The sequence below is a fragment of the Echinimonas agarilytica genome, assembly GCF_023703465.1.
Classification (GTDB): Bacteria; Pseudomonadota; Gammaproteobacteria; order Enterobacterales; family Neiellaceae; genus Echinimonas; species Echinimonas agarilytica.
In genome coordinates this window covers 230686-288356 of sequence record NZ_JAMQGP010000007.1, presented here as the reverse complement: position 1 = coordinate 288356, position 57671 = coordinate 230686, and the positions used below count along the sequence as shown (strand labels likewise).

The following is a 57671-nucleotide window of genomic DNA, read 5'->3' as shown; positions in this document are numbered from 1 at the left end:
AGCCAGTATGGTTTTGACCATGCCTCGAATTGCAGCCATATCTCCGCCCAACTTAGGACTTAAATACAGGTGACTGATATCAGTGGCGGCAGGGGTGAGTAATTCGACGGGGCTTTGTGGGCTCGCAAAACGTTTCAGCGCGACTTCTTTTAAGTTATTAAAGGTCACAATTTTACAGCCATGACGGGCTGCTCGGCGCAATGCATTCATCATGCGCGGGTGATTGGAACCTGGGTTTTGTCCAAACACTAAAATTGCATCAGCTTTGTCAAAATCATCCAACACAACGGTGCCTTTACCCACACCGATGGCTTGATTCAGGGCAACCCCGCTGGCTTCATGACACATGTTGGAGCAGTCAGGAAAATTGTTGGTGCCGAATAAACGGCCAAATAACTGATACACAAATGACACTTCATTACTTGCTCGGCCAGATGTATAAAACTCGGCCTCATTGGGCGAAGACAACGAGTTTAACTGACGGCCGATAAGGTCAAATGCTTTCGTCCATGCAATCGGTTCGTATTTGTCGGTTGTCGGGTTGTAGCGTAAAGGTTCGGTTAGGCGGCCTTGGTATTCCAACCAGTAGTCACTCTGCTTTAGCAATTGGCTGACGGTGTGGTTTTCGAAAAAGTTCGAATCGACCTTCTTATTGGTTGACTCCCATGAGATCGCTTTGGCGCCGTTCTCACAAAACTGGATCAAGCCTTCTTTTTGATCACCCCATGCACAGCCGGGACAATCAAATCCATGCGTTTGGTTGGCACGCATCAAATTTTTAATATTAGTTTTCGCTTGCTGACTTTTCCAAACATGTTTAACCGCTGATTGTAACGACGACAATCCGCCTGCTTTATTAGGCTGTTTACTCATGGAGGTGACCTTTAGCAAGTGTAAGAGTTTGGGCTTGATTGAGCACTCGCGGCCCATCTAGCTTTGTTAAATGAATCAAATTAACGTTGGCTTGCTGCGCAATACTCAGAGCCAATTGACTGGGCGCAGATAGACTGACTAAATTGGCGATACCAATATTGGCAACTTTATAAACTAACTCCACGCCACAACGGCTGGTCAATAAAATGGCATGATTTTCAGGGACAAATGCGGCATCGCGTACACATGAACCAATGAGTTTGTCTAAGGCATTATGACGGCCTATATCTTCTCGCGCGGCGGTTATATTCCCTTCTAAGTCAATTAGAAATGCGCCGTGCATGGCTCCTGTTGATTTAGCTAGTGCTTGCCATTGTTGGCAGCAATCACGCAATTGAGCGAGGGAGTCAAGTGCGATGATGTTTGCCTGTTCAACGGGAGTGACATCAGGCAAAGCTTGCTGTAGGGCTTCAACACCGCACACTCCACAACCACTCACGCCAGTTAAGCGACGTTTTTTGTCACGAAGTATAGATAAACAGCGGTTGGCCAATGTGATATTAATTTCCACCATGCCTTTGTCTGGCATGGTGGTGACGCGAATGTCATGAACTTGATTGGTGTTGGATATCAATTGTTCGGCAAACAAAAAGCCAAAGGCAAAATCATCCAGATCGTGTGGTGAAGCCATCATTACAGCGTAACTCACATCGTTAATACAAAAGGCGACTGCGTATTCTTCTGCTAATTCGGGCTCAGGCGTCACGACCGAGGAGAGTTGAAAGTCTTTCACAAACACATGCCAAGCCCTAGGTTAATTTTGGGGAATCCAGCTTAATGGAGCTTAGCAGGCAAAACTAATTAATAACCTGAGCAAAATAGCATTTATTTGCACAGTTCAATCCATGCTGTTTGATATTCAAGCGCGTGGGCGACAAAGCGATGATGATGCACTGCAATGGAAGATTGCCTTATACAAATCGATACAATGAGTTATCGGGATAAGTTTTTCGTTTTTACCAAAAGTGAGGGAACGCACAGAGCCAAGCGAAAGCAAATGGATCGTTGGACCAAGGCTTGAGTTTATTGAAATTGGAGGCTTAATTTGTCGAGCATGATTTCGTAGAATCGCTGTGAATATTGTCATAAAACTCGATTTTCTGTTCAATACGAGTCAGGTTGGTTTGCAACAACTTTAGGTCTGACTCGATTTGTGTGTGATGCTCGGTAAGAATGGCCTGACGCTGTGCGATGGTGTGATCACCTGCCACCAGCAAATCACGATAGCGTTTGATCAACTCCAATGGCATACCGGTTGATTTTAAACACAATATAAAACGAAGCCAGTCCATGTCTGCTGGGGCATATTGCCGGTGTCCGCTAGTATTGCGCCCCACGTGTATCAGCAACCCTTGCTTCTCATAATACCGAAGCGTGTCTGGTGTCACGTCAAGTTCAGTAGCGGCTTGTTGGATGGGTAAGTGTCGAGTCATTGAGCTATTCGTCCAATGTGATATCTGATGTAGGGACACAGCAACAAGGTAAGATTTCACCTTGTCGAAAGAACGCAATAGGTTGCGTTGAGTATTTTACGCTGCCGTCCAATATTGAGGTTCTACAAGAGCCGCAAAAACCAGCACGGCATTCGTAATGCACATCAACACCGTGCTCTTCGAGCGCTTGGAGCAGAGAGTCATGCTGACTCGCGTCAAATTTAAAGGCTTGTTGGCCTTGAACGAATACCCAAGGCGCTTGGTTATCTTGCTCTTTGCTCACAAGGTGAATTCAGACAAGTCGTCTGCGTTGACCTCATTATCGATTTGACCCACGAGATATGAGCTCACTTCAACTTCTTGTGGAGCAACTTGAACCGCATCCGAAGACAACCAAGTGTTAATCCAAGGAATCGGGTTTTCTGTATTTTCAAATATTTTAGGTAAGCCAATCGCTTGCATGCGCGTGTTGGTAATATATTCAACGTATTGCCCAAGAATCGATTCGTTCAAACCAATCATTGAGCCGTCTTTGAACAAGTAACTGGCCCACGCTTTTTCTTGCTCTGCCGCTGCGCGAAATATTTCGATGGACTCTTGATGGCATTCAATCGCAATTTCTGCCATTTCAGGATCATCTTCGCCCGTTGCTAGAATGTTGATCATATGTTGAGTGGAGGTCAGGTGTAATGCCTCGTCTCGAGCGATTAAACGAATGATCTTGGCGTTGCCTTCCATCAGCTCACGTTCTGCAAAGGCAAAACTGCAAGCAAAGCTGACGTAAAATCGAATCGCTTCAAGTACGTTGACAGACATCAGGCATAAATACAATTTACGCTTAATTTCACGCAAGGACACTGTGACTTCGCCATTTGGAGTTTGGTGCGTGCCTTCGCCATATTCTTGGTACTGGCGGTTGGCGTCAATCAACTCATCGTAATAAAAGCTAATGCCTTCGGCGCGTTTCAAAATTTCGTCGTTAAGAATAATGTCATCAAACACGACCGACGGATCTTTCATCACGTTGCGAATAATGTGCGTGTAACTGCGGCTGTGAATCGTCTCGCTGAATGCCCATGTTTCGATCCAGGTTTCTAATTCTGGGATAGAAACCAATGGCAATAATGCAACATTTGGGGAGCGACCTTGAATGGAGTCCAGCAGTGTTTGGTACTTGAGGTTGCTCAAGAAAATGTGTTGCTCATGAGCAGGCATATTGTTGAAGTCAATGCGGTCTTTGCTCACATCCACTTCTTCAGGACGCCAGAAAAAGCTCAATTGCTTTTCAATCAGCTGTTCAAAAATAGGGTACTTCTGCTGGTCGTAACGAGAAACGTTCACAGGATTACCAAAGAACATTGGTTCTGTTAATGCGTTGTTTTGCTCTCTGCTAAACGTGGTGTACTTCATCGCACAAAAACTCTCAATCAATTAGGGAAAAATAAGGCGGCTAATGAAGCCGCCCGTATCATTAAATTTTACAAGCGCCGCCCGCACAGTCATCTTCAGGCTCTTGAGAATCGTCGGCTCCGTCTCGCGTGTTGTGGTAGTAAAGCGTTTTTACGCCCAATTTATACGCGGTCAGCAAGTCTTTCAGTAACTGCTTCATTGGCACTTTTGAATCTGCATATTTTGCAGGATCGTAGTTGGTATTCGCCGATATAGTTTGGTCTACGAACTTTTGCATGATTCCGACCAATTGCAAATAACCATCATTGTCTGGCATTTGCCACAATAGCTCGTAGTTACCTTTAAGGTTCTCAAAATCAGGCACAACTTGACGCAGAATCCCGTCTTTACTTTGCTTCACACTCACGTGAGCACGAGGCGGCTCAATGCCATTGGTCGCATTGGAGATTTGAGAGCTGGTTTCTGACGGCATAAGCGCACTCAATGTTGAGTTGCGAAGCCCATGCTCTACGATGTTAGTGCGTAATGCATCCCAATCCAACTTAAGAGATTCTTGACACACTGCGTCCAAATCTTTCTTATACGAATCGATGGGCAAAATACCCTGAGAATAGGTTGTTTCGTTGAACTTTGGACATGCGCCTTGTTCTTTCGCCAACACATTACTGGCTTTGAGCAAGTAATACTGAATCGCTTCAAATGTTTGGTGCGTTAAGTTATTGGCGCTGCCATCACTGTATTTTACGCCATTTTTGGCCAAGTAATACGCGTAGTTAATGACGCCTATGCCGAGCGTACGTCGACCCATTGTGGCGTTTAACGCGGCTTTTACTGGGTAATCTTGGTAGTCCAATAAGCTATCGAGTGCGCGAACGGCTAATTCAGCAAGACCCTCGAGCTCATCGAGAGATTTGATGGCTCCGAGGTTAAATGCCGACAAGGTACACAACGCAATTTCACCGTTTTCGTCGTCGAAGCTTTGCAATGGCTTGGTCGGCAAAGCGATTTCCAGACACAAATTTGATTGGCGCACAGGAGCAACATCAGGAATGAACGGACTATGCGTGTTGCAGTGGTCAACATTTTGCAAGTAAATACGACCCGTATTGGCTCGTTCTTGAGCAAAAAGGCTGAATACTTCAATGGCTTTTAGAGTCTTTTTACGAATACTCTCATCTTGCTCATATTTGACATAGAGCTGTTCAAAACGTTCTTGGTTTTCGAAGAATGCGTCATATAAGCCGGGAACATCTGATGGGCTAAACAAGGTGATGTTGCCACCTTGAATTAAGCGCTGATACATCAAGCGGTTCATTTGCACGCCATAATCGAGATGACGCACTCGGTTTTCTTCAACACCACGGTTGTTCTTCAAGACCAACAAGTCTTCGACTTCTAAATGCCAAAGTGGGTAGAAAAGGGTTGCCGCGCCACCGCGAACACCACCTTGCGAGCAGCATTTAACCGCTGTTTGGAAATGTTTGAAGAACGGAATACATCCAGTGTGGAAGGCTTCTCCTCCGCGAATTGGACTACCTACAGCGCGTAAACGCCCAGCATTAATGCCAATGCCAGCGCGTTGCGATACGTATTTGACGATGGCGCTCGATGTTGCGTTAATCGAATCCAAGCTATCGCCACATTCAATCAGAACACATGAACTGAATTGGCGTGTTGGTGTGCGAACACCCGCCATGATCGGCGTTGGCAAAGAAATACGGAATGTTGAAATTGCGTCATAGAAGCGGCGAACATAACCTAATCGTGTATTTTTGGGGTATTGAGCGAATAAACACGCCGCCACCAAAATATACAGAAATTGCGGGCTTTCGAAGATTTGCTTGGTGACGCGGTCTTGCACCAAATATTTGCCTTCGAGCTGTTTTACCGCGGCATAGCTAAATGTGAGATCGCGTTGATGGTCGATAAACATCGCCATCTCTTCGTATTCGTCTTGAGAGTAATCTTCGAGTAAGTGCGCATCGTAACGGCCGCTATCACACATGGCTTTTACATGGTCATATAGGGCTGGTGGCTCATATTGGCCATAGGCTTGTTTGCGCAGATGGAATATCGCTAAGCGTGCTGCAAGGTACTGATAATCTGGAACGTCCGTTGATATCAAATCAGCGGCGGCCTTAATCATGGTCTCATGAATATCTGAAGTGGTAATGCCTTCATAAAATTGGATTTGAGATTTTAGTTCGACCTGAGATACGGATACTTTTTCGAGTCCATCCGCTGCCCATGTGACCACTCTATGAATTTTTTCTAAATCGAGAGGTTCTTTATCACCATCGCGTTTGGTGACTAAAAGTTGGGTGTCCATGAATGACTATCAGCCTCTTGTTGTGCGCGTCAGACTACTGAATAAAAGTTGAGCACATCTAGTGTTGTTGTTGTTTCGAAACACAACATAGTGTGCCTGAAGACGATTTGCAATCCCTATTTAAGCCCAATTTTGGGGCGTTAAAAGGGTGCGATAGGGCTTGAATTTCTGAAAAGCTCCACGCATCAAGGGGTAGCGGCAATTGATACTGCTTAACAAAAATGACAGCGGTATGTCATTTTTTTTAAGCAGTGCACAAAAAGTAGACTTTGCTTTAAAGGCCCTTGTAAACGTACATATTTACTAGTGAATACTTTACAACCAGTCAAGCACTTCGAGTGGATGTTCTATGGCGCCATTTCCGTTCCATTGGTGAGGAGTATCGAATTCTGATATGTAACCCCACATTGCCACCAACGTCGTCATTCCGACTCGGTTACCCGCCAGCATATCGCGTTCTGCGTCACCCACATAAACAATCTCTTCGGGTACAATACCAACTTGCTCTGAAGCCAGAAGCATGGGCTTGGGATCAGGCTTGGCTACTCCGCAGGTATCGCCACTGATATTTGTTCGGCTTGTTTGCAGCTCAGTGAAGTGCGGCAGTAACGAGTCAGTTAGAAAACCGGGTTTATTTGTCACAATGCCCCATGGGGTGCCTTGCTCGTCGAGTTTAGCAAGCAATTCAGGCATGCCGGGATACAACTGGGAGCTGCTGGCAATATCATTGGCGTAGTGGTTGAGAAGGTTGGTTCTAAGCATTTGAGGCTCATACCGCTCGAAACGATCTTTTAACGCATATTTGAGTAACCCAAATGCGCCATGTGAAGCGTAATGATGCACCTTTGGATCGGTGCATTCAGGTTCACCAATGTCGGCTAAGGTGCGATTAAGTGCTGCCACTAAATCGGGCGCTGTGTCCATGACAGTGCCATCGAGGTCAAATAATACGGCTTTAGGCATTGGAGACGTTCTCTGGTTTGTAACAGGCCACGATGTAGTTCACGTCAACATCATTGCCAATAGAAAATGAGTCTTTGATTGGGTTGTACCGAAAGCCTTTCATTTGTTTGGGCTGCAAGGCTTTCTCATCGGTATATTGCAGTAGTTCAGACGGCTTCAAGAACTTGTCGTAATCATGGGTGCCTTTGGGGAGCCATTTTAGAATGTTCTCGGCGGCAACAATGGCCAGCATTCGGCTTTTAAATGTGCGATTCAAGGTTGATAAGATAAGCCATCCGCCGGGCTTTAATAAATCAGCGCACGCATGAATCACGGAAGCTGGATCGGGCACATGCTCAATCATCTCCATACACGTCACTACGTCAAATGATTCTGCTTGATTCGCAACTAATTTTTCAGCAGTGACCTGTTGATAGTCGATGTTTAGCTTTGATTCTAATGCATGAAGTTTTGCGACTTGAATGGATGCTTCAGCCATATCAATGGCAGTCACATTTGCGCCTGCCATTGCCATAGATTCTGCGAGTAAGCCGCCACCGCAGCCTATATCGGCAACTTGCTTACCCGCAAGGCCTCCTACATTGTGTTGAATGAAGTCGGTACGTAATGGATTTATTTGATGCAATGGGCGCGACTGCCCTTGAGGATCCCACCAAGTGGCTGCAAGTGCTTCAAATTTTGCGATTTCATCTAAGTCTACGTTGCTCAATTTCGGGTTCCCATCATAATTTTGAAGATATTATACCTATACTGGCAGTTGATAGTATTCAGATTCGTATTAGACTGTTGGCTAACTTAAAAACATTTAACTCACATTAACATTGATTGATAGCACGGGTACATGGATGAACTCAGAGACAGTTTTGTTGGCGCGCAATCGTACATTTGAGCGCTTAGCATGGGGCCTCGTAGCTGCACTAGCTATGATTGGTTCGTGGTGTGTTGTGGGTTACAAGGTTGAGTCAAACTTTGACACCTCAAAGCTTGCTGAACAGATGAAATTGTCTTCTGCTGATTCTGCGCGATTTGTATATTTGCTGAATGAGGCTCGCGAGCAAGCGGCCGAAATTAGGCAACGATACCCCTCTCAAGCGTCCATTAAGATCGACGCACTCAAAGTAAAACTCAAGCAGGACTTTTCACAATTTATGACGGATAAGCAGATCGCCAAATTTGAGCAGCATTGCTACGAGATGAAATTGAAAAAAGCCACCATCATGCTCTGAATCTAGTGTGACTGCACGACACCGAAAGTAGATGAACGAACTTCATGTTTGTAACATCAAATTATCATGTTTTTGCGATAGGTTTCCCTTATTTGAATTTTCAACGAGAGCGTATATGCGTTTATTTGTTATTTTTTACTTCGCCATAAGTGCATCTTTAGCATGGGCATATGATGGTTCCAAGAGCGCTTACATTGAGCATTCCAAGCAGTTTTACGCTAAAGCACCAATGCCAGAACAACTAGAAACGGTGTTGCTCAATGGGGTTGATGTTCGAATTGCCACGTTTAGAACCCCAACGGGTCAAAAACGTGGAGACGCTTTATTTTTAAGTGGCCGAACCGAGTTTATCGAAAAGAACATTCCAGCGTATAAGGCATTGTTGGCACGAGGCTTTGATGTGTATACCTTTGATTGGCGAGGGCAGGGACTGTCTCAACGTGAAACCGACACCAGTGAAAAAGGCTATATCGATTCTTATGAGACATACGTGTCTGATTTAGAGTCGTTTGTTAGCAACTATTTACCGGCCAAAGTCGCAGGCCAAACTCGCGTGATGGTTGCTCACTCTATGGGCGGTCAGATCTCCGCTCGTTATCTTATAGAACACCCCAAGCAATTTGATTACGCCGCTTTTAGCTCACCTATGATGGGTTTAGCGGATAACACATGGACCAATAATACGGCATTGAGTGCGATGTCGATGATTGGCAAAGGCGCAGAATGCGTTCCAGGGCGAGAAGCTGTTTGGGCAAGTTATCTTGACTCAGACGCCTGCGACATGGTGCTCAGTCAGACATTTGAAGCACCAGCGAATACACAACAAAGTCAAAATTACTCGAGTGATTTATCTCACTTAGCATCAGCAGACTGCTGGACCCTTCAAAATATGAAAGCATCACCCACACATCATGTGGGGTTGGGGTGCCCAACAGTCGATTGGGTAAAATCATCATTTGAATCCATTGATAGCACCGCAGAGCAAGCTGCTCGAATAGAAACGCCGACGTTAATCGTGGGGAGTGAAAACGATCAGGTGGTCGACTTTTCAAGTACTCAACAAGTGTGTAACGACATGAAAGATTGTTGTTTAATCAATATCCCACAGGCAGCTCATGAGATATTGATTGAACGAGAAGGTATCCAACAGCAATTTTGGCAAGCGTTCGACGCCTTACTTGAAACGAAAAACGCTCGCAAAATGTGTCCTTAATGTTGCTTGTCTTGTTCTGGCTCATCTGCAGCCATTTTAGGCAGCACTTTGTTTAACACCAGATAACCGCCAATAGCAGCAAGTACAGAGCCAATTAAAATACCTAGGCGTTCATCAAAATCGTAAATGATGTCGCCTTGTTCAAACGCCAATGAGCCAATAAACAAACTCATGGTGAAGCCAATGCCACACAGGATTGATGCGCCAAATATTTGGCCCCAAGTCACGCCTTTCGGCAGTTCACAAATACCTATTTTTGCAGACACCCAGCTAAACAGGAATACGCCAATGGGTTTACCCAACAACAAGCCCGCCATAATCCCCAACGGCACAGGATGTAGAGTTTGTTCAAGCGTGAGCCCCATCAGAGGTAAACCAGCATTTGCGAACGCGAAAATGGGCAGTATGATGAACGCTACCGTGTGATGTAGGTTGTGCTCAAGCTCTTTGGCGGGGGAATATTCCGGATTTTTCGGATCTCGCATTGGAATAAAGAACGCCAACACTACGCCAGCCAACGTCGCATGCACGCCTGACTTCAGCACAGCCCACCACAATATAAAGCCGATAAACAAATAAACGGATGAGTTCATCACTTTCATTCGATTACATCCGAATAGCATGGCTATTGCGATTCCGGCAACAACAAACGCAGTGGTCGAAAGTGAGCCGCTGTAGAAGAAAGCGATGATCAATATAGCGCCAATGTCATCAAGAATTGCTAACGAGAGCAGGAAGATTTTCAATGACAAAGGTACGCGCTTGCCGAGTAATCCGAGTACACCAAGAGCGAATGCAATATCTGTGGCAGCAGGAATTGCCCAACCCCCGATAGCAGATGGATCGTTCCAGTTCATCATGGCATAGATGCCAGATGGAACGACGATACCGCCAATTGCAGCCATTGCTGGCATGACAATTTTAGCGGGCTCGTTGAGTTCACCTTCTAAAAATTCGCGTTTAAGTTCAAGACCAACGTGAAGGAAGAAAATCGCCATCAGGCCATCGTTGATCCAGAGTAAAAGAGGCTTAGCAATCTCAAGCTCACCAATTCGCATTTCCAATGGCATAGCGAGCAAAAGCTCCCGCATTCCAGCAAGCGGAGAGTTGGCGACTATGAGGGCTAAAACGGTCGCTATGACTAGCACAATACCGCCAGCAGACTCTAATTTAACAAAGTTACCAATCGTAGAATTTTGCATGTGTGTTTCGACGTCCTATTTCGACAGATTGAAAGTAGCTTAAAATAGCTAACCTGAATCCTAGATGATCAATTCAACGAAAACACGCATTTTCGATATTCATTCAACAAAAAAGGCTCCCGAAGGAGCCTTTGTATTCAATGTGTTGACTTAATGTCCGCCGTTAGCGGCAGCCTCAGACAACGACAGAATATCTTTTGATTCGAGCAACCCTTGTGCGTACATCCAATCAGTTACAGGCAACAAGAAGAACTCAATCGCTAACAAGCTCGTGATGATCAATACGATTGTGTAAGGCAGGGCCATCCAAACCATACGGCCGTAAGATAAGCGAATTAGGGGAGCAATGGCTGATGTCAGTAAGAACAAGAACGCTGCTTGACCGTTTGGTGTCGCCACGCTTGGTAAGTTTGTACCTGTGTTCACAGCAACAGCTAACAAATAGAACTGCTCTAAATTAATCGCTTTTTCGCTGAGTGCATTCACCATTTCGCTAATGTACACCGTGCCCACGAATACGTTATCACTGATCATTGATAGCACGCCGTTTGCAACAAATACGCGCCAGATTTGACCTTCGCCTTCAAACGACAAAACGTAGTCAATCACAGGGGCAAATAAATGTTGATCGATGATCACCGCTACAACTGCAAAGAACACGGTAAGAAGTGCAGTAAATGGCAGCGCTTCTTCAAACGCATGACCCATACGGTGCTCTTCAATAATACCGGTAAACGAAGTTGCAAAAATGATGACGGTTAAACCAATCAGGCCGACTTCAGCCATATGCATTGCCAACGCAACAATTAACCATACGCCCACAAGCGCTTGAACAACCAATGCTGCTTTTTCGCTGTAGGTACGTTTTGAGTCGCTATCTTTGGCGTAGTCGGCAAGAATCGTGTGAACGGCTTCGGGTAATTTCGCGCCGTAACCGAACCATTTAAATTTCTCAACCACAACACATGTCAGCAAGCCTGCAATCAAACATGGGACGGTAATCGCGGCCATACGAAGTGCAAATTCAAGAAAAGTCCAATGTGCTTCACTGGCAATAATTAAGTTTTGAGGCTCACCAACTTGCGTACAAACACCACCTAGAGCAGTACCCACACCGGCATGCATCATTAAGTTACGTAGGAACGCACGGAAATCATCAAGTTCTTCGCGATGTTGTTGTTTAAGTTCCGCATCATGTGAGTGGTCGTGATCGTGGTGAAAGCCTTTTCCAGACGCAACTTTATGGTAAATCGCGTAGAAGCCCGTAGCAACGGCAATTACAACGGCAATCACAGTGAGGGCGTCTAGGAAGGCTGATAAGAAGGCCGATGAAAAACAAAAAGCAAGTGATAGTAGGATTTTAGAACGCACATTCACCAAGATTTTAGTGAATGAATAAAGCAGTAATTGCTTCATGAAATAGATACCAGCGACCATGAATACCAACAATAAAATCACTTCAATGTTGGACTCAATCTCGTGCATCACCATACCTGGCGTGGTGAGACCAATCACCACCGCTTCAATGGCTAGCAAACCTCCGGGCTGCAATGGATAACATTTTAATGCCATTGCGAGTGTGAAGATAAACTCGATGATCAGCATCCAACCGGCCACGAATGGGTCGATAGCGGCAGCGATTGGATTGATAATTAAGAACAACAGGATGGCGAGCTTGTACCACTGCGGCGCGTTCCCAAGGAAATTGGACAAAAATGCCCCTTTAAAGGTTGTAGACATAGCGATTTTGTACCCTGACGAATTATTATGTTACGGATTTGTATAAATCTTATTGACGCAGATTGTATCGCAAGTTCTTGCGTTACGACTGCTTATTTTTTTGAAAATAATACATATATAGTCTGTTAAAACTTTGATTTGAGCCCTAACTCATCGAATATGTGAACAAAAGATGTTGAATGGTTCTTGGCGCTCTAATCAGCGCTCTGGTATGATGAGTGGCTTTTAATTACAAAACTAACGGGTGGTATCGGCTTGTCTCACTTAGATCGCCGCGGCAATATTGATGACCAAAGTGTCATTCAGGCAAAAAATCCAGCGGAATTTGCTGAAGAATATATTGTTCGTTCAATTTGGAATAATCGTTTTCCTCCAGGTTCAATCTTACCTGCCGAGCGTGAGCTATCTGAGCTAATAGGTGTGACTCGCACAACCTTAAGAGAAGTCTTGCAGCGTTTAAAGCAAGACGGTTGGATTACAATCCAACACGGCAAACCTACCCGAGTCAATAACTTTTGGGAAACATCAGGGCTGAACATTTTGATGACGCTGGCGCGTTTAGATCAAGATGGAATGCCGGATTTGATTGACCATTTGTTATCTGCACGTACAAATATTGCTGCTATTTATTTACGAGCAGCGATCAAAGCTGATCCGCAAGCGGTCATGAAAGCCATTGAAGATGCAAAACAAACCGCGGAAGATGGCGAAGAGTTTGCGTTAGTGGATTATAACTTTCATCAAGCCATGGCGCGTATTGCTGACAACCCAATCTATGTATTGATTCTGAACGGCTTTAAAGGCTTGTACACAAGAATTGGTGGTCATCATTACAGTTACCCTGATAGTCGTGAATTGACACTCAAGTTTTACGACCAGGTTAATACATTGGCAGAGCAGGGCAAACACGATGATGTTGTCTTTGCGGTGCGCCATTATGGCCGAGATAGCGCAATTTTGTGGGAAATGCATCGCAAAGAATTGCCGTCGAATATTGTCGACAAATAATCGACCGCATTACAGACATAAAAAAAGCCGGGCAATCACCCGGCTTTTTAATGTGCAGAATCTAAAAGCTTAAGCGAAGTTTTTCGCTGCAAATTCCCAGTTCGCCAATTTCCAGAACGCTTCCATGTAGCTCGGACGCAAGTTGCGGAAATCAATGTAGTAAGCGTGTTCCCACAAATCTACAGTTAATACCGGTGTAACGCCTTCTTCTGTCAGCGGTGTTGCTGCGTTAGAAGTATTTACGATTGCCAAAGAACCGTCTGCTTTTTTCACTAACCAAGTCCAGCTTGAGCCGAAGTTGTTGATTGCGCTATCAGTGAATTTTGCTTTGAACTCTTCGAAAGAACCGAATGCAGCATTAATTGCTTCTGCTAAATCGCCTGTTGGTTCGCCGCCGCCATTTGGGCTTAAGCTGTTCCAATAGAACGTGTGGTTCCAGATTTGTGCTGCGTTGTTGAATACGCCGCCTGATGAAGTTTTAACAACTTCTTCTAAGCTCTTACCTGCGAATTCAGTGCCTTCAACTAAACCGTTGAGTTTTACAACATAAGTGTTGTGATGTTTACCATAGTGGTACTCAAGAGTCTCTGCTGAGATGTGTGGTTCTAATGCTTCCTTCGCGTAAGGAAGAGGTGGTAGTTCAAACGCCATAATCTCCAGTCTCCATTGGCAGGGCAGATGCCCTTGTGTGTGTTTGTTTTTTAATAGTAACGCTATTCTAGCGATTATTGAGCGTTATAAAAGGGAGGATTGAATTTTTTTAAGTGACTTTGCCTATCAAACTAATAGGTAAAAACCCCTTAAACTATCTGTTTGATTCGCTACACTTCACGCGTAGAATGTCGCCATCGAAAGAAAACAGGCCTAGAGATTTATTATGGAAACGCTTGAGCGCATTAAAAAGCAACTATCTGACAACCCTATCTTACTTTATATGAAAGGGTCTCCGAAATTACCAAGCTGTGGTTTTTCATCACAAGCTTCACAAGTATTGATGCAGTGCGGTGAGCGCTTTGCTTACGTTGATATTTTACAAAACCCTGACATTCGCGCTGAGCTTCCTAAATTTGCTAATTGGCCTACATTTCCACAATTGTGGATTGAAGGCGAACTCGTTGGTGGATGTGACATCTTGATCGAAATGTTCCAACAAGGTGAGTTGCAAACTCTGATCTCTGAAGCCGCAGCTCGTCATCCTGTTGAAACAGAAAATAACGATCCTGCTGAATAACTGTTTTTAATTGGCTTTCGGTGTTAAATCCCTGAGAGCCTGCTAATTTGTATTAGATCGTAACATTCAGTCCAATTGCGGGCTGTATAGAAAACATAACATGGAGAAATAACATGGCTGTATTAGTCGGTCGTCCTGCCCCAGATTTTACTGCGGCGGCGGTACTTGGTAACGGTGAGATTGTTGATAACTTTAACCTAACAGAATACCTTGCGGGTTCTGCTGCGGTTGTATTCTTCTACCCACTCGACTTCACGTTCGTGTGCCCATCTGAGTTGATTGCTTTCGATCACCGCGTTGCGGATTTCGAAGCGAAAGGCGTTAAAGTAATCGGTGTTTCTATCGATTCACAATTCACACACAACGCATGGCGTAACACTGATGTTGCTGACGGCGGCATCGGCCAAGTAAAATACCCACTCGTAGCAGACGTGAAGCACGAAATCTGTCAAGCATACGACGTAGAGCACCCTGAAGCGGGCGTTGCTTTCCGTGGTTCTTTCTTGATTGATACTGCTGGTGTTGTTCGTCACCAAGTTGTAAACGACCTGCCATTAGGCCGTAACATTGACGAAATGTTGCGTATGGTTGATGCCTTGAACTTCCACGAGAAAAACGGTGAAGTTTGTCCTGCACAGTGGGAAGATGGTAAAGAAGGTATGGACGCATCTCCAGAAGGTGTTGCTAAGTACTTGTCAGCAAACGCGGAAGGCTTGTAATCTCACATTCTTTGAGATGATGCAAAAGGCCGCTTTGAGCGGCCTTTTTTACGCCTGTTTACTGCGATGATGGCGCTTATGATTACTTTCAGGGTGTGATTTTTTGTGAAAAGTTAACTCGTATTTTGGATTAGATTAACTAATCCGAATGGGTAGAATTTCTCAGTGGTCAAATGTGATGTTCAAGAATAGAATGGCGCCATGTTTGAGATGTGAGTCACACTTTGGAGTTAATATGACTAAGAAACGTTCGAATATCATTGCTCGATTTTTTCGCATCGGCCATGAATTACAAATGAATGGTGTGAAGTAATTTAATGAAAGGCGGCCTCAATGGTCGCCTTTTTTATACTCTAAATTTCAGCCGAAGGTTCTTCTTCTTGAGGCTGTTTTGCTACCGTATATGGCCACCCTCCAAGCGCCTGATGGTGATTCACCATATGACAAAACAATTCAGCTGTCTTTTCTGTATCGTAGGCAGCACTGTGTGCTTGAGATTTATCAAAATCAACCCCAGCCAACTCGCAGGCTTCTGACAACACTGTCTTCCCCAAAATCAATGCACACAATGTCGTGGTGTCAAATGTGACGAATGGGTGGAAGGGGCTACGTTTGTGTTTTGTTCTTTGAATCGCAGCATTTAAAAAACTGTTATCAAACGCGGCATTATGGGCGACCAGCACGCAACGTTGGCAATCATGTTGTTTTTGAAGTGCGCGAAGTTTTTTGAATAGCTCAGTCAAAGCCGTTTTTTCTGCGATTGCATTCCGCTCAGGGCAGTCCGGGTTAATACCGGTAAATGCCAAAGATGATGGTTCTAAATTGGCGCCTTCAAATGGCGCAATATTGAAGGCTATGGTTTCGAGCCGGACCAGCTCTCCATCATCATTCATGCTGAGTGGGGTCGCGGCAAGCTCAAGCATCGCGTCAGTAGTGGCATTGAAACCCGCCGTTTCAATATCAACAACAACAGGGTAGTAACCACGAAAACGGCCAGCTAAACTATGCTGGTCAACAGCATCGGTCATGAGAACTCCAGAGATATTCATTCAGCTGGCTATTATTCCAGAAATCTCGGATTCTGTGTCGTAATTTGTTAAATTCAGTTAAAGAATGCAGTTTTGAAGCCGATAAACTTCTTAGATACGCGAAAACCGGTTTAGAGCTATGTGGAAATACAGTCTAGTAACATGTGCAACCGTGCTCCTAGCAGCACCAACGGAAGCGGCTTTGCGCCAGTATCAAGCTCCGTTGGCAAGTTCAGACTGGGTTATGAGTAAAAGCACACCGCTTGCATGCCAGTTAGAACATGCCATTCCACGATTTGGAACTGCGAAGTTTCACGGTGAGGCGGGCACTCAAAACGACATCAACATGACGATGGATGCCTTTCGACAGCCTCGCGCAACCGGCTTTGCACAGCTTGTTGCCGTACCTCCTGCTTACAAACCTGGTTTGGAGCCCGCTCATTTGGCAACACTGAAGGTATTAGAAGGTTTTGACCCAAGCTTAAATCCTAAATTGTCATGGTCTGTATTGACAGAGTTAGAGCAGGGCAATAATCCAACTTTTTATTATCGAGATGGTTATAGAAAGGGCGGCGAAGTTAGCGTTGCTCTTAATTCGGCTAATTTTCGTTCCGGTTATGCAGATTTTGTGGAATGTGTGGGCGGGCTTCTGCCGTTTGGCTTTGATGATGTTGCATTGACGGTATTAAACTACCGGTCGAACAGTGACCGATTAGAGCTAGAATCTCAACGCCGTTTGCGTCGTGTTGCGGAATACGTGGTGAATGATCCTGCCATCGTCAAAATCAATATTGATGCATATTCAGATAGCTATGGTGGGCGCTGGTTGAATTTAGAGCTGTCTAAAAAGCGTGCCAACGCTATTCGAGAGTTTTTAATTGAACAAGGAGTGGATGACGATAAGCTGGTATCTTCAGGATATGGTGAACGACGTCATATATCTTCAAACGAAACACCACTAGGCCGACAGAAAAACCGAAGAGTAGTGATGCGCTTAACGCGTGACGCGAGTTTAGATGACTATGCGGAACAAGAGCTGCAAGCTGAACAGAGTGCGGGAGTTGTGCAGGCAGCCGCCACCCAAACAGCAGCCCCTCAATAAGAGGCTGCTTTCGCTGGCTTAGCCTAAGCCTTTGCTTGCACTTTCCATTTGAATGAGTTCTAACTTGTAGCCATCTGGGTCATCAACAAAGGCTATTTCTGTTGCGCCACCCTTCACAGGGCCAGGCTCGCGACTGATGTGACCGCCCGCCGCTCGAATTGCGTCACAGGTGCCATAAATATCGTCAACCCCGATGGCTACATGGCCGAAAGCATTGCCCATATCGTAGTCTTCAGTACCCCAATTATAGGTTAACTCTATCACTGCGCCTTCGCTTTCGTCGCCATACCCCACAAAAGCGAGGGTGTATTTGTACTCATCATTTTCATGCTGGCGAAGCAGATTCATTCCCATGATTTGAGTGTAGAACTCAATAGAACGTTGTAAATCGCCTACGCGAAGCATGGTATGTAATACACGCATGTCTGGTTCCTTTAGGTTGTATTTTATAGTTAAGTGTTTGAATTATATTATTTATGCTGCTTGGTGTTGAATGCCTTTCAGGGAGAATAGTTAACACCTATCGCAGCTTAAAATGATGTGCAGTGACTTCTTCCTGCTCCACATGAACCCATTTGATGGCGATGTTGAGGTCGTCTTTGAGCTCTTGTAGTAGTTGCTGAATATGCTGTTGGGCAAGCTCTATTTTATCGGGCATGATTGATAAGATGACCTTCATCCCTGACTCTTGTTGACCTAAATGGTAGCTCGATTTGTCTTCCTCACCATCTTCCGACCAAATGCCATCAATCGGTTGGCAGCATGCACCTGCAAATAGTTGACTCAGTCGAGGCGTCATAAACTCAAGCACTGAAGCGTAAGGAAAAGTATCTGCTGAAAAAATAATAGTTAATCGAATTCGTTTATTCATGATTTCTATAAAAGTACAGAGTCACTAAGATTACCATCAAAAACATAATGTTAATGATGTGTTCTGCTGATGAAAATTGAATGAGATCAAGCAGGCCCGTTGAGTGTTCGTGTTCAGTATTGCCCTCTAGATCAATTAAATCAACTACCAAGCTAATCAGCCCTAAGGCACCTAAAAAAGTAAGCAGTGTTTGTATTCGACGGTTTTGGTGCCGAATTTTGTCTTGAGATAATCGATCTAGTCGGGCTTGGGTTAAATGTGTGAGTTGTGTAATACGATCGCGCTGTTCACCAAACTGCCATGCTTGGCCGAACTGTTTGAGTAGCTCTCTTCTTGTACCTTGTACGCCGCTTGCTGCGGCCGACATTTGAATATCAATAAACTCGATATGATCATTTCTGTATTGCTGGTTATTGATGGACTGCGCCAGTTTATCGAGCGTGTCGGAATTGTAATAGCTGTTGTTAAACTGCTTCAAATTGTCTTTCAATAAATCTTCAATTCGATTCATCAAGGCAGCATGGAATTGTGAAATCACCATGGTGCGATTTACATCTGAAAAGTGCTTTTGCTCAACCAGCAAAGAATTTCCAGATCCAAGTAATAAATAGTCTGAATCAACATCTACGTTTTTGAGCCACTTAAGGTAGTGTTCTTCGTGTAAGTTTGGCGCTTTGGTGAGCATGCGAGCAACCCACATTGGTTTGCCGTTGATCAATTCTTCTCGAGTATTCACAAAAAATTTGTAGGCGCTAGGCTGAATCATTGGTGCTGTGGTTTTGATGTCGTAAATTTGAGCGAGCACCGGCGATAAATATTGAAACGACAGGGCTTCAACTCTGTTTGATATCTCTAGATCATCAATGTTAGAAATATCAGAGCAAAGCGATAGTCTTAAATGAAGTACAGCCAGACAGCTGTCATACACATAAAGCTGAGCATGTTCTACATCTGGCTCATCGGTCAAACCTGCGAATTCAAAAATTGCCGAAGGTTGATAGAGCATCGGCAGGTTGTCGTGTTCAAGTGAGCCGTATCCCATGGGCCAAATGTTGGCTTTGATCGTAAGCGGGTCGATACCTGAGAAATGCTGACGTAATAGCGAAAGCCGCTGTTCGTCGTCTTCAATTAATTCTGACTGCCAATTCACTGGCACAATAATTGGGGAATAAGTGTCTAATTGTAACTGCATGAAGATGACTTATGAGTGAGTGGCAGCGGCTTCGCTTATATAGTCTCACAAGATATCGTTCATCACGCTTGATTGTCTATGGCTCATAAACATTTGTTTGAGCTGGCAACGGTGTATATAGGTTTCATGTGGCCGATGCTGACTGGCGGCTATTAAGGGGCTTGCTTGCCAAAGCTCCTAAAAAAACCTTGGCAACCCTACAACATCGTCCTTCGGCTGCATGCTTTACTCGGGCTTGCGGAACTCGCATTGTTTAAACAGTCCTCGGCTTAACCTTCCAATCGTTGCGCGACTCATTGGTGATAAAGAGGGAGGGCCGATTTTTGGATGATCAGCCCGTTATGTCGATGATTATCTGAATTCAGATGAAAGTCTATTCAGTCTTATCTTTAAACTCACACAAGTCTTCAATGATGCATGAGCCACATCTTGGTTTACGGGCGATACAAGTATAACGACCGTGGAGGATCAGCCAGTGGTGAACGTCGACCTTAAATTCTGCGGGAACAACTTTTAATAGTTTTTCTTCCACTTTGACCACGGTATCGCCTTTGGCAAACCCTGTACGGTTGCTGACGCGATCAATGTGAGTGTCGACAGCGATTGTAGGCCAGCCAAAAGGTAAGGAAGGTAGATTTACTTGATATTCCCAATAATAATCATTATTGCTAATTGCGCTGTTTATAATTTGTTGATACACCTTCATCTTCTCCTCATGTTAACTTATATATATTTAATGATATGTGAGTAAAATTTTAAACTTAATCGCTAGTAGAAAATTTTTATCACTAAACTTTTATCGTAGAAGAGCTGTAAGATGAAATTATTATTGGTTGAAGATTCCGAAGCACTATCTAGGGCTGTCGTTAAAGCGTTGAAAGCATCTGGGTTTGCGGTAGACTCAACAGATAATGGTCAAGATGGTTTATGGATGGCATTAGAGAATAACTATGACGTGATTATTCTCGACATTATGCTACCCGGATTAGATGGTCGAGAAGTGCTCAAAAAATTGAGGGAAGCTAACAATGAATCGCCGGTATTGTTTTTGACAGCGAAAGATTCAATTGAAGATCGTGTTGCTGGATTGCGTTTAGGCGCTGATGATTATTTGGTTAAATCATTTGCCATTGAAGAACTTATCGCTAGAGTTGAAGCACTTGCTCGACGAAAATACCAAACCCGCTCTCCAAAATTAACTGTTGGTGATTTGACCTTAGACCGGTCAGCTAAAACTGTTACTCGAGGAAGCCATAATGTCCCCTTAACCTCTCAATTGTTTTCTTTATTAGAATACCTCATGTTGCATGAAGGAAGTGTTATTTCACGTACCCAGATAGAAGAGCATATTTATGACGAACAAGTGTCGCCCATGAGCAACGTAGTTGATACTGCAATATGTGCATTAAGAAAATCGATTAAGGTATCAAAAAACGATGCCTTACTAATTCATACTCGAAGAGGTATGGGCTATATAATTAGTGTAGAAAAGCCATGAAAAGTATCCGCTCCCAACTATTATTTTGGCTAGTGCCAAGTTTTATTGTTATTGCGATTTTAGCAGGGGCAACTTTGTATTTCTCTGAAAAACGTAGGCTTAATGGTAGCCTTGACAATGAACTCAATAAGCTTGCTCGTTCAGTTCAGCTTGCCAATAGAATGCCAATACCACCTCGGAGGTTTGGTGGTAATATGAGGACACCAAAAGAAATTGCTGAAAACACCAGACGTCTGCTCAACGATGAAAATAACTCATTTTATTTACAAGCTTGGGATGAAGATGGAGCAACAGTAAGCAAATCTGAAAACCTTGCCGAGTATCAGTTTAGCTACCCGAGTGAACAACACCGGCAGAGACACTACAATAGTCAGTTAGCTTCAGGTGAATATATTCGCATGCACTCTTTTATTGTTAGGCTCGGGCCTAGAGTCGGTGAAATATCTGTTTCAGTTGCAATTTCGAAGACAGAGACGAATAAACAATTAGCGATACTTACCTATAAATTGATAATTGGAGGCATATTTTTTTGCTGCTTATTGTCATTGATACTCGTTTTTACTATAAGAAGAACATTAGCGCCGATACAATATCTGTCTGAAAAAGTGGCGGAAGTAGAAGCTGGTTCGTTGCATAATAGATTGAATGTTGAAGGTGTGCCTACTGAAATCAATCCTTTAATCAGTAGGCTTAACCAATTGCTTGCAAGGTTAGAAAAAAGTTTTGAAAGAGAGTGCCAATTCAATAACGATCTTGCCCATGAGTTACGCACCCCATTAGCAGCGATTCGTGCAACAAGTGAAGTAGCAATGAAGTGGCCCGAACAATCATCTGTTGATGATTATCGCTACATTGCTGAATCTTCTTCACAACTACAAAATACGATAGACAGTTTGCTCTCTTTAGCGCGAATAGAGAACTCTGGCTCAGAAATACTCATCGAAAAGGTGAATATCTCCACCATTATTGAAGAATGTATTGCTTTGCAATCATCTCTTGTAAAAGAACGAGGGATAGAGGTTGCTTTATCCTTGAATGAACAATACTTAATAGAGAGTAACCCTCATCTTTTGCGTATCATCATTTCCAACCTGATAAGTAATGCTGTTGAGTATGCACCAGAAAATAGTGAAGTCATTATTGACTGTAAAGACAATCGTTCGATTTTAACAATTGCTAATCTTGCCCCTAACCTAGACGAAAGTGACCTCTCGACAATATTTGATCGTTTATGGAGAAAGGATAGTTCGCGAACAGGTACTAATCACGTTGGTTTAGGGCTTTCAATCGCGCATTCGGCTGCAACTGCAATATCGTTAAAGTTAACGGTAGAGCTAGATGATAAGCAAATGTTAATAATGAGTTTGGCTAAAGAATAAATCGAACAGTGGAGCTGTTTTTATAACTTCTTTAATGCATATAAATTCATGCCTTTTTGCATAACGATACATTATATTTACATTGGTTTATTATCCTCATCTTCCGCTCATCTTTCTTTAATTATTATCTCGATGTTAATGATTTATTTTAAAATGTTGGATCGGCATTGTTATGATAAAAATAAGAAATAAAAATACGTTTCTCGCATCGTGTATTGCATCACCCTTACTTTTTCTATCTGCTTGTGGCGGCGGAGGTGGTGATACATCAGGGGGGAGTGAAAATACAACAGCACCCAAACCAACCGTCGCCTTATCTGCCAGTTCAACGAGTATAGACGTTGGCGAGAAAACCATACTTACTTGGTCCAGTAGTCATGCGACAAGTTGCATTGCCTCGGGAGCGTGGAGTGGAGAAAAATCACTTACAGGCAGTGACGAAAGTAATGTATTTGATGCCGCTGGCACATACGATTTTGAACTAAGTTGTAGTGGAGAAGGCGGTGAAACCAAAGTTAACGTACCTATTACCGTTACAGAGGTTGTTGTATCAGAGCCTTCAGGATATCCAAATATATTACTTATAATTGCTGACGATATGGGTAAAGATGCTACCAATGGTTTTGCTGAAGGCCAAATAAAACCCACCACACCAACGTTAGATGATATTCAAAATGCGGGTTTATCATTTAATAATTTTTGGAGCTACCCTAGCTGCACCCCAACTAGAGCTTCAATGATAACAGGCAAATATGGTGTTAACACTGGCGTGAAATGGGTCGGTGACATATTAGATCAGCAAGAAGTTACCTTACAAAGTCATATCAATACGTTAACTAGTGACCGTTATTCAACTGCCGTAGTCGGTAAGTGGCATATTTCAGGAACCGAACCAACCATAAATCCAGAAGATTTTGGTATTGATTTTTACTCAGGAATTATTAGCGGCGCAGTGAACGATTACTACGAGTGGCAAATGTATGAAGATGGCGCTACCTCGATGCAAACAGAATATTCGACAACAAAGCTAACGAACATAGCCATTGATTGGATAGCTCAGCAACAAGATAAACCGTGGTTTATGTGGATGGCTTACAATGCTCCACATACACCGTTTCATGTTCCTCCAAGCTCAATGCACTCTCAAGGTGATTTGCCCGAGTATGAAGATGGTATGGAAGCTTTGCCATATTATTTAGCAGCTATAGAGGCGATGGATTATCAAATAGGCCGTTTACTTGAAAGCATTCCTCAAGATGAATTGGAAAATACGGTAATTATTGTGATGGGTGATAATGGTACGCCTTCGAGTGTTGCTCAAACACCTTATCGGCAGGGAAGCTCAAAAGGTTCAGTGTACCAAGGCGGCGTTAATGTACCACTATTTGTTACAGGCAAAGGTGTAACAAGATCAGGATTAATTGAAAACCTTGCTTCTGCGACAGATATATTTAGCACTATTTCAGAAATTGCAGGCATTGATGAACCCGATATCCATGATAGCTTGAGCTTAAAACCGCTCTTTACTAATGATGTTCAAATTAGAGATTATCAATACGTTGAAAAGGACGATGGCGATGTTGATATGTGGGCGATCAGTGATGGAGAATACAAGCTTATCGTGAATGCTGACGGCACCATGAAACTTTACCATTTAGCTACCGACCCATATGAAGAACAGGAGCTTATAAGTAGTGGCTCTTTAAGTGCAGCAGAACAAGCAATCATTACAGAGCTAGAAGCAGAGTTTGATAACATCAGAAATGGTAATAACAATGATCCTGAACCTTTAGAATTTAATTCAGGCATGGCCTTTCTAAACGATACGGGCATAACTTTCGGCTCAAATGAATCGAATAACGGTGCTAACTGTACTACAACTATCACAGGCACAAATGGCTTGCTACTGGAACAAGATTGCAGTCAAGGAAGAAGTGCGACTGTTAATTCCGGTAGTGATGGTGACGGTGGTTTTGATCTTACTCGTATCAATGCCGATGGCAGTGTTTATCGTGGCAATGGAAATTACGCTTCAGAGCCTTGGGCATGTGTTCGTGATGATAGAACAGGCTTGCTATGGGAAGTAAAAACCAGAGATGGTGGCATTCACGACGCGAATAATTTTTATCGTTGGGGGGGATTAACAGCAAAAGACAGGGATAATGAAGACAGAGATGGTGATTACTATGATGACTGGAACAATCTGATTATCGCTACTAATGAGGAAAATTTCTGCGGTTATAGTGATTGGAGGGTGCCTGACAACGCTCAGTTTATATCTTTAGTCAATTTCGGCAATGGCTTTGGTCCTAACGCATATAAAATTGATCAAGCCTATTTTCCTAATGCAACGAGTGACTTTTACTGGACTGCGTCTCCTTATCGTGGTTCGCATGGTGAATTTTATGCTTGGGCATTTCAATTAGCTTTTGGCAATAATAAAAATGTTCAGCGTTATCAAGCTTCGGCACTGCGTTTAGTTAGGGTTATGGATCCTTTCATTGATAGCGTAGAACAAACACCTGATGACCGTTATAAAGTGCATAACGACGGTACAGTTAGTGATTTAGCAACGGATCTTATGTGGGCGCAATGTGTAGTCGGCCTTAGCGGTATTAACTGTGATAATGGTTCAGCAGAAACCATGGATTGGGCGTTAGCATTAGAGCATGCTCAAACTAGCGAGTTTGCGGGTTATAGTGATTGGCGACTCCCTAATATTAAAGAACTATACTCATTAGTCGATTTTAATAGAGTTGAACCTGCTATTAACCTGAATGTTTTCCCTTCCACTACGGTAGATTACACGTGGAGTTCGTCTCCAATGATTGATTTTGCTCAGGATGCTTGGTTTGTAAATTTTAAAGCCGGCTTGAATTGGTTTAAAGGGCGTAGCAGTACTCACTTAGTAAGAATGGTACGTGCTGGCGCAGACGATTTTGCGTTGGCTGATGTGGACCTTCAAGATGGCCTGAGTATTGTTACCGAAGACGGTTTAGGCTCAACTGAAGGGGAAATTGGTCCTGTTGATGCTCATGTTCAAGTGTTAATTGAAGAGCAAGGATATACGGGCGACCCAACAACGGGGCGTGAATTACCTAGCATTAATGATGATAAAGCTCAGCTTGGTAAAGCTTTGTTTTATTCTAAACGCTTAAGTGGGGAGTACGATACCGCTTGTGCTTCATGTCATCATCCAGTTTTAGGTGGCGGGGATAACTTGTCTTGGCCCGTCGGTTACGATGCGGTTGATGTCTTCCATAACTTCTCTTCCAACACTGTAGGATCTGGCCGTTATTTCAATGGTAGTGACTCAAATGAGCTAGCAGGCTACCCCGTGATTGGCCGAAATGCGCCAACGATATTTAATATTGGGTTATTGGATCGAGGTTTATTTTGGGATTCGCGTATTGAAAGTGTGGATCCTAACTCAGGTGAACGAGGCACAGGTGCAGGTATCATTACGCCAGATTCTGCCAATTTTAATAGCGTAGACAGTAATATTCCTGAAGGTGCTTCTCTGGCTAACGCACAATCTCGTTTCCCAACGGTAAACCATAATGAAATGCGTGGAGATGAACCATTAACAGATGATGACAACCAAGCATATCGTGCAATGTTGGCTGCTCGTTTTGAAGGTAATGCAGAATGGGAAGGACTCTTTCAAACTGCCTATGGTGATTCGAATATTAGTTTTGACCGCATTGCTGAGGCGCTAGCTGCATTTGAAGAGTCTATGGTGTTTACCAATAATCGTTGGCAGGAATACGTTGCTGCATTAAAAGGAGTTCCAGACAGAAACATTGATGTTATGACGCAAGATGAAAAAATTGGCGCTGTGTTATTTATGACCGCAGGTGATGAAGGCGGCGCGGCGTGTAGCCAGTGTCACTCAGGTGATGCGTTCACCGACGAGAGATTTCATGCTATCGGTTTAGGACAAGTAGGCCCTGGCAACGGCGACAGTTCAAGCTTCCCGCCTGTAACTGATTCGGATTTTGGTCGTGCAAATATTACTGGAGATATAGGAGATACTTATCACTTTCGTACATCACCGCTATTGAATATAACAGAAACAGGCCCTTATATGCATAATGGTAGTTTATCTACTTTACGGCAAGTAATGGATGTTTATGGAAACCCAGGCGGGGCAATGAATGACTTGCTTGGAATAAGCACTATTCTTAACGGCAATGCTACCTTTAATGAAATGGGTAATGCTGATTATTGTGATCTAACTTCTATTATCGATATTATGGATAAAACGGGCGAAACGTGTGAGCAGGTTTATAACAATATGAATCCTGATGCATTTAACAATACGCGTATATTATTTCGTCAAACGTTCGATGAAAGCGTCTCAAATTCCCCCGCACCTGAAATTGATATTAACACCGAGCAATCGGAAAAAGTGATTGAGTTTATGGGTACGTTAACTGACCCATGCGTGACAGACAGAGAATGTCTACAACCTTGGGTTTTTGATTTGAGCAATTGGACATCTCACCCAGACTACAATGATAACTCTAATTGGATACTCATTGGTGAAGATAAGAATGGCGATAAGCTTTAATCGCCTAGATTTGAACTAAATAACAGCATATATGAGTGTTAGGAAACTTATAGTTTTCTAACGCTCTTTTTAATCCGTTAAAAATTAGAGCTTACTCAGTCTTATCTTTAAACTCACATAAATCTTCAATGATGCATGAGCCACAGCGGGGCTTTCGAGCAACACAGGTATAACGACCGTGTAGGATTAACCAGTGGTGAACGTCGACCTTAAATTCTGCGGGAACAACTTTTAATAGTTTTTCTTCCACTTTGACCACGGTATCGCCTTTGGCAAACCCTGTACGGTTGCTGACGCGATCAATGTGAGTGTCGACAGCGATTGTAGGCCAGCCAAACGCGGTGTTGAGAACCACGTTCGCTGTTTTACGGCCTACGCCGGGTAAAGCCTCCAGCGCGGCTCTGTTTTCTGGCACTTCGCCATCGTGTAAATCCAGCAGCATGCGACAGGTTTTAATGACGTTCACAGCTTTGGTGTTAAACAGGCCAATGGTTTTTATATAGTCTTTGACCCCGTCTACCCCTAAGTTCCACACGGCTTGAGGAGTGTTTGCTACAGGAAACATTTTGGCCATAGCTTTGTTCACACTCACATCGGTTGCTTGGGCTGAAAGCAACACGGCAATGAGCAACTCAAATGGTGAGGTGAAGTTCAACTCGGTGGTAGGGTGTGGATTCTCGTTTCTGAGACGTTCTAATATTTCACGTCGTTTTTGTTTGTTCATGGGCTTAAGATTCGCTCGCGCCGCTGACTCGGACTCGTTCAATTACAGGTTTAGGTTTCAGCCGAGAAGCGCGGCGCTTCGCCTGTTCATCGATCATATTTTTGGCAGCAATTAGAAACCCCATCACCAGAAATGCGCCCGGTGGAAGTAGGGCCACAAGGAATTCATGCTCAAAACTAAATATGTGAATGCGCATGTTGGTCGCCCATTCGCCAAACAACAGTTCGGCACCATCAAACAATGTGCCTTGGCCGATCACTTCTCGAATGGCACCGAGCGCGACCAGCACCAATGTAAATCCCACACCCATCATCAAACCATCTATGGCGGATGGCAATACCGAGTTTTTAGATGCAAATGCTTCTGCTCGACCTATGATTGCGCAGTTGGTGACAATCAGTGGAATGAAAATACCCAATGCTAAATAGAGATTGTATGCGTACGCATTCATCACCAACTGTACCGTGGTGACGAACGCTGCGATGATCATGACAAATACTGGAATTCGAATCTCATTGGGGATGACTTGTCGAACCAAAGAAACCGTGACATTGGAGCCAATTAGCACGAGTGTAGTGGCAATGCCTAAGCCCAGACCATTGATCACGGTGGAAGAAACCGCCAATAGGGGGCATAGACCCAAAAGTTGAACCAATGCTGGGTTGTTTTTCCATAAGCCTTGCCAGCTTATATCCACATAGGATGTCATTTTGATACCTCACAATCAGCAGCGCGATTCATCAATTCATCTTGATTGGCTTGATAAAATAATACCGTACGCTTTACCGCTGCGACTACGGCTCGTGGAGTAATCGTGGCGCCGGTAAATTGATCAAACTGGCCTCCGTCTTTGCGAACACCCCACTTTGAATCTTTATTCCCATCCACACTTTTACCTACAAATGAGTCGATCCAATCGCTTTTGCGCTTATCAATTTTGTCGCCCAATCCCGGTGTTTCTTTGTGGTCTAACACGCGAACACCGGTGACTGTGCCGTCGATAGCAATACCTACTATAAGCTCAATTCTACCCGTGTAGCCATTCGGGGCAGTAGTTTCGATAGCGATAGCTGAAGGCGCGTTGTTGAGTGTTGCTACATACGCATGATGCCTATTTCGGCTGCCCAGTAGATGATCGTCTTGCACGTTAATGCAATGATGAACCAATTCATTGTCATGCAGCTCAGGCGGAATGACTTGGTTGAGCACTTTGTATTTGTTGAGCAATTCTTCTTCGTCAATTTTGGGTTTAGTGATCACGTAGGTTATGGCGACTAGGCCTGTACAGGCCAATGCGAATATTAAAAGTAGAAGCCCGTTTTTTTGAATACTATTCATGATTGATCCCCGCGATGTCCGTAACTCACCGGCTTGGTGTAGTAGTCAATGAGCGCAACGCACATATTGGCTAATAACACAGAAAAGGCAACGGCGTCTGGGTAGCCGCCCCAAGTACGGATTGAATAGATCAAAACTCCAATTAAAGCACCGAAAATCCATCGCCCTTTAGGCGTTGTAGAACCGGATACAGGATCAGTGGCAATGAAGAACGCGCCCAACATAGTGCCACCGTTGAGCAAGTGAAACACCGGAGAACCAGTGCCATCTGGGTGCAAAACGGTGCCGAGTAATGAGGCTATAAAAAGCGCAATTAAAAAGCCTCCCGGTATTGCCCAATCAATTGCTTTGCGACGAATCAGGTAAAGTCCACCGGCTAAAAATGCCAAGTTAACCCACTCCCAACCCGCGCCAGCGAATTGACCGAATACCAATTTTTGTTGGCTCTCTGCTGCGGTTAGACCTTCACGCAAATCGGTTTTAAGGGTATCCAGTGGCGTAGCGGCGGTCATACCGTCGAGCGTCATACGCACTTGCTGAAGACTAAAACCATCTGTTGTAAACCCCGTAAAAATTAGGTTTGCAGTGTCGACTAGGCTCAATGAATGTTCGGCTTGCGATTGCACGGGCATCCAAGAGGTCATTGCAACTGGAAATGCGATTAGCAGCAATACATAACCTGCCATGGCTGGGTTAAAGGGGTTATTGCCCAAGCCACCATAGACGTGTTTAACCACTGCAATTGCGAACACGACAGCGAGCACTGTCATCCACCAAGGTAAAAATGGGGGCAATGCAATACCTAATAAAACGCCGGTTAAAATGGCGCTGCAATCATTGGCAACCCTCAGAGCCGGACGGTTGCGCATGACCATGATAATGACTTCGGTTACCCAGGCTGTGAAACCTGCAAGGCAGATGTGAATCAAGTTGCCCCAGCCAAAAAAGTACAGTTGAGCGAGAACGCCGGGTATACAACATAGCGCTACAAGGCGCATCAATTGGGGTGTGCGAAGCGCTTTGGTTGAGAATGGTGAGCTTGCAAGTTTGATCACGTTGCGTCTTCGTCCTTTTGCTGCTGTTCGCGTTTTGCTTTGGCTTTCGCCACTGCAGCTGCGACTTTGGCAGCCTTGTCGTTTGTGGCGGGTGTGTTTTGCGGCGCTGAATCTGCATCTGATTCATCCGTTTGTTGTTGCTGAGCAAGGCGTTTTGCTTTGGCACGTGCTACTGCTGCGGCAACAGCGCTGGCTTTGTCGTTGGTAGCGAGTGTGTTTTGCGGCGCTGAATCTGCATCTGATTCATCCGTTTGTTGTTGCTGAGCAAGGCGTTTTGCTTTGGCTCGTGCTACTGCTGCGGCAACAGCGCTGGCTTTGTCGTTGGTAGCGGGTGTGTTTTGCGGCGCTGAATCTGCATCTGAGTCATCCGTTTGTTGTTGCTGAGCAAGGCGTTTTGCTTTGGCACGTGCTACTGCTGCGGCAACAGCGCTGGCTTTGTCGTTGGGAGCGGTTGTGTTTTGCGGTACTGAATCTACATCTGAGCCATCTGCTTGTTGCTGCTGAGCAAGGCGTTTTGCTTTGGCTCGCGCCACAGCTGCGGCAACGGCTGATGATTGTTCATTGGCACTGCTCGGCGCGTTTTTAGCTGCGCCAGATTGCGCTTTCTGTGCTTTGCGCGCGCGCGCCAACTCTTTGCGTTTTTCGCGTTCTTTGGCCACTTCTGAGTTGTCGGGTACCACTTGTCCGCCAGTGGCATCTACTGGGGTTGTAGTGACTTGTTGCTTCTTCGCTTTCGCCCGTGCGAGGGCTGCGGCTACAACGGCCGATTTACTGTCGGCCTTGTCTGCTGTAGCGCCTTGCGTTGCTTGCTGCTCTCTTTCTTTAGCGGCTTTTAAACGTGCTTCAGCTGCGAGACGATGCTTTTCTGCGCGAGCTTGTTTTTCGCGCTCTAATCGTTCATTTCGGGCGTTAAACCGTTGCTTAGCGCGTTCAGATTTTAGCGCTTCTTCGCGGGCCGAGCGTATTTGAGACTTTGATTGTCGATATTCTAAAACCAGCGGGATCGTGCTGGGGCACACGTAGGCGCATGCGCCACACTCAATGCAATCGAATAGGTTGTGCTCATTCAATTTCTCGTGATCATTGGCCTGCGAATACCAATGCAGTTGCTGTGGTAGTAATGACACCGGGCATGCATCTGCACACTGGCCGCAGCGGATGCAGGGCATTTCATCATCCGGGTGAGGCAATTCATTTTTACCGGGGACGATCAGGCAGTTCGTGGTTTTGGTCACCGGTGCATGTGCTTTTGGTAATTCATAGCCCATCATTGGGCCGCCAACGATCACGCGTTGAGCTGAATCGATATCGTGATGAGCCAGCAAACTGTCAATCGGGGTCCCTAAGAGCACCCAATGATTAGCGGGAGTTGAAACTCGTTGGCCAGTGATGGTGACCACGCGCTCTATCAGCGGCACGCCATCGGTAACAGCGCGTTGAACGGCAAATGCGGTGCCAACATTTTGTACCACGATACCTAGATCTGAGGGTAAACCGCGGGTAGGAACTTCCTTGCCAGTCACAATTTGGATCAGTTGCTTTTCCCCGCCGGACGGGTACTTGGTTGGAATGGCAATGACTTTGAAGTTGTCTAACTGCGCACAAGCTTGTTTTAGTGCTTCAATGGCCAGCGGTTTATCGTCTTCAATAGCGATCACAACCGGAGGCTGAGCGAGCAAGTCTGTCATGATCTGACAGCCTTCAATCACTGCGTTTGCGTGAGCCTGCATGAGTGTGTCATCGGCAGTTATGTAAGGTTCGCATTCTGCGCCATTTACCAGCAGTAATTTGACTTTTGCCCGCGGGCTTAATTTGATTTCGGTGGGGAAACCTGCGCCCCCTAAACCGGCAATTCCTGCATGGCGAATCGCACCTAAAACAGCGTTATTGTCGGCTCTTTCTGCCTGAGTCAAAGGGTGGAGTTCACACCACTCATCAAGGCCGTCGGGTGTGATCACAATCGATTTTTCAGCGATTCCGCTAGGGTGATTTGTGGCTTCTTTTGATATGCGTTCAATCGTACCAGACGTTGGCGCATGAACAGGCACAGCCATGCCATGCGATGGTGTTGTTAGGGCTTGGCCTTTTAATACACGGTCGCCGACATTGACCGACAGCATTCCCGACTGCCCTATATGTTGTCGTACAGGAACGATTATTTGCTCAGGCAACCAAGCACTTTGAATCGGCAGTTTGCTCGATTGCTTTTTGTGAGTTTGTGGGTGAACGCCTCCGGGGTAATCCCAGAGTTTTCCATTCACTAATAATTCGGTTTCGTTAATCAATTTTTTCAACCACCTGCACTGGAATTTGATTCAATTTCCACTGCCAATTGTGCAGATTCTCGGTTACTGGAATCATATCAATGCAGTCAACGGGGCATGGTTCAACACAAAGATCACAGCCTGTGCATTCGTCTGCGATAACAGTGTGCATTTGTCGAGTTGCGCCTAAAATCGCATCCACAGGACACGCTTGAATACACTTAGTGCAACCAATGCATTCGTCTTCTCGGATATAAGCCACGGTTTTAATGTCGGGCCCGTCGTGGGCGTCATCAAGCGGTGTGGCTTCGCGGCCTAGTAGGTCAGCAAGACGTTTAATGGTGGCATCGCCACCTGGAGGACATTTATTGATCTCGTCGCCATCAGCAATTGCTTTTGCGTAGGGTTTGCAACCGGGATAACCACATTGGCCACATTGGGTTTGAGGTAAAATTTCGTCAATTTGCTCAACGATAGGGTCGGCTTCAACTTTAAAGCGAATAGCAATGTAGCCAAGTAGTACGCCAAAAATCAGAGCAAGGCCACCCAAGGCCAAAAGGGCAAAAAGTATCGCGGTCATTACAACTTCACCAACCCTGTAAAGCCCATGAATGCCAAACTCATCAAGCCTGCGGTAATCATTGCAATCGAAGTTCCCTTGAACGGGGCAGGTACATCGGCAGCTGCGATACGTTCACGCATAGACGCAAACAGCACCAATACCAATGAGAATCCCACGGCAGCACCAAAGCCATACAGCAGTGACTCGATAAAGCTATGCTGCTCGTTAATATTAAGCAGGGCTACGCCGAGCACTGCACAGTTTGTGGTGATTAGGGGTAAGAATATTCCAAGCAAACGGTACAGGGCAGGACTTGATTTTTGAATCACCATTTCGGTGACTTGCACCACCACGGCAATGACCAAGATAAACGCCATAGTGCGGAGAAATTCGAGGGACAAGGGTACCAGCAAGTATGTTTCCACCAAGTAGGAAGAAGCAGAAGCAAGCGTGAGTACAAATGTGGTTGCCAGTGACATGCCAATCGCGGTTTCAAGTTTGCTAGACACGCCCATAAACGGGCACAAGCCAAGGAACTTCACCAATACGAAATTGTTCACTAAAACGGTTGCGATAATGAGTAGCAGGTAATCGCCCATGGTCTCCCTGCACAATTAGATAATTAAAACCTTCATATTATCGGTGTTTAGCGCGATTTTAACAACCACAGAACGGTGGGGTTATTGACTAAATTTGCCCCTGTAAACACCTGATGACTGTTCATTACGTTTATTCGTGGTGAATAGATTGTCTCAAGGCTGGTGATATTTGCGGTTCCTGATATGGTGGCTCGCGTTTTCTGATCACTTTGAGATGTTCGCCATGCCTCACCACTTACTTCCGCAAGTTGCTTTGGTCTTCGCGGCCATGCTGTGGGGGAGCTCTTTTATTGCGTTAAAGATTGCATTTGATGATTACCCCGCTTTGTTGGTGATCTTCTTCCGAATGCTCGCCGCGAGCGTATGCTTTTTACTGGTGTGGAAGCGCTTAAAACACTTTGAATATCGTACGGGCGATTGGAAGTTGTTATTGCTGATGTCACTTGCGGAACCTTGTTTGTACTTTGTGTTTGAAGGGCTAGCGTTGCAACACACGTCGGCATCGCAGGCGGGGATGATCACTGCGTTGTTGCCGCCAATGGTTGCAGTGCTGGCTTTCATTACGCTGAAGGAGAGGCTTAATCGCACGTCTCTAATTGGCTTTGGTTTGGCCTTTAGTGGAGTGGTGTTGTTAAGTGCGTTGGCCGAGTCGGACTTGCATGCTCCGAATCCTCTGTTGGGGAATGTTTACGAGTTAATTGCAATGGTGTGTGCGGCCGTGTATTGCCTTTGTTTGAAAACGCTGTCGTCACGTTATTCTCCGGTTGCGTTAACCGCACTACAAGCTTTTGCTGGCAGCATTTTTTTTGCACCAGCTGCGATCTGGGTAGGGTTCCCTGAACAGCATTCATGGTCTGGGATTATGGCCACTTTATATCTTGGGGTGGGGGTCACTCTGGGGGCGTATTTGTTGTATAACACGGCCATTGCACACATTGAATTAAGTCGCGCCACCGCGTTTACCAACTTAATTCCAATTTTCACCTTGGTATTTGCTTATGCAGTGCTAGGCGAACAACTTGGACTGACGCAGCTGATGGCTTGCGGTGTCATCCTTGTTGGCGTCTTAATTAGCCAATGGTGCCCATCAAGTGACGGAAAACCGCGCCATGCTGCCTAGTGGAGCGCTATTCGTAACTTGTTTGCTCGTTGTGTTGCGGTGAAACAATGGGTTCTGGTTTACCCACGAAGTAACCTTGCACAACATCCACATTTAGGCGTTCATAAAGCTGTTTTTGCTCCACGGTCTCAACTGCTTCGGCAATGACTCGAACGCCCATTTGATGGGTGATGTCGACCAAAGTCCGAATGAAGTATTGCAGCTTTTTGTCGGCTTCAATTTCAAAGGTGTGGCTGGCATCGAGTTTCACGTAATCTGGATTTAACTCTCTGAAGTACTTCAACGACATAATTGAAGTGCCGAAATGCTCAATGGTAAAGCGTGCTCCAACACGGTGAATCAGATCAATAATGCGCCGGCCGGCTGTAATGTCGGTTGTGATACCGTGTTCGGATACTTCAAACACCAAGCGTCTTGTGACTGCCGCATCGCGGAGCAATTGACGTTCTAGCCAGATGCAGAAATGTGCGTCCAACACGCTGCTGTTCGATAAATTAATGGCATATCGGTCAACGTAGGGGGCAGTATCACGCGCGAGTGCAAGCGCATTTTCAACAATCACTTTGTCGAGTTGAATAATAAGGTCACTACTTTGGGCTTGCGCGATAAGGCTGGCTGTTGAAACTTGTTCGTTATTAGCATCGAAAAAGCGAGCTTGTAGTTCGGTGTACACGGTAGCTGACTCATTTAGCGACAATTGAGGCTGGCCGTATAGTGTGACACGAGCGTTTTCAATGATGTCGGCAATTAGCGCTCGCCACTGTTGCTTGCCATGTTGCTGTGAGTCGATGGGCGAGTCGCTAAAATGCCAATTGTTACCTCTGCGTGAGCTCGATATGCTCAGTGCATTGTCGCAACGAGAGAGCAAGTCTCCAATACCATCGCCCGATTGGAAATCGGTGATGCCCACATTGGCGACCTCTTCAACGTCTAACTTTCGATTTAAGTCATTGAGTTGACTTTCAAGCGTCGACGCAAATTTTTCATGCTCTTTTTTGGCGATGAAGTCGAGTACCACTGCGATATCGCTGGAGTTTAGTCGGTATTGTGTTTGGCGTTGAAAATGGGCCGCAGCATTGTTGACCAAATTCGCTATTTGTTTGACGTAGTCGTCGCCAGCACCATAACCGGATTGGTCGTTAATTACCTTTAATGATGTGGCTCGAATAATCACTAATAAACCATAATTGGTGGTGGAAGATGATTGCAGCTTCTCGAGCATGTCTTCTTTAAATTTGGCTTTGTTACCCAGACCGGTGAGACCATCGCTATAGGCATGGCGTTTCAAGGTTTCTACGTGGGCTTGTGCATCCATTAAGGGTTCAATTAAGCGCTCAATTGCTGCCGATAATGGCGTGTTAATTGGAGTGAATTCTGGTGAGGCTAGGCTGGGCAGTTGAGCGCTCTTATTCAATGCTGAAAGGTCATCAATTGCGTTGCAGGTTAAGGATACATTGCGTTTGATATTGCGAGAGATCAGAGTAAATATGCCGAATGCGCCAATGCTTCCAGCAATGAGGACTGTCAACAGAATAGGGAATAGCAAGTTCAGTGTGTTTTCAACTAGCTGTTGATTATTTAACCGGATCGATATTTCATAGCCGTGTACCGAGATACGTTGCGCATCGGGCAATAAGTGGTCCTCGACCCATAGAGTCAGCCCCGAACTAGCGTTGTTGAAGTTTTCATCAATCAGAGTTGCGTTCGTTTCGGTGTCGACAGCCGTAAAGCGTAGCAACGGATACTGAGGGATCATTTCTGACCAATTCGGGTTGTGTCCCACCGTCTGTTTCACAGCTAGACGAGTTGACTGGAGTGCCGTTTCAGTTTGGTGTGTGACCGTGCTGTGAATATAATTTAAGCTAATCGCGGTCATTAACATTGCAGTCCCAAGTACTGCAATAACAGCAATTTTTAAAGCGCGAGTGGCGACAGACATAATGAGCCTAAATCCTTTTATCTCAGTTAGTTCCAGAGCATAACCTGTGTGTGATTCATATTCCACCAGCCATTTTACGGTTATGTAGCATCAGAAGATTATTTAAAAAGGCTATCAATTGATAGGGTTAGCAACAATAAAAGACTCTAATTGTGAGCCCGCACGTAGCCTAAAATCACGTTAAGCGTGTGAACTTTAGCGCCCTGATGTTGTTTCACGATTTGCAATGCGCGTTCGACTTGGTTTTGGCGCTGCTCTTGAGACTGTAGTAACGACGTGACCGTTGTTGCGATTTGTTGTGCCGAATCCGCCCAGCACACAGCATTGTGTTGATCCAACATGTCGTACACCACGCTAAAGTTAAACACATGAGGTCCACTGACGACCGGGCGCTCAAGAATGGCAGGCTCTAAAGGGTTGTGGCCTCCACGTGCAACTAAACTGCCGCCTACAAATGCCACATCCGAAGCTTTGTACATCACCAGCAATTCTCCCATGGTGTCGCCTATCAGAACATCAATATCTGCATCGGCAGCGTTTTGGCTCTGTCGCCCGGTATTGAAACGAGCTTTTGCTAACTCACTCACGTCATTAAATCGTTCAGGGTGACGCGGTACTAAGATCATGACTGCGTTTGGAATGCTTTGCTTAATCAGGGTATGGGCTTCGAGCAATATTTCGTCTTCACCTGCATGAGTGCTTCCGGCGATCCAAACGGGGCGTTCTTGGCCTAAAGCGTTGCGCAGTGATTGAGCGTCGGCTTGCAAAGTTTCTGGTAAATCCATATCGAATTTTAAATTGCCCGTGTATTCGAGCTGAGTTTGTGATGCGCCGAGTGTTTTAAATTGGGCCAGTGTTTCGTGAGTTTGGCAGCAAATTTTGTCAATAGGGTCGATCAATAACTGGCGTACTTTGGGCAGTTTTCGGTAGCGCCGAGCCGAACGTTCAGATAGGCGAGCATTCATGATCATCACAGGGCATTGATGACGTTTTGCACTGCGAATCATATTTGGCCAAAGTTCGGTTTCCATGACGACACTGACGCAAGCAGGAATACGCCGATAAAAACGATTCATTGCGGTAGGGGAGTCGTAGGGCAAATAGCTATGACTCACTCGGTCGCCTAAGCGTTTGGTAATTTCTCTAGAGCCAGTCAATGTGGTGCAGGTGACGTGCAGATGCATGTCAGGATGTTCGTTCAGACATTGGTTAATCAGTGGCAATGAAGCGAGTGTTTCGCCCACCGAAACCAGATGAAAATGTACGATCGTTTGTGCTTTGGTGACAGGGACGACAAAGCCCAGTCGCTCAGCGATACGTTGGCGGTGGCCTGAGTCAATGCGAGAGCGCCATAATTGGCGAACAAGAAGAATAGGAATGACAAAATATATCAATAATGAGTAAACAATACGGAGCATTTTAATGGTCGTTTTTGAGCTGAGCATAGCGAATGTTGAAAACGGATCGTATCATACACCAATCGTTAGCTCATTCTTGTCTGGACATTCAAACCCTTTATGGAGCGAATACTTATCGTAAGGCTGAGTGCAATTGGTGATGTCATTATGGCATCTGGTATTGTACCTGCGCTTAAAAGCCGCTATCCCGATGCTCATATCGCGTGGCTAGCGGAGCCTGCTGCACAGCAAATCCTGAAAGAAACAAACGGCATTGATCAAATCATAAGTTGGCCTCGTCATGACTGGCAAGCGTTATGGAAAGCCCGCCAATATAGAAAATTGTGGCGAGCTATACGTGAATTTCGTGAACAGTTGCATCAAATGAATTTTGATATTGCTGTGGATGTTCAAGGCCTTCTCAAAAGTAGCTTTTTGGCCTGGCTCAGTGGGGCACCGAAACGCTATGGTTTTAAATCGAAAGAAAAGTCTCATTGGTTCTTAACGGATGCCATTAATAAGTCTCGAACAGACCCCCGTATCAGCTCTGAATATCGTCAAATGGCGAAATACCTAGGAGCTGATCCTGAGGCGTTTTTCAGGATGACCATTGGTTATCACGGTTCAACCTTGGGCAGCGCCAAGCACAAGCTACAGCAATTGGGGGTAACGGGTGATTATGCGGTGATGTTGCCGTTTACCACACGACCTCAAAAACATTGGTTTGACGAACATTGGCACGATTTTGTCACACAGCATTACCAACGCTATGGCGTTCCTCTGGTGATGTTGGGCGGGCCTGCCGATGAAGCGCATGCACAAAAAATCATGGCGCATAGCAATGGCGAAATCGTCAACTTAGTGGGGCAAACGAGTCTGGTTGAAACGGCTGCAATTATCGAGCATGCCCAGTGTGGAGTAGGTGTAGATACCGGCCTGACTCATCTGTGTATTGCGATGGAAACTCCCGTAGTGGCAATTTTTGGTTCAACCCGTCCATACATTGATACCGGGTGGGCAGGTGCATCGGTGATTTACCACGATCTAGAATGTTCCCCATGCCGACGTCGTCCAACGTGCGATGGTGCATTTACCTGTCTTCGCGGCATTAATGCAGATGAAGTCATGACTGAATTGGAGAAAGTTCTTCATGCGCATACTGCACGTTGAAGCCGGCCGCCATCTTTACGGTGGCGCTCAGCAAGTATTTTATATACTACAGGCGCTGAAAGACTCGCCCCATGAACATTTTTTAGCATGCCCTCCGAATAGTGATATTGAACGAGAAGCTGCAAACGTTGCACAGGTATTGCCGTGTGTGATGAAAGGCGATTTAGATATCGGTCTTGTGTCTCGGCTGGTGCGCTTGATCCGCCGGCATGATATTGAATTGATTCATGTGCACTCTCGTCGCGGTGCTGATATGTGGGGCCTTATTGCCGCAAAACGAACGGGGATTCCCGCTGTCGTTTCGAGACGTGTTGATAACACCGAGCCTCATTGGTTCGCGCGTAGGAAGTATCATGGCTTTCGTAAAGTCATCACTATTTCCGAAGGCATTCGTCAAGTTCTGATCCGAGAGGGTGTAGAGCCCGAACATATTCAAACCATACGCAGCGCTGTAGATACTCAGCGTTTTGAGCCAAATAAAGCGGCTCGTCAGCAGCTGAACTCGACATTTGGCTTGACCGAACAGCATTTGGTGTTAGGGGTGATCGCGCAACTAATCGAGCGTAAGGGCCATGCAGTGTTGTTAGATGCGCTTCCCGATATCATTCAACAACATCCAAATGTTCGTGTCGTGATTTTCGGCAAAGGACCATTGGCCGATGAGCTAACCCACAGGATTGAACAAGATGGCTTGAGCGAACACGTTCAAATGGCCGGTTTTAGAACAGACATGGACCAACTGGTACCCGGGCTGGATATAGTGGTACATCCCGCATTTAAAGAAGGCTTGGGCGTGAGCTTATTGCAAGCAAGTGCATGTGCAGTGCCTATTGTTGCGGGGAACGCGGGTGGCATTCCTGAAGCGGTAAGGCATGAAATCAATGGACTACTGGTTACGCCGGGTAGTGTTGATGAGCTCAAGAGCGCACTGCTGAGGTTGTTGGGATCAAACGAATTGAGGCATCTATACGGTGAACAGGGACGGCAGTTGATGCTGGACGAATTTAGTATTGATGTCATGGCAAAGGCGAATGAAGCGCTTTACCAGACGCTATTGAAATAGCAAAACCTACACAATCGAGATGACTTTGTCGATGAAGCCGATCGGCAAGGTTTTGAGTGAGATTCATTGTGAACCAGATACAAAAAAGCCTCGCGATTGCGAGGCTTAATTGATTTGGCTCCCCAGGTTGGATTCGAACCAACGACACATGGATTAACAGTCCACCGCTCTAACCAACTGAGCTACAAGGGAATAACTGGTTACTCTCGCTGTTTAATTAACAGCCAAAGTTTAAATTTGGCTCCCCTGGTTGGATTCGAACCAACGACACATGGATTAACAGTCCACCGCTCTAACCAACTGAGCTACAGGGGAATTGCGTTTCGCTTGGTTAACTGCGAAAGCGGGGCGAATATTAAGGGCATGTCTGTTGCCTGTCAACACCCTTTGTGACGATTTTATTCTCTTCGAGCAAAACTTATTCAATCGCTGTGTTATTTATCACCGAACGCGCGGTTTTTAACCAAATTATAACGTCTGCCTTTTCACTTTCCCCGAATCTGTGTAACGTTGGTATCGACAGTCATTCCGGTTCATCAAAAAATTTGTAGTGCGGCGCGCTAAGCGAACAAAAATCAGCGTATGACTGATATCGCTCTATTCCTCGTTTGAATTTTCCTGTCTCAGGCTTTTTCTTCTATGGTGTGAATAGCAACGATGGACTGACACTTAAACTACAAACACCCTTCAGGGTCATCATTGAGAAAAAGGAGTATTCCATTTGGATACCTTACGAGAATGGATTTTAGCGCTTGATAGTGTGCTGGGTTCCGCCGTGTACTTTCCATATTTGCTGCTTGGAACCGGCTTATTTTTCACCCTCTATTTAGGCTTCCCCCAAATCAGATATTTTGCACACGCATGGAAGGTGGTTCGGGGCAAAGGTAAATTTGATCACAGTAAAGAGCCAGGAGACACATCGCATTTTCAAGCGCTGGCCACTGCACTTTCGGGCACGGTAGGCACGGGTAATATTGGTGGTGTTGCGTTTGCTATCTTCTTGGGTGGGCCAGCGGCGTTATTTTGGATGTGGATGACCGCATTTTTCGGCATGACCACTAAGTTCGTTGAAGTTACCTTGTCACATAAGTACCGCGTAAAAACAACCGACGGTACCATGGCGGGTGGCCCAATGTACTTTATGGATCGCCGGCTGAATATGAAATGGCTGGCGATTATTTTTGCTATCGCGACTGTGATCAGCTCATTTGGCACCGGTAGCTTGCCGCAGGTGAATAACATTGCACAAGGCATGCAAGCGACGTTTGGCCTTGATCCAATGTTGACCGGTGGGGTATTGGCTGTCCTGTTGGCCCTAGTGATTTTAGGCGGTATTAAACGCATTGCGGCGGTCACCTCACGCATTGTGCCGCTCATGGCCGTGATTTACGTGGTGGGCGCTTTAACTGTAATTGCCTACAACATTGAAAATCTTGTGCCTTCATTTGTCTCTGTATTTCGTGATGCCTTTACCGGCTCAGCCGCTGTGGGTGGCTTCTTAGGCGCTTCATTTGCATATGCGTTTAACCGTGGTGTGAATCGTGGTTTATTTTCCAACGAAGCCGGTCAAGGCTCAGCTCCAATCGCGCACGCATCTGCCAAAAGTAATGAACCCGTGTCAGAAGGCATGGTGTCGATTCTCGAGCCCTTTATTGACACCATTATCATTTGTACATTGACGGGCATGGTGATTTTGTCATCGGGGGTTTGGAACCAAAAGCATCAAAATACCTTTGAGCGTTCAGATATGACTTACTTGTCGGGTATTTATGATGACACTGATCAAGCTGACCGAGGCCAGTTAGGCGCATTCCTAAATGCTCAAAATAACGAAGTAGAGCCATTTAACGGCACATTGAGCGTCAAAGATGGCAAAGTCATTGGTGGTGAGTTTACGTTGCTTGCAGCGCGCTCTGTGGCTGAAAATACGGTATACAAAGCTGGGGGCACGGTTTTCAATGGCCAATTGTTCGTTGAGGACGGTAAACTTAAAAATCCTAAAATAGACGGCGAAGTGGTGCGCATCGCTGTGAGTGGAGAATCGCTTGTGCATTCAGCTCGGCTTACCACTATTGCATTTAGTCAGGGTTATTTAGGTGATTCCGGCAAGTACATTGTTTCGATTGGCCTGTTGTTGTTTGCATTTTCCACCGCCATTGCTTGGTCATACTATGGCGACCGCGCGATGATTTACTTAGTTGGCGTCAGAGGCGTAATGCCTTATCGAGTGATTTACGTGGCGGGATTCTTTTGGGCCTCGTTTGCAGATACCAGTTTAATTTGGGATTTAGCTGCAGTGGCCATCGTACTCATGACACTTCCTAACTTATTTGGTTTGCTGATGCTCAGTAAAGAGATGAAGCAATCGGTGAAAGATTATTGGAAGAAAATGGAATAGTTGTTCATTAAAATCACGACTTATTGATTGAAACTCACTCACAGGGGCCGCTATTATGGCTCCTGTTTTTGTTTTAGGAACGCTTTATCGATGGCCTTAGTTGATTGCATCTCTTGTTCTAAAAAAATTTCTAGTAAAGCCACAGAATGCCCTCATTGCGATGCGAACTTAAATGATTTAAGTGAAGCGCAATTGGAAGCGCGACGTGATATCGCTGTGATTAAACGTCAGCAGCGTTTGATGACCCAATCCTTTGTTGCCATGCTGGTGTTTTGCACAGGCGTATTGATGTACTTTTTAGGCGATGCAAAAACGTACCCCTGGATGCCGCTGGCAGGGCAAGTGATCGGTACAGTTGGTTTAGTGTGGTATTTAGCACTGCGCTGTTTCATGGTGGTTCAAAAGGTGCGGAGTAGATAACTCAATGAATTTAGAGCAATTAATATCGGGTATGACACCTGAAATATACGAAAAGCTAAAGTCAGCCGTAGAGCTTGGTAAATGGGCAGATGGCACTGCTTTAACAGCCTCTCAAAAAGAGCATAGCCTGCAAGCTGTGATTGCGTATCAAGCCATGCACATGGAGCAAACCGATCATATGACGGTGGCAGCAGGCGGAGAGCTAAATGTAAAAAGCAAAAAAGTGCTTAAAACTCAATTTTCCGATTCTCCCATGGACGATGAGGAAGATATCGCTCGATTCAAACCTTAGTGATAATTCGAGTCATCAGCTTCTATGAAAGGTCTCATGGTGAGGCCTTTTTTGTGCGCTCAATATTCAGTACGATAAACAGATTAAGATTGAAAACGTTTCTCTTACTGACTTAGCTGTCATGATCGCCGTTCATGCTTGAGGGTAAAACAATGCATCGAGGTTCGTGTTTATGCGGCGCAATTTCGTTTGAAGTTGAGGGCGACTTGGGAATGGCAGATGCCTGCCATTGTCAGCAATGTCGCAAATGGACAGGGCACTTTTTAGCGAGTGTGGATGTACCGCGCAAGATGGTCACTATCAATGGTCAAGCAGACTTAAATTGGTATCATTCGTCCGGCAAAGTACGGCGCGGGTTCTGTGCTAAGTGTGGCTCCTCTATATTCTTCGATCCCACTGATCAGCAAAAGCACAATTGGCTTGCGATTGCGTTGGGCGCGTTCGATACAACCACTCAAATTCAGTTACACAAGCATATTTTTGTGGCCGAGAAGGGCGACTACTATAGCATCGCAGATGGGCTTCCCCAGAATCCGTATTGAACTCCCTGAGCTTCAGTTTGTAAATGGCTAAAGGGTTAGCTCGCCGCGTAGGTTTTGCTGTATGGACTGTTTAATAACACTTGGCTCGAGGTTTTGACTGAGTAAAAAGTGCAGCTTAGTGAGCACTGCTTCAATGGTCATATCCATGCCCGAAACAGCGCCGGTCTCGGCAATTTTATTACCGGTGGCATACCCTGCCATATTCACACGCCCTTTGAGGCATTGAGTGGCATTAACCACTACAATCCCTTGTTCGTCGGCTTCTTTGAATACATTCAATAGCGCACCACTGCTGGGGCCATTGCCAACGCCATAGCTTTGCATAATGATGGCTTTCACTGGCTGCCGAATAATATTGTTGACCAGCTCAGGCATGATACCCGGATATAGGCGTATCAAGCCAATAGGCTGTGGCGTTATGGTTTGCACATTGAGTGGTTCTTGCCCAGTATGATGACTAATTAAGCCTGCATTCACGCGAATATCAATACCAACATCAATCAGCGATGGGTAGTTGGGTGATGCAAACGCATCAAAACCATCAGCATTAACTTTACTGCTTCGATTTCCCCTGAATAATTGATTGTTGAAGAATAAGCACACCTCAGCAACAGGGTAGTTTGCCGCAAGGTATAACGAGTTGAGCAGGTTGATTTGACCATCAGAGCGGAGCTCTGCAAGTGGTATTTGTGAGCCTGTGACGATCACCGGTTTGGTTAAATTGGTAAGCATGAATGACAACGCAGCCGCAGTAAATGCCATGGTGTCGGTGCCATGAAGTACCACAAAACCATCGAACCTGTCGTAGTTGGCTTGAACGTCATCTGCGATGCGCTGCCAGTCGGTCGGTGCCATATCTGAGGAGTCGATAAGGTCATCATACTCGTGAATCTCAAACAGTGGCATCTCATCGCGGTGAAACTCGGGCATGGCCGCGAGGCTTTCAACCAAATGACCTGGAGTTGGCACATAACCGCCGGATGAACGACGCATGCCAATGGTTCCACCTGTGTATGCAACATAAATTGATTTACGCATGCTTCAATCCCTTCACCATAAAAAAAGCCCGGAAGTCCGGACTTTTTTATCACTCGAATGTTTATGACCTGTGATTATTATAATTCACACTGCAAACACAATGCGTAGGCATGCATTGGATCGCTTACTCGTGTAACGAACTCAAAACGCTGTTCGACTTGGCCGAGTAGATTTCGAACCATAGAGTGATTGGACGTCGATACCGTTTCAGGTATGACACTCGCACTTGCACTAAAGAGAGCTTGTATGAATTTTTCACGCTCAGTTAATGGCTTTTCAACAACTTGAGTATCGTAATCACTGAGGCCTGCTAGCTCAGCGGCATCTGAAATTGCCGCATTCAAGTCCCCGAACTCATCCACTAAGCCAAGCTCTTTGGCGCGCAGGCCGCTCCAAACTCTGCCTTGAGCGACGTTATCAACTTCTTCGAAGGTCATTTCTCGATGGTCGGCAACTAACGAAAGGAATTTGCGATAGCCATGTTCGATGTTTTGCTGAATGAGATTTTCAAAGGTTGGCGGCAGGGCGCGTGTTACACCTACGCCGGCCAGTGGCGTGGTGCCAACACCGTCAGCGTGTACGCCAATATAATCAAGGCTATTCTCAAACGTGGTGATCATACCGAATATACCAATGGAGCCAGTTATCGTTGCGGGCGACGCATATATTTTGTCGGTTGGTGCTGCAATCCAATAACCGCCAGATGCGGCAATACTGCTCATCGATGCGATGACGGGTTTGCCTGCCTTCCGCAATTCGTCGATTTCAGCACGGATAATATCGGATGCAAATGCACTACCGCCTGGACTATCGATTCGCAGTACTACTGCTTTGATTTGATCGTTGTTTCGAGCTTGGCGCAGGAGCCTTGCGGTGCTGTCACCACCAATTTGCCCAGTGGGTTGATTGCCATTTCGTATTTGTCCTTTGGCAACAACAATGCCCACTAAGTCTTGGTCTTCATCAATATTGTTATTTTGTTTCGAGACGGCTAAATACTGGTCAAAATTGATTTGTTTAAAGGTATGGTGTTCTTCATCGTATCCCACCAAATCCGTGAGCACTGTACGAACGGTTTGGCGGTCAGCCAATTCGTCGATGAGCCCAGTCTCTAGCGCCACTGCTGCAATATTACCGTTCTGCTCTTTCATCAACTCCGTGATGTTGATGATGTTATGACGTAATTCTTGCTTGTCGAGACCGCGCTGTTTGGCGATGTCGGTGAGGTAGATTTCCCATAAATCGCCGAGGAATTGCTGATTGGCTTCTTTTGCTGCAGGTGACATGTCATCACGAATAAAAGGTTCTACTGCGGATTTATAAGTCCCCACTCGGAACACATGGGTGCTGACTTTTAGTTTCTCGAGCATCGACTTAAAGTACAGTGGGTAAGATGCATAACCTTCCAATACCAACATGCCGTTCGGGTTCATCATGATGGTGTCAGCGTGGGTTGCTAAATAGTATTGGTCTTGGCTATACCAGTCGCCGATGGCTATGACAGGTTTATTGGCTTCTTTGAATGACTCAATGGCGGAACCAATTTCTCTCATCTTAGATAAGCCGCTCGACATCATTGAACTGACATCAATGACCAACGCTTTGACGCGTTTATCATGCTTGGCGTTATCAATGACGTGAATAATGTCATACAGAAGTACTTCGGGGTCTTCTTCTTGGCCACCGAGCATTTGTGTCATCACTTCTGAAAACGGGTCGGAAGGGCGAAGTTGCTCAACAACGCGACCATTTATCGAAAGCATGAGAGCGCCTTCTTCGATACTCGGTTCGCCTTCTTGATTGCTCATTGCAGCAATGATGCTGATGAGAATTACGATAAAGATAAGGTTTAATACAACTTTCCGTGTTGTATTTAATACGTGCCAAAGGCCGCGTACCATTCGTCCAAGTGTTTTCATAAATGACGCCATATTGCTTAGATGAGTCGAATTTTACTAATCGTTCTTATAACAGCACTTTAACTAAGCCGGTGCGAGTCAGCCAGTTTTAGTTGTAAATAAATGTAAGCTGGCGCACAGCTTTTGCATTCCTCTATTTTTGTTCTGGTAAGACCAGTGTTAGTCTTGATTTAAATGATTGGACAGAAGAAGCCTCTATGACGACACCTTACCCACACTTACTTGCACCTTTGGATCTTGGTTTTACAACACTCAAAAACCGAGTGCTGATGGGATCTATGCATACAGGTTTAGAAGAAGAGAAAGGTGGCTTTGATAAGCTTGCTGAATTCTACAGAGCGCGCGCGAAGGGCGGCGTAGGCCTTATTGTAACGGGCGGTATATCTCCGAATATTCGAGGCCGTTTGGCCCCATTCGGTTGTCAGCTTAGCTATCCTTGGCAAGTTGGAAAGCATCGTAAAGTGACGCGAGCGGTACATGAAGAAGGCGGCAAAATTTGTTTGCAAATACTTCACGCTGGGCGCTACGGCTACCATCCTCTGAACGTTTCTGCCAGTGCAATGAAAGCACCGATCTCCCCATTTAAACCGAAAGCATTGTCCAACAGTGGTATCAAAAGAACCATTCGCGCATTTGCCAATACTGCGAAGTTATCGCAAAAAGCGGGCTACGACGGCATAGAAATTATGGGGTCGGAAGGGTATTTGATTAACCAGTTTTTGTGCGTCCGCAGTAATAAACGCACTGATGATTGGGGCGGTTCATTCAAAAACCGAATGCGCTTAGCACTAGAGATTGTCAGAGCAACACGTCAGAAAGTGGGGACTGATTTTATTATCATTTTCCGCCTAAGCATGTTGGATTTGGTAGAAAAGGGATCGAGTTGGGAAGAAGTCATAGAACTAGCGAAAAGGCTTGAACAAGAAGGTGTCAGCATCATCAATACGGGAATTGGATGGCATGAAGCGCGTGTGCCAACCATTGCCACCAGCGTGCCCAGAGGTGCCTTTAGCTGGGTGACTGCCAAACTCAAACCTCATGTGAATATTCCCTTGGTCACCACCAATCGCATTAATGATCCGCAAGTGGGTGAAGATATTTTATCGTCAGGAAAAGCAGACATGGTGTCGATGGCACGACCGATGTTAGCCGATGCCGAATTTGTAAACAAAGCCGCACGAGACGAATCACATTTAATTAATACCTGCATTGCCTGTAATCAAGCATGTCTAGATCATGTATTTAAGGGTAAACGTGCTTCTTGTTTGGTGAACCCGCTGGCATGCTTTGAAACCGAATTAATGATGAAGCCTACTCAGAACGCCAAAGCCATAGGCGTGATTGGTGCGGGTCCTTCGGGGTTGGCGTTTGCATGTTATGCCGCAGAGCGGGGGCACAAAGTCACATTAATTGACCAAGCTGCCGAAATTGGAGGGCAATTTAATATTGCCAAGCAGATCCCCGGCAAAGAGGAGTTTTATGAAACACTTCGTTACTTCAATCATCGTTTGAAACAATTAGGAGTCACCGTTGAGCTTGGTCAACGCCAGTCTTTAGTATCCATTTCAGGGCGAGGGTTTGATGAAGTGGTGGTGGCTACAGGAATAAAACCCCGTACGCCGCCGATCCAAGGTGTAGAGCACTCAAAAGTTCTTAGTTATCTCGATGTGATTCGAGATAAGAAGCCGGTTGGGCAGAAAGTTGCCATTATTGGCGCGGGCGGAATTGGTTTCGATGTAGCCGAATACCTTGTCCAGCATGGTGAGTCCCGCTCGCAAAATGTAGAAGCATGGCTGAACGAGTGGAACATTGACCCCAACATTACCAATGCTGGTGGTTTGTCTGGTCCGCACGATAGTGCCGTTAAAGCCGCTCGCCAAGTGACATTGCTGCAACGTAAAACGTCCAAGGTGGGCGCAAACTTGGGTAAAACCACGGGATGGATTCACCGCACATCATTGAAAAAACATGGTGTGAAAATGGTTGCCGGGGCGCAGTATGTCAAAATTGATGATCTCGGGCTTCATATTCAAGTGGACGATGGCGAGCAAGTCATCGAGTGCGATCACGTGGTGATTTGTGCAGGGCAAGAATCAGATCGATGTCTGTTCGATGAGCTTGAGCGTTCTTTGCAAGCAAATGTACACCTGATTGGTGGCGCGTTTGTTGCCTCAGAATTAGATGCCAAACGAGCAATTCGTCAGGGCGCGGAGCTGGCGGCCAAAATTTAACACCTTAAATATCCAAGATTGCCTTCGCTCTTCGGTACTCTCGTTTATCGGAGGGCTTGTTCCTTTCCTTTTATTGTTGCTTGTCAGTAATGGATATAGCCAATTCATTGTTAGAATTTTATTTGGGTTGTTGAATTGTGAAAATTTACGATCGAAGAATGCGTTAGTTCGGCCTTGGACTTTCGCATTGCCCGCAATTTGTGCCAGAATTCCAGACTTTAGCCTTTTTACTCGGAGCACCTTTGCATGACCTACGCCGACTCAGCCTTGTCGCTACTTCCACCTTTGTTGGCACTGACAGCCGCTGTCGTCACACGTAAAGTGCTGCTCTCACTAGGATTAGGGATTGCGTTGGGGGTCGTGTTACTTGGTGGTGGTGACCCCATTGTAAGCGGTGCAGTTCTGGCCGAAAAAATCACCGATTTAGTGTGGGATGACGGTGCACTAAATTCCTGGAACTTTTACATCGTTGGTTTTTTGTTGTTGCTTGGCATGCTCACCAGTATTTTGTCGGCAAGCGGCGCCACTGAAGCCTTCGCAAACTGGGCGCTCACACGCATTAATTCAGCCCGAAGCGGACGCTTGATGACTGCGATTTTGGGGATTGTCATATTTATTGATGATTACTTTAACAGCCTTGCGGTTGGCAGCATTAGCCGCCCTGTGGCTGATCGGCTGCAGATTTCGCGCGCAAAGCTCGCATACCTGTTAGATTCCACTGCTGCCCCCATGTGTGTACTGATGCCTATTTCCAGTTGGGGGGCTTATATCATCGCTGTGATTGGCGGGATATTAGCTGCTCATAACTTAACGGACATGACGGCTATTCATGCCTTTGTTGCGCTCATTCCAATGAATTTCTACGCACTGTTTGCCATTGTTTTGGTGTTAGTGGTTTCCATTTGGCCGATTAATTTAGGCAGCATGAAAACCGCTGAAATTGCCGCTCGCGATCCGGAGGTTTTACGTGCTGCAATCGCTAGAGAATCGCTGACGGGGCTTGAGCCGATGCACAACGGACGCGTTCAAAATCTGTTGCTCCCCATTGCGATCCTTATTTTAGCCACAGTATCGGCGTTGTTGATGACCGGCGTTTATGCACTGCAAATGGCAGGCGAGCCTATGACGGTACTGGGTGCGCTTGAAAATACGGATGTAGGCTTATCGTTGGTGATGGGGGGGCTGGTAGCGTTGCTTAGTGCTCTGAGCATGATTCAGCGTCAGAAAGCGCCGCAAGGATTGGTGTTCGCTGCGTTGGGCCACGGCATAAAATCAATGATGCCGGCGATCTATATTTTGGCTTTTGCATGGACTATTGGCAGTGTGATCAGTTCACTTGAAACCGGGACTTATTTGGCGTCATTTGTAGGCACAACAATTGATGTGAAATGGTTACCGTTGTTGCTGTTTGGGTTGTCCGGCGTGATGGCATTTGCCACAGGTACGAGTTGGGGAACCTTTGGTATTATGTTACCGATTGCTGGTGATATGGCGGCTGCAACTGAAATTAGCATGATGCTACCTATGCTTGCGGCAGTGTTAGCCGGAGCAGTGTTTGGCGACCATTGTTCGCCTATTTCAGATACCACTATCTTGTCATCAACGGGGGCGGGTTGTGACCATATAGAACACGTGAGAACTCAGTTGCCGTACGCCATGTTGGTGGCTGGTATCAGTGCGATTGGTTACGCCGTACTTGGTATCAGCGGCTCTGTTGTCGCCGCTTTAGCCGTGTGTTGTTTGGTGTTCTGTTTGTTGGTGTTTGGATTGATCAGAAACTCAAGATTTGGGTAAGTCAGCAATAGCGAAGCTCAAGATCACCAACAAGATAATCCAAATACTTGTCGCTCGGATTGTTTGACGTTTGGCCTTACTGGTTTCCCATGCGTATTGCGGGCGTACTCCTTTTAATTGAAAGGTCAAAACACCCGCTAGGTTTACGCAAATAATATTGGCCAACAACAGCTGTGCCGCTCTAAATGCTTCAACAAAATGGCCGCTACCGGCAAGCATGCCAGCGCTTACCAATGGTGGCATCAGAGCTACGGCCACCATCACACCAATGAGGGTACCAGACTGACCTGTCACAATAGCAAGCGTTGCTGCAGTCCCTGACGCTAAAGCCAAGACTAGATCGGAATAAGATAAGTTGGTTCGAGCTGCAATGGCTGGAATATCTAACAAATTGTCGGTACTCAAATACCCCACCGCCACTGACATCACAGTGGCAATGATGGCCCCTTGTATTAAAAGCTTCAGCGAACGCCCCATGAGCTGCTTATCACCCAAGGTTGTGGCGAGTGCTAATGCAACGTTTGGACCGAGTAATGGAGCAATGACCATTGCGCCAATAATAATGGCGGTGTCGTCTCGCAATAAGCCGGTGGCTGCGACAATAGCGGATAAAACTACCATGGTAAAAAATTTACTGTTGGCATCAATCGTCGTGCTCACGTTGGAATAAATTTCATCGCGATTGGTGGAATTACTTTTAGCTTTTCCCTGGTCTTCTTGTGTCGCTTCGGGTTCTTCTTCTGGAGGACGAGGAATCACTAAATCAATATTGTGTTGAATGGCCGAAATGTTAGCGTACGTTGCTCGGCGTTTAGCCACTTCATCTAATACATGCTGACAGTGCTCCGATAGCATCACCAGATGCAGCTGGTAGGTGTGCTCTGAGACTTCACTCTTCCAATATTGCAAGACTTCTCCGTTTGTGATTTGGTCTGCTTTGAGTGCACATTCTACCGGAGCGGTTATCACAATCTTTTTAAAGGCCATTGCATCATCCTGTTTGAATCTTGGCTTGAATCATCAGCGTAACCTGTGATTGCCTATTTTGCTGGGTTTTTTCATCATTTTCGCTGTTGTTTTTGTTCAATCAATCAGGGATGATTAACGGTCATCTAAGTGACTAGATAATAATTAGAGGTTCTGTCATGACTGAGGCGGAAAACGCCCCCAAGCCAAGCAATTTTATTCGTCAAATCATTGATAAAGACTTGGCCGACGGAAAACATAAAGAAATTCATACTCGATTTCCCCCTGAGCCCAATGGTTATTTGCATATTGGCCATGCTAAATCGATCTGCTTGAACTTTGGTATTGCTAAAGATTACCAAGGCCAATGTAACCTTCGTTTTGACGATACGAATCCGGCAAAAGAAGAACAACATTTCATCGACTCGATCAAGTACGATGTTGAGTGGTTAGGCTTTAAATGGAATGGTGATATTTGCTATTCATCAAATTACTTTGATGATTTGTATGCATTTGCAGTGCAGTTGGTTGAGAAGGGCCTTGCATACGTCGACTTTTTGAGCCCAGAGCAAATCAGAGAATTCCGAGGCACATTAAAAGAGCCAGGTCAAAATAGCCCACACCGAGATGCGTCAGTTGAAGATAACTTGGCGGCCTTTGAGCGCATGCGCAGAGGTGAGTACAAGGAAGGTGAGTGTTGCTTGCGTGCTAAAATTGACATGAGTAGCCCGCAGATTGTGATGCGTGATCCGGTGCTGTACCGAATTCGTTATATTGAGCATCATCAAACGGGAAATAAGTGGTGCATTTACCCAATGTACGATTTTACTCATTGTATTTCTGATGCTATTGAAGGCATTACTCATTCGTTGTGTACGCTTGAGTTTCAAGATAACCGAGCATTGTATGACTGGGTGTTAAACAACCTTGATATTGAATCGCGCCCACATCAGTACGAGTTTTCTCGTTTAAACCTCGAATACACTGTGATGTCGAAGCGTAAGCTTAGCAACCTCGTTGAAGATGGTTATGTGAATGGTTGGGATGACCCTCGAATGCCTACCATTGCCGGGATGCGCCGCCGTGGTTATACGCCGGGTAGTTTGGTTGAGTTTTCCAAGCGTATTGGTGTCACCAAGCAAGACAATATGGTTGAGATGGCAATGCTCGAGGCGTGTATTCGAGAAGAGCTTAATGAAAATGCACCCAGGGCGATGGCTGTGTTGGATCCCCTTCGTGTTGTGATCGAAAACTACACCGAAGGCAGCAGCGAAATAATTAATGCGCCTGTGCATCCGAATAACGAAGACGCAGGCCTGCGCGAATTACCGTTTGGACGCGAATTGTTTATTGACCGTGATGACTTCCGCGAAGAAGCAAATAAGAAATATAAGCGTTTAGTGATGGGCAAAGAAGTCCGTTTACGGAATGCATATGTGATTAAAGCCGAGCGGGTAGAGAAAGATGAAAGCGGTAATATTCAAACCGTTTACTGTTCATACGATGCTGACACTTTAGGTAAGAATCCTGCCGATGGTCGTAAGGTAAAAGGTGTCATTCATTGGGTGTCAGCTGAACATGGTATTGCTGCTGAAGTTCGCTTATATGATCGCTTATTTACAGTACCTAACCCAGCAGCAGAGGAATTTACTCAAGTTCTAAATCCTGACTCCTTGTTGGTCAAAGAAGCTATTGTTGAGCCGTCCTTGCTCAATGCGAGTAGCCAAGTTGCTTATCAATTTGAGCGAGAAGGTTATTTTTGCGCGGATGAAAAAGACAGTATGCCTGAGCGTTTAGTGTTTAACCGAACGGTTGGACTGCGTGACACTTGGGCAAAAGTTGGCGCTTAATATTTTATCAAGAAGGGAATGTTAATCATGGAAGAAACGCAACAAATGACTGAGCAGGGTATTGAACAAGCTGAAAAGTCAGTGACTTATATTGGTTTTTGGAAGCGAGTGTTATCGAGTATTATCGACTCATTGTTGTTAATGCTCGTAACCCTGCCGATCCTGTTCGCTATCTATGGTATTGAGTACTTTACATCCGAACAGCCTATACAAGGATGGGCTGATGGTGTGGTCAATTACGTGCTGCCTATCGCGATTGTGATTTTTTTCTGGCTTCGTTTTGCCGCAACGCCAGGAAAGATGGTTTGGCGAGGTGTCATTGTGGATGCAAGAACGTTAGGGCCGATGAGCGGCATGCAATGTGCGTTGCGTTATATCGGTTATATTATTTCAACGGTCCCATTGTGTTTAGGCTTTATTTGGATTGCGTTTGATGACAAGAAGCAAGGTTGGCATGACAAGATAGCTCGTACCGTTGTGATTGAGCGTGATGAATAGGCCGTTGGTGTAAATATTCAGACATAAAAAAACCGGCTGATGCCGGTTTTTTTATGTCTGAATCATTCGCAATATCAATCGTTGTGTTCACACTTACCGTCTGTGCTGCGACCGTACAAATACAAACTGTGATTGGTGAGGTTGATGTTGTGCGCTTTCGCCACTTCATGCTGGCGCTCTTCAATTACATCATCTGAAAACTCAATCACTTTACCGCAATCCAAGCATACCAAGTGGTCATGGTGTTCTTGGCTTGTGAGTTCAAATACTGATTTTCCACCCTCAAAATGGTGACGAGTCACAATGCCCGCATCATCAAATTGGTTGAGTACGCGGTAAACTGTCGCCAAACCGATTTCTTCGCCTTGATCGATCAATTTTTTATACATGTCTTCTGCGCTAATGTGCTGGTTTTCAGGTGCTTGCAGCATTTCCAGAATTTTAATTCTTGGAAGCGTTACTTTTAAACCTGCTTTGCGAAGCGCTAAATTTTCGTCACTCATTTGGTTACTGCCTGTATCGGTGCTGTTCCTTTACAATGCCAGACATTATAGAGACTGAGCCGATAAAAGAAACTGAAATCAACCACCTTTATTTGCATAATATGACTTCAAAACTAAAAATCAGGCAAAATGGTTTGATGTTTGAAATATTGAGTGGTCAATGCCTTAAAAGCAAAGAAGCCCGCTGACGGTTGTTGGCAGCAGGCTTCTACGATGATGTTAGTAAGGTTATGCTAAAGTGAGTTATTGCAGCTCAGCTAAGCACATTTCGCCATAAATTTGTTGGCTCCATTGCTTAATGCGCTGGTCAGTGAGTTCCGGTTGGCGATCTTCGTCAATACCTAATCCCACAAAATAGTTTTCATCAACTAAACCTTTAGAGGCTTCAAAGTCATAGCTCTCGGTTGGCCAATGCCCCACAATCGTTGCACCTCGGGCTTCGGTAATGTCGCGAATCATGCCCATGGCGTCTAAAAAGTACTCGGCGTAATCTTCTTGATCACCACAACCGAAAATACCAACAAGCTTGTCTTCGAACGATAAAGCTTCTAAATCAGGAAAAAAGTCATCCCAATCGCACTGAGCTTCGCCGTAATACCAAGTTGGAATACCAAATAACAAGAAGCTGTATTGGTCAATGTCTTCTTTGCTCGCCTTGGCAATATCGTAAACATCACATAAGTCTTTACCCAATTGCTTTTGGATTTGCTTTGCGACATTCTCTGTATTGCCGGTGTCACTGCCGAAGAAAATTCCTACCAATGCTGCCATGTTCGTTTTTCCTACTTCAATTCATAATATAGTCGGAGCGCTGCTTTTATTTGTGTGCAGCCAACCGAAGTAATTTTTCAATGTAAGCCGCGCGACTCATCGCTTCGGCTTTTGCCTGCTCGTCCAGCAGAGATACAAATTCTTCGTGCAGTTTTAATTCCACACGTTTCAATCCACTTTCGCGATCGCGCTTGAGTTGATTGCGTTTGTTTATTTTTAATTGTGCTTCGCGTGATAACGGGTTTGTCTTAGGACGCCCCGGTCGCTTTTCTTCCGCAAACAAATCAATCGTTGTGCGGTCATTCAACTGCTTCGCCATTTAAAGCTCTAGCCTCCAGTACCTGAGGCTTCAAAAAATGCCTGAATGACACCTTTGGCGATGAAACCCGCACATCCTAAAAATAGCACCAACCAGACAATGGCGCGTCCAAAAAACGGTACGTTACCACGTTTTAATACGTCTTGAATGGCCATTCCGATGAAAAAGAAAATGACTGCAAAGAACACATAAAGTCCAATCGACTCAATTTTGTCCCAATGCTCTGTTAACCACTTGGATTGCATAGCTGAAATTCACACGAAAAAGTGGCGCGACTATAACACAATCACCCGTCTATCAGCCAACCCCTGTAAGGAATTGAAGTACAATGCGATTGAACGCTTCGGGTTTTTCAGCATGAAGCCAGTGCCCGGTTCCTTGGATTATTTTTGCTTTGGAAGTTGGAAAGTATTTGGCGATTTCCTCTCGATACTCAGCAGTAATATAATCTGAATCATTGCCCTTGATAAATAGTGTGGGTTGGCAGAACTGGGCGTCAATACGATTCCAGCCAATGATTGCGTCGTATTCTTGTTTTACTTCAGGATAGCGCAGACGCCATTCGGCTCGGCCATTGGTCCAACGTAGGTTTTTCAATAAAAATTGGCGCACACCGGCTTCAGCAATGAACTCGGCCAACAGTGTGTCTGCTTCTTTACGCGAGGCCGTTGGCTTACGTTCCAATTCATCAAGCCCTTTGAGTACGTTCACATGGTGACTTTGATAGGGCACTGGGGCAATGTCGGCGACTCCAAGAGCTTTTATCCGCTGAGGTTGGCGTAAAGCGACTCGCATGGCTATTTTTCCGCCCATTGAATGGCCAACAAGGTGGCACTCTGCAATATTTAAATGATCCAGCAGGCTAACGATATCTTGAGCCATATCATCGTATGACATTGACGCATACGTCGGTGACTCACCGTGATTTCGAACATCTACCTGTATCACTCGAAAATGAGCATCAAGCAATGCGCGGCCTAAACCCGCTAGATTATCTAAATTGCCAAACAGGCCATGGATGAGCAGAACAGGAAAGCCGGTACCAGTGTCTTTATAATTGAGCATGCGCAAAACAATATGAGATTTTGGCGCTATTATCACCCGCAGTTTAGGGTGACGACAAGTGCAGACGTGTATTAGGGTTTAGACTCTTGAGTTAGCTATGTATAATCATCGTCCATCAAATCTCATCTCATAAAGAACTTATCGAATGAAAATCATTGAAGTTGATGACGACCTTTATCAGTTCATAGCAAGTCAAACCCAACACATCGGCGAAAGTGCCTCGGATATATTACGGCGCTTATTGCAGGTTGATAAGTCGAACATTTCAGAATCTGTGACTGCTGCGGAGCCTACCGCTGTGCAAGAACCTGAAGCGGTGATTGAAGAAGAAACGCCGCAACAATCCATCGCCAATATAACCCCGATTGATGCGCAGCAATTGCCAAGTGCCGAAATCTTGGCGGCGCAAAAGGGCGCGGTTGGCCGATTCTTGCTTATACTCAGTGCGTTACATCACCAATTTTCCGATAATTTTAATGTAGTGAATGACATTCGAGGTCGTGATCGCTTGTATTTTGCGACGTCTAAAGAACAATTATTGGCTGCTGGCAGCAGTACCAACCCCAAATCTATTGAAGGCTCAGAATATTGGGTTGTGACCAATAATAATACGCACAAAAAACGTGCAATATTGATTGAAGTCTGTGAACGACTGGGATTGGACGCTGACATTAAAGAGCGCCTCACTAAATCTTTATAAATGAAATGAGCGAAGGGAACACTATGGCAATTCATCCACGTGCCGGTCAAAGAGCCGAGACACAAGATTTGTGTAACGTGCCGA

54 protein-coding genes, 2 tRNA genes and 1 pseudogene (2 of these 57 only partly in view) are annotated in these 57671 nt (G+C 45.3%); 22 read left to right on the top strand and 35 right to left on the bottom strand.

Going from position 1 to position 57671, the window contains the following annotated elements; genetic code table 11:
* The 8 genes from NAF29_RS14405 to ubiG all read right to left on the bottom strand — a co-directional run.
* On the bottom strand, positions 1-873 hold the 5' end (the start) of the coding sequence (locus NAF29_RS14405) for an FdhF/YdeP family oxidoreductase (protein WP_251262318.1). The gene continues 1428 nt to the left of window position 1, outside the view; only the first 873 of its 2301 coding nucleotides appear in the window; its start codon is at positions 871-873; the stop codon falls past the left edge of the window.
* Positions 866-1666 (bottom strand): formate dehydrogenase accessory sulfurtransferase FdhD, encoded by an 801-nt coding sequence (fdhD, locus tag NAF29_RS14400; RefSeq protein WP_251262317.1) that lies wholly within the window; start codon positions 1664-1666, stop codon positions 866-868. The genes NAF29_RS14405 and fdhD overlap by 8 nt, the downstream gene beginning before the upstream one ends.
* 307 nt (positions 1667-1973) lie before the next feature.
* Positions 1974-2366: a MerR family transcriptional regulator gene (locus tag NAF29_RS14395; protein ID WP_251262316.1), complete on the bottom strand. Its 393-nt coding sequence runs from the start codon at positions 2364-2366 to the stop codon at positions 1974-1976.
* Between the two features lie 4 nt (positions 2367-2370).
* The gene (gene yfaE, locus NAF29_RS14390; RefSeq protein WP_251262315.1) at positions 2371-2649 is read right to left on the bottom strand and encodes a class I ribonucleotide reductase maintenance protein YfaE; all 279 of its coding nucleotides are present in this window, start codon (positions 2647-2649) and stop codon (positions 2371-2373) included.
* Positions 2646-3776: a class Ia ribonucleoside-diphosphate reductase subunit beta gene (gene nrdB, locus NAF29_RS14385; protein WP_251262314.1), complete on the bottom strand. Its 1131-nt coding sequence runs from the start codon at positions 3774-3776 to the stop codon at positions 2646-2648. The genes yfaE and nrdB overlap by 4 nt, the downstream gene beginning before the upstream one ends.
* Positions 3777-3837: 61 nt before the next feature.
* Positions 3838-6105 (bottom strand): class 1a ribonucleoside-diphosphate reductase subunit alpha, encoded by a 2268-nt coding sequence (gene nrdA, locus NAF29_RS14380; protein ID WP_251262313.1) that lies wholly within the window; start codon positions 6103-6105, stop codon positions 3838-3840.
* A gap of 315 nt (positions 6106-6420) precedes the next feature.
* Positions 6421-7068: an HAD family hydrolase gene (locus NAF29_RS14375; RefSeq protein ID WP_251262312.1), complete on the bottom strand. Its 648-nt coding sequence runs from the start codon at positions 7066-7068 to the stop codon at positions 6421-6423.
* Positions 7061-7777 (bottom strand): bifunctional 2-polyprenyl-6-hydroxyphenol methylase/3-demethylubiquinol 3-O-methyltransferase UbiG, encoded by a 717-nt coding sequence (ubiG, locus tag NAF29_RS14370; RefSeq protein WP_251262311.1) that lies wholly within the window; start codon positions 7775-7777, stop codon positions 7061-7063. Before ubiG ends, NAF29_RS14375 begins: the two co-directional genes overlap by 8 nt.
* Before the next feature lie 136 nt (positions 7778-7913).
* On the opposite strand from ubiG, the gene NAF29_RS14365 reads away from it, so the two are divergent.
* Together NAF29_RS14365 and NAF29_RS14360 are read left to right on the top strand one after the other, a co-directional pair.
* Complete coding sequence (locus NAF29_RS14365; protein ID WP_251262310.1) at positions 7914-8294, top strand: hypothetical protein; 381 nt, start codon at positions 7914-7916, stop codon at positions 8292-8294.
* 115 nt (positions 8295-8409) lie between these two features.
* The gene (locus NAF29_RS14360) at positions 8410-9507 is read left to right on the top strand and encodes an alpha/beta fold hydrolase (protein ID WP_251262309.1); all 1098 of its coding nucleotides are present in this window, start codon (positions 8410-8412) and stop codon (positions 9505-9507) included.
* Here the strand turns inward: NAF29_RS14360 and nhaA are convergent.
* Together nhaA and nhaB are read right to left on the bottom strand one after the other, a co-directional pair.
* A complete protein-coding gene (gene nhaA, locus NAF29_RS14355; RefSeq protein WP_251262308.1) occupies positions 9504-10709 on the bottom strand; it encodes a Na+/H+ antiporter NhaA in 1206 nt (401 codons plus the stop codon). The two genes, NAF29_RS14360 and nhaA, sit on opposite strands and share 4 nt — an antisense overlap.
* Before the next feature lie 150 nt (positions 10710-10859).
* Positions 10860-12449, bottom strand: a complete 1590-nt coding sequence (gene nhaB, locus NAF29_RS14350; RefSeq protein WP_251262307.1) for a sodium/proton antiporter NhaB — start codon at positions 12447-12449, stop codon at positions 10860-10862.
* 255 nt (positions 12450-12704) lie between these two features.
* Here nhaB and fadR point away from each other — a divergent pair, with 255 nt between their 5' ends.
* Positions 12705-13457: a fatty acid metabolism transcriptional regulator FadR gene (gene fadR / locus NAF29_RS14345; protein WP_285817782.1), complete on the top strand. Its 753-nt coding sequence runs from the start codon at positions 12705-12707 to the stop codon at positions 13455-13457.
* Between the two features lie 69 nt (positions 13458-13526).
* Here the strand turns inward: fadR and sodB are convergent, their stop codons facing one another.
* Positions 13527-14108 (bottom strand): superoxide dismutase [Fe], encoded by a 582-nt coding sequence (gene sodB / locus NAF29_RS14340; RefSeq protein ID WP_251262306.1) that lies wholly within the window; start codon positions 14106-14108, stop codon positions 13527-13529.
* Positions 14109-14334: 226 nt separating this feature from the next.
* Between sodB and NAF29_RS14335 the strand changes: the two genes are divergently transcribed.
* The gene (locus NAF29_RS14335) at positions 14335-14688 is read left to right on the top strand and encodes a Grx4 family monothiol glutaredoxin (protein ID WP_285817781.1); all 354 of its coding nucleotides are present in this window, start codon (positions 14335-14337) and stop codon (positions 14686-14688) included.
* A 113-nt stretch (positions 14689-14801) separates the two neighbouring features.
* Complete coding sequence (locus NAF29_RS14330) at positions 14802-15407, top strand: peroxiredoxin C (protein ID WP_251262305.1); 606 nt, start codon at positions 14802-14804, stop codon at positions 15405-15407.
* A 353-nt stretch (positions 15408-15760) separates the two neighbouring features.
* Here NAF29_RS14330 and rnt read toward each other — a convergent pair whose 3' ends face one another.
* Complete coding sequence (rnt, locus tag NAF29_RS14325; protein WP_251262304.1) at positions 15761-16435, bottom strand: ribonuclease T; 675 nt, start codon at positions 16433-16435, stop codon at positions 15761-15763.
* A gap of 172 nt (positions 16436-16607) precedes the next feature.
* Between rnt and NAF29_RS14320 the strand changes: the two genes are divergently transcribed.
* Positions 16608-17537 carry a flagellar protein MotY gene (locus tag NAF29_RS14320; RefSeq protein ID WP_251262303.1) on the top strand — a complete coding sequence of 310 codons (930 nt, stop codon included), beginning with the start codon at positions 16608-16610 and terminating at the stop codon, positions 17535-17537.
* A gap of 18 nt (positions 17538-17555) precedes the next feature.
* On the opposite strand, the gene gloA is transcribed toward NAF29_RS14320, so the two are convergent.
* The 4 genes and pseudogenes from gloA to NAF29_RS14300 form a co-directional block, all read right to left on the bottom strand.
* Positions 17556-17960, bottom strand: coding sequence for a lactoylglutathione lyase (gene gloA, locus NAF29_RS14315; RefSeq protein WP_251262302.1), 405 nt, complete (start codon positions 17958-17960; stop codon positions 17556-17558).
* A gap of 97 nt (positions 17961-18057) precedes the next feature.
* Positions 18058-18408: a hypothetical protein gene (locus tag NAF29_RS14310; protein WP_251262301.1), complete on the bottom strand. Its 351-nt coding sequence runs from the start codon at positions 18406-18408 to the stop codon at positions 18058-18060.
* Positions 18401-19600, bottom strand: coding sequence for a hypothetical protein (locus tag NAF29_RS14305; protein WP_251262300.1), 1200 nt, complete (start codon positions 19598-19600; stop codon positions 18401-18403). The genes NAF29_RS14310 and NAF29_RS14305 overlap by 8 nt, the downstream gene beginning before the upstream one ends.
* 373 nt (positions 19601-19973) lie before the next feature.
* A pseudogene (locus NAF29_RS14300) lies at positions 19974-20219 on the bottom strand (endonuclease III); the annotation flags it as partial.
* Between the two features lie 198 nt (positions 20220-20417).
* On the opposite strand from NAF29_RS14300, the gene NAF29_RS14295 reads away from it, so the two are divergent.
* The 3 genes from NAF29_RS14295 (at position 20418) to NAF29_RS14285 (ending at position 27050) form a co-directional block, all read left to right on the top strand.
* Entirely contained in the window at positions 20418-21098 is a 681-nt protein-coding gene (locus NAF29_RS14295) for a response regulator transcription factor (RefSeq protein ID WP_251262299.1), read from the top strand.
* Positions 21095-22477: a sensor histidine kinase gene (locus NAF29_RS14290; RefSeq protein WP_251262298.1), complete on the top strand. Its 1383-nt coding sequence runs from the start codon at positions 21095-21097 to the stop codon at positions 22475-22477. The genes NAF29_RS14295 and NAF29_RS14290 overlap by 4 nt, the downstream gene beginning before the upstream one ends.
* A 172-nt stretch (positions 22478-22649) precedes the next feature.
* On the top strand, positions 22650-27050 hold the full coding sequence (locus NAF29_RS14285) for an Lcl domain-containing protein (protein WP_251262297.1): 4401 nt from the start codon (positions 22650-22652) through the stop codon (positions 27048-27050).
* 91 nt (positions 27051-27141) lie between these two features.
* On the opposite strand, the gene nth is transcribed toward NAF29_RS14285, so the two are convergent.
* From nth to rsxA, 7 genes are read right to left on the bottom strand one after another with little or no spacing between them, the layout of a single operon-like run.
* Entirely contained in the window at positions 27142-27774 is a 633-nt protein-coding gene (nth, locus tag NAF29_RS14280; protein WP_251262296.1) for an endonuclease III, read from the bottom strand.
* Between the two features lie 4 nt (positions 27775-27778).
* Positions 27779-28483: an electron transport complex subunit E gene (locus NAF29_RS14275; RefSeq protein WP_251262295.1), complete on the bottom strand. Its 705-nt coding sequence runs from the start codon at positions 28481-28483 to the stop codon at positions 27779-27781.
* Entirely contained in the window at positions 28480-29103 is a 624-nt protein-coding gene (rsxG, locus tag NAF29_RS14270) for an electron transport complex subunit RsxG (protein ID WP_349665585.1), read from the bottom strand. Before rsxG ends, NAF29_RS14275 begins: the two co-directional genes overlap by 4 nt.
* A 5-nt stretch (positions 29104-29108) precedes the next feature.
* A complete protein-coding gene (gene rsxD, locus NAF29_RS14265; RefSeq protein WP_349665583.1) occupies positions 29109-30167 on the bottom strand; it encodes an electron transport complex subunit RsxD in 1059 nt (352 codons plus the stop codon).
* On the bottom strand, positions 30164-32452 hold the full coding sequence (rsxC, locus tag NAF29_RS14260) for an electron transport complex subunit RsxC (protein ID WP_251262294.1): 2289 nt from the start codon (positions 32450-32452) through the stop codon (positions 30164-30166). Before rsxC ends, rsxD begins: the two co-directional genes overlap by 4 nt.
* A complete protein-coding gene (rsxB, locus tag NAF29_RS14255; protein ID WP_251262293.1) occupies positions 32445-33011 on the bottom strand; it encodes an electron transport complex subunit RsxB in 567 nt (188 codons plus the stop codon). The genes rsxC and rsxB overlap by 8 nt, the downstream gene beginning before the upstream one ends.
* A complete protein-coding gene (gene rsxA, locus NAF29_RS14250) occupies positions 33011-33592 on the bottom strand; it encodes an electron transport complex subunit RsxA (protein ID WP_251262292.1) in 582 nt (193 codons plus the stop codon). The genes rsxB and rsxA overlap by 1 nt, the downstream gene beginning before the upstream one ends.
* A gap of 223 nt (positions 33593-33815) precedes the next feature.
* On the opposite strand from rsxA, the gene NAF29_RS14245 reads away from it, so the two are divergent.
* The gene (locus NAF29_RS14245) at positions 33816-34712 is read left to right on the top strand and encodes a DMT family transporter (RefSeq protein ID WP_251262291.1); all 897 of its coding nucleotides are present in this window, start codon (positions 33816-33818) and stop codon (positions 34710-34712) included.
* A gap of 7 nt (positions 34713-34719) precedes the next feature.
* Here NAF29_RS14245 and NAF29_RS14240 read toward each other — a convergent pair whose 3' ends face one another.
* Both NAF29_RS14240 and waaA read right to left on the bottom strand, forming a co-directional pair.
* A complete protein-coding gene (locus NAF29_RS14240) occupies positions 34720-36651 on the bottom strand; it encodes an EAL domain-containing protein (RefSeq protein ID WP_251262290.1) in 1932 nt (643 codons plus the stop codon).
* Between the two features lie 146 nt (positions 36652-36797).
* Positions 36798-38069, bottom strand: a complete 1272-nt coding sequence (gene waaA / locus NAF29_RS14235) for a lipid IV(A) 3-deoxy-D-manno-octulosonic acid transferase (protein WP_251262289.1) — start codon at positions 38067-38069, stop codon at positions 36798-36800.
* A gap of 99 nt (positions 38070-38168) precedes the next feature.
* Here waaA and NAF29_RS14230 point away from each other — a divergent pair, with 99 nt between their 5' ends.
* Both NAF29_RS14230 and NAF29_RS14225 read left to right on the top strand, forming a co-directional pair.
* The gene (locus NAF29_RS14230) at positions 38169-39218 is read left to right on the top strand and encodes a glycosyltransferase family 9 protein (protein ID WP_251262288.1); all 1050 of its coding nucleotides are present in this window, start codon (positions 38169-38171) and stop codon (positions 39216-39218) included.
* Entirely contained in the window at positions 39199-40281 is a 1083-nt protein-coding gene (locus tag NAF29_RS14225; RefSeq protein WP_251262287.1) for a glycosyltransferase family 4 protein, read from the top strand. The genes NAF29_RS14230 and NAF29_RS14225 overlap by 20 nt, the downstream gene beginning before the upstream one ends.
* Before the next feature lie 115 nt (positions 40282-40396).
* On the opposite strand, the gene NAF29_RS14220 is transcribed toward NAF29_RS14225, so the two are convergent.
* Positions 40397-40473, bottom strand: a tRNA-Asn gene (locus tag NAF29_RS14220).
* Between the two features lie 46 nt (positions 40474-40519).
* Positions 40520-40596 (bottom strand) — tRNA-Asn (locus NAF29_RS14215).
* Between the two features lie 406 nt (positions 40597-41002).
* On the opposite strand from NAF29_RS14215, the gene NAF29_RS14210 reads away from it, so the two are divergent.
* The 4 genes from NAF29_RS14210 (at position 41003) to NAF29_RS14195 (ending at position 43933) form a co-directional block, all read left to right on the top strand.
* Positions 41003-42679: an alanine/glycine:cation symporter family protein gene (locus NAF29_RS14210; RefSeq protein ID WP_251262286.1), complete on the top strand. Its 1677-nt coding sequence runs from the start codon at positions 41003-41005 to the stop codon at positions 42677-42679.
* A 90-nt stretch (positions 42680-42769) separates the two neighbouring features.
* Entirely contained in the window at positions 42770-43099 is a 330-nt protein-coding gene (locus NAF29_RS14205; RefSeq protein ID WP_251262285.1) for a hypothetical protein, read from the top strand.
* A 4-nt stretch (positions 43100-43103) separates the two neighbouring features.
* The gene (locus NAF29_RS14200) at positions 43104-43391 is read left to right on the top strand and encodes a YeaC family protein (protein WP_251262284.1); all 288 of its coding nucleotides are present in this window, start codon (positions 43104-43106) and stop codon (positions 43389-43391) included.
* Positions 43392-43543: 152 nt separating this feature from the next.
* The gene (locus NAF29_RS14195; RefSeq protein ID WP_251262283.1) at positions 43544-43933 is read left to right on the top strand and encodes a GFA family protein; all 390 of its coding nucleotides are present in this window, start codon (positions 43544-43546) and stop codon (positions 43931-43933) included.
* Between the two features lie 27 nt (positions 43934-43960).
* Here NAF29_RS14195 and ansA read toward each other — a convergent pair whose 3' ends face one another.
* Positions 43961-44971: an asparaginase gene (gene ansA / locus NAF29_RS14190; RefSeq protein WP_251262282.1), complete on the bottom strand. Its 1011-nt coding sequence runs from the start codon at positions 44969-44971 to the stop codon at positions 43961-43963.
* Between the two features lie 77 nt (positions 44972-45048).
* Positions 45049-46890: a signal peptide peptidase SppA gene (gene sppA, locus NAF29_RS14185; protein ID WP_251262281.1), complete on the bottom strand. Its 1842-nt coding sequence runs from the start codon at positions 46888-46890 to the stop codon at positions 45049-45051.
* Positions 46891-47087: 197 nt separating this feature from the next.
* Between sppA and NAF29_RS14180 the strand changes: the two genes are divergently transcribed.
* Positions 47088-49121, top strand: coding sequence for an oxidoreductase (locus NAF29_RS14180; RefSeq protein WP_251262280.1), 2034 nt, complete (start codon positions 47088-47090; stop codon positions 49119-49121).
* A gap of 246 nt (positions 49122-49367) precedes the next feature.
* Positions 49368-50915: a Na+/H+ antiporter NhaC family protein gene (locus NAF29_RS14175; protein ID WP_251262279.1), complete on the top strand. Its 1548-nt coding sequence runs from the start codon at positions 49368-49370 to the stop codon at positions 50913-50915.
* Here NAF29_RS14175 and NAF29_RS14170 read toward each other — a convergent pair.
* Positions 50901-51902 carry a TIGR00341 family protein gene (locus NAF29_RS14170; RefSeq protein WP_251262278.1) on the bottom strand — a complete coding sequence of 334 codons (1002 nt, stop codon included), beginning with the start codon at positions 51900-51902 and terminating at the stop codon, positions 50901-50903. The two genes, NAF29_RS14175 and NAF29_RS14170, sit on opposite strands and share 15 nt — an antisense overlap.
* A gap of 158 nt (positions 51903-52060) precedes the next feature.
* Here NAF29_RS14170 and glnS point away from each other — a divergent pair, with 158 nt between their 5' ends.
* Both glnS and NAF29_RS14160 read left to right on the top strand, forming a co-directional pair.
* Complete coding sequence (gene glnS / locus NAF29_RS14165; RefSeq protein WP_251262277.1) at positions 52061-53731, top strand: glutamine--tRNA ligase; 1671 nt, start codon at positions 52061-52063, stop codon at positions 53729-53731.
* A gap of 27 nt (positions 53732-53758) precedes the next feature.
* On the top strand, positions 53759-54229 hold the full coding sequence (locus NAF29_RS14160; protein ID WP_251262276.1) for an RDD family protein: 471 nt from the start codon (positions 53759-53761) through the stop codon (positions 54227-54229).
* Between the two features lie 74 nt (positions 54230-54303).
* Here the strand turns inward: NAF29_RS14160 and fur are convergent, their stop codons facing one another.
* From fur to NAF29_RS14135, 5 genes are all read right to left on the bottom strand, one after another.
* A complete protein-coding gene (fur, locus tag NAF29_RS14155; RefSeq protein ID WP_251262275.1) occupies positions 54304-54732 on the bottom strand; it encodes a ferric iron uptake transcriptional regulator in 429 nt (142 codons plus the stop codon).
* A gap of 243 nt (positions 54733-54975) precedes the next feature.
* Positions 54976-55503, bottom strand: coding sequence for a flavodoxin FldA (gene fldA / locus NAF29_RS14150; RefSeq protein WP_251262274.1), 528 nt, complete (start codon positions 55501-55503; stop codon positions 54976-54978).
* Between the two features lie 46 nt (positions 55504-55549).
* Positions 55550-55822, bottom strand: coding sequence for a LexA regulated protein (gene ybfE / locus NAF29_RS14145; protein WP_251262273.1), 273 nt, complete (start codon positions 55820-55822; stop codon positions 55550-55552).
* Positions 55823-55830: 8 nt separating this feature from the next.
* A complete protein-coding gene (locus NAF29_RS14140) occupies positions 55831-56067 on the bottom strand; it encodes a DUF2788 domain-containing protein (protein ID WP_251262272.1) in 237 nt (78 codons plus the stop codon).
* Between the two features lie 52 nt (positions 56068-56119).
* Positions 56120-56887, bottom strand: a complete 768-nt coding sequence (locus NAF29_RS14135) for an alpha/beta fold hydrolase (RefSeq protein ID WP_251262271.1) — start codon at positions 56885-56887, stop codon at positions 56120-56122.
* A 145-nt stretch (positions 56888-57032) separates the two neighbouring features.
* On the opposite strand from NAF29_RS14135, the gene seqA reads away from it, so the two are divergent.
* Positions 57033-57587: a replication initiation negative regulator SeqA gene (gene seqA, locus NAF29_RS14130; RefSeq protein WP_251262270.1), complete on the top strand. Its 555-nt coding sequence runs from the start codon at positions 57033-57035 to the stop codon at positions 57585-57587.
* A gap of 23 nt (positions 57588-57610) precedes the next feature.
* On the top strand, positions 57611-57671 hold the 5' portion of the coding sequence (pgm, locus tag NAF29_RS14125; RefSeq protein ID WP_251262269.1) for a phosphoglucomutase (alpha-D-glucose-1,6-bisphosphate-dependent). Its footprint extends 1592 nt past the window's final position; 61 of the gene's 1653 nt are visible here — the first part of the coding sequence; it begins with the start codon at positions 57611-57613; its stop codon lies off the right edge, out of view.

Excerpts from the sequence above, each read along its gene's own strand:
- NAF29_RS14395 (WP_251262316.1), bottom strand. The coding sequence starts at position 2,366 with ATGACTCGACACTTACCCATCCAACAAGCCGCTACTGAACTTGACGTG.
- nrdB (WP_251262314.1), bottom strand. The coding sequence starts at position 3,776 with ATGAAGTACACCACGTTTAGCAGAGAGCAAAACAACGCATTAACAGAA.
- nrdA (WP_251262313.1), bottom strand. The coding sequence starts at position 6,105 with ATGGACACCCAACTTTTAGTCACCAAACGCGATGGTGATAAAGAACCT.
- NAF29_RS14375 (WP_251262312.1), bottom strand. The coding sequence starts at position 7,068 with ATGCCTAAAGCCGTATTATTTGACCTCGATGGCACTGTCATGGACACA.
- NAF29_RS14365 (WP_251262310.1), top strand. The coding sequence starts at position 7,914 with ATGAACTCAGAGACAGTTTTGTTGGCGCGCAATCGTACATTTGAGCGC.
- NAF29_RS14360 (WP_251262309.1), top strand. The coding sequence starts at position 8,410 with ATGCGTTTATTTGTTATTTTTTACTTCGCCATAAGTGCATCTTTAGCA.
- nhaA (WP_251262308.1), bottom strand. The coding sequence starts at position 10,709 with ATGCAAAATTCTACGATTGGTAACTTTGTTAAATTAGAGTCTGCTGGC.
- nhaB (WP_251262307.1), bottom strand. The coding sequence starts at position 12,449 with ATGTCTACAACCTTTAAAGGGGCATTTTTGTCCAATTTCCTTGGGAAC.
- sodB (WP_251262306.1), bottom strand. The coding sequence starts at position 14,108 with ATGGCGTTTGAACTACCACCTCTTCCTTACGCGAAGGAAGCATTAGAA.
- NAF29_RS14335 (WP_285817781.1), top strand. The coding sequence starts at position 14,335 with ATGGAAACGCTTGAGCGCATTAAAAAGCAACTATCTGACAACCCTATC.
- NAF29_RS14330 (WP_251262305.1), top strand. The coding sequence starts at position 14,802 with ATGGCTGTATTAGTCGGTCGTCCTGCCCCAGATTTTACTGCGGCGGCG.
- rnt (WP_251262304.1), bottom strand. The coding sequence starts at position 16,435 with ATGACCGATGCTGTTGACCAGCATAGTTTAGCTGGCCGTTTTCGTGGT.
- gloA (WP_251262302.1), bottom strand. The coding sequence starts at position 17,960 with ATGCGTGTATTACATACCATGCTTCGCGTAGGCGATTTACAACGTTCT.
- NAF29_RS14310 (WP_251262301.1), bottom strand. The coding sequence starts at position 18,408 with ATGAATAAACGAATTCGATTAACTATTATTTTTTCAGCAGATACTTTT.
- NAF29_RS14305 (WP_251262300.1), bottom strand. The coding sequence starts at position 19,600 with ATGCAGTTACAATTAGACACTTATTCCCCAATTATTGTGCCAGTGAAT.
- NAF29_RS14295 (WP_251262299.1), top strand. The coding sequence starts at position 20,418 with ATGAAATTATTATTGGTTGAAGATTCCGAAGCACTATCTAGGGCTGTC.
- NAF29_RS14290 (WP_251262298.1), top strand. The coding sequence starts at position 21,095 with ATGAAAAGTATCCGCTCCCAACTATTATTTTGGCTAGTGCCAAGTTTT.
- NAF29_RS14285 (WP_251262297.1), top strand. The coding sequence starts at position 22,650 with ATGATAAAAATAAGAAATAAAAATACGTTTCTCGCATCGTGTATTGCA.
- nth (WP_251262296.1), bottom strand. The coding sequence starts at position 27,774 with ATGAACAAACAAAAACGACGTGAAATATTAGAACGTCTCAGAAACGAG.
- NAF29_RS14275 (WP_251262295.1), bottom strand. The coding sequence starts at position 28,483 with ATGACATCCTATGTGGATATAAGCTGGCAAGGCTTATGGAAAAACAAC.
- rsxB (WP_251262293.1), bottom strand. The coding sequence starts at position 33,011 with ATGACCGCGATACTTTTTGCCCTTTTGGCCTTGGGTGGCCTTGCTCTG.
- rsxA (WP_251262292.1), bottom strand. The coding sequence starts at position 33,592 with ATGGGCGATTACCTGCTACTCATTATCGCAACCGTTTTAGTGAACAAT.
- NAF29_RS14245 (WP_251262291.1), top strand. The coding sequence starts at position 33,816 with ATGCCTCACCACTTACTTCCGCAAGTTGCTTTGGTCTTCGCGGCCATG.
- NAF29_RS14240 (WP_251262290.1), bottom strand. The coding sequence starts at position 36,651 with ATGTCTGTCGCCACTCGCGCTTTAAAAATTGCTGTTATTGCAGTACTT.
- waaA (WP_251262289.1), bottom strand. The coding sequence starts at position 38,069 with ATGCTCCGTATTGTTTACTCATTATTGATATATTTTGTCATTCCTATT.
- NAF29_RS14230 (WP_251262288.1), top strand. The coding sequence starts at position 38,169 with ATGGAGCGAATACTTATCGTAAGGCTGAGTGCAATTGGTGATGTCATT.
- NAF29_RS14225 (WP_251262287.1), top strand. The coding sequence starts at position 39,199 with ATGCGCATACTGCACGTTGAAGCCGGCCGCCATCTTTACGGTGGCGCT.
- NAF29_RS14205 (WP_251262285.1), top strand. The coding sequence starts at position 42,770 with ATGGCCTTAGTTGATTGCATCTCTTGTTCTAAAAAAATTTCTAGTAAA.
- NAF29_RS14200 (WP_251262284.1), top strand. The coding sequence starts at position 43,104 with ATGAATTTAGAGCAATTAATATCGGGTATGACACCTGAAATATACGAA.
- NAF29_RS14195 (WP_251262283.1), top strand. The coding sequence starts at position 43,544 with ATGCATCGAGGTTCGTGTTTATGCGGCGCAATTTCGTTTGAAGTTGAG.
- ansA (WP_251262282.1), bottom strand. The coding sequence starts at position 44,971 with ATGCGTAAATCAATTTATGTTGCATACACAGGTGGAACCATTGGCATG.
- sppA (WP_251262281.1), bottom strand. The coding sequence starts at position 46,890 with ATGAAAACACTTGGACGAATGGTACGCGGCCTTTGGCACGTATTAAAT.
- NAF29_RS14180 (WP_251262280.1), top strand. The coding sequence starts at position 47,088 with ATGACGACACCTTACCCACACTTACTTGCACCTTTGGATCTTGGTTTT.
- NAF29_RS14175 (WP_251262279.1), top strand. The coding sequence starts at position 49,368 with ATGACCTACGCCGACTCAGCCTTGTCGCTACTTCCACCTTTGTTGGCA.
- NAF29_RS14170 (WP_251262278.1), bottom strand. The coding sequence starts at position 51,902 with ATGGCCTTTAAAAAGATTGTGATAACCGCTCCGGTAGAATGTGCACTC.
- glnS (WP_251262277.1), top strand. The coding sequence starts at position 52,061 with ATGACTGAGGCGGAAAACGCCCCCAAGCCAAGCAATTTTATTCGTCAA.
- NAF29_RS14160 (WP_251262276.1), top strand. The coding sequence starts at position 53,759 with ATGGAAGAAACGCAACAAATGACTGAGCAGGGTATTGAACAAGCTGAA.
- fur (WP_251262275.1), bottom strand. The coding sequence starts at position 54,732 with ATGAGTGACGAAAATTTAGCGCTTCGCAAAGCAGGTTTAAAAGTAACG.
- fldA (WP_251262274.1), bottom strand. The coding sequence starts at position 55,503 with ATGGCAGCATTGGTAGGAATTTTCTTCGGCAGTGACACCGGCAATACA.
- ybfE (WP_251262273.1), bottom strand. The coding sequence starts at position 55,822 with ATGGCGAAGCAGTTGAATGACCGCACAACGATTGATTTGTTTGCGGAA.
- NAF29_RS14140 (WP_251262272.1), bottom strand. The coding sequence starts at position 56,067 with ATGCAATCCAAGTGGTTAACAGAGCATTGGGACAAAATTGAGTCGATT.
- NAF29_RS14135 (WP_251262271.1), bottom strand. The coding sequence starts at position 56,887 with ATGCTCAATTATAAAGACACTGGTACCGGCTTTCCTGTTCTGCTCATC.
- seqA (WP_251262270.1), top strand. The coding sequence starts at position 57,033 with ATGAAAATCATTGAAGTTGATGACGACCTTTATCAGTTCATAGCAAGT.